This is a genomic window from uncultured Lactobacillus sp. (assembly GCF_902491705.1).
Lineage (GTDB): Bacteria > Bacillota > Bacilli > Lactobacillales > Lactobacillaceae > Lactobacillus.
The window spans coordinates 1-57,671 of the sequence record NZ_CABUIW010000001.1; the positions used below are offsets into that span (position 1 = coordinate 1).

Genomic DNA, 57,671 nt, shown 5'->3' on the forward strand with positions numbered 1-57,671 from the left:
TTGTTCTTTATTAAATTTAGTCATAATAAAAGACCCAAAAGTGTCTAACTTTTGGGTCTCACTTCAGATTGAATCAATCAACATGTCTAAGTTGACTTTCAATATGGATGAAAACCTTTAATGAAAAAGCAGCGTTAAGCTGCTTTTTTGTGAGCTAGAAAGGAAGATTATAGATGGCAGAAAGTACAATTGGTTCATTTTTAACTAAGATTAGTAATGAAGTCGAAAAGCAAATGGATGATGATCTAAAGAGCTTTGGCATTAATGCTAATGAACTAGAAGTTTTGATTGAATTGAATCATCATAGGCATGGTAAATCTTTTGAAAAATTAGCTAAAGAATTGCATGTAACAGATGATAAGTTGAAAGATTTAGTCAAAAACTTAAAGGCTAAGGAATTAATCACTGTATCAGATGATGTGGCTACTGAAACTGATAAAGGTTCAGAGCTTTGCAAAAAGGTTGAAAAGCATAGATTAGAAACAGATCATACTATTACTGGCATGCTTAGCAAAGATGAAACTTTAGGCTTGGTTAAAGTTTTAAAGAAAATGCTTAAAAAAGAAGAAGACAATAACTAGATGAAAGCAAAAGGCCCAACCTCCATTTTTGGAGATTAGGCCTTTTTATTTTGACAATTATAAATTATTTCTCATCATTGTTTAAAGTTGAATGGTGTACACCGTAGGTTAAGTAAATAATTACACCTAAGATGAACCAGATTCCTGCATAAAGCTTTGCTTGATAGTCTAATCCTAAGAATACGATTAATGCAGCCAAGAAGCCTAATGCTGGTAAAACTGGGTAAAATGGCATCTTGAATGAAGGATCCGCAATATCTTTTCCTTCACGTGGACGCAATTTGTAAATTCCAAGTGATACAAACATAAATGCGATAAGTGTACCTGCTGAAATCAATTGTGACAGCATAGAGAATGGGAAGAATGCACCAAGCAAAATACTGATAGTAGTTAATGACCATAAAGCATTGTTTGGACGACGATCAGCATTTAATTTACCAAGCCATTTAGGAAGCATCCCGTCACGACCAAATGAATAAATTAATCTTGAACCAGCCATACTCATACCGATTAACGCTGTAAACATACCAAGAACTGCAATTGTTTGAACAACAATGGCAATAATAGGGTGACCAGCATAACGAAGAGCAAGACCAACAGGTTCAGCTGAGTTGGCGTATTTTGGATAAGGCATCATTCCGATAAGCACAAGACTTACACCAACAAACAATGTAACTGCGATAGCTAAAGAGCCTAAGATTCCTCGTGGCATAGTTTTTTGAGGATTAATTGCTTCAGCTGAGTTAGCAGCAATTGAATCAAAGCCGATGTATGACAAGAAGATCATTGATACACCAGCGTAAATACCTTGCCAGCCACCAAATGGACCATGAGCAGTTGGACGATATTTTGGAATAAATGGTACAAAGTTAGAACCCTTAATTGCAGTTAAACCTACCGCGATGAAGAGTAAGATAGCCAAAACTTTCAATACAACAAGTGCATTTTCAATTCTAGCTGCTCTTGAAACGCCACGACTGATTAAAAGGGCAACTAATAATATTGAAATAAGTGAAATCAGGTCAATAACACCACCGTTATTGCCAAAAGCATTGGATAAAGAATCAGGTAACTTTAATCCCATCGGTGCAATTAAAGCTCTAAAGTTAGCTGAAAGACCAGATCCTACGAAGGCTAGAGCAATAAAATATTCTGCAAGAAGTGCCCATCCGGCAACCCATCCCCAAAATTCGCCGAAAACTACGTTGATCCATGAATAAGCTGATCCGGCAAATGGCATGGCAGCAGCCATTTCTGCATATGCAAATGCTACAAGTCCGGCCGCAATAGCAGCTAAAACAAATGCAATAGCAACTGCAGGACCCGTGTGCAATGCAGCTACTTCTCCGGGTAAAGTGAAGATTGAAGCCGAAACGATTGTACCGACGCCTAAAGCTAAGAAATCCTTCACCTTTAATGAGCGAACCAGGTGTCCATCTTTATTTTCATAGACGCGTGGATCTTCTTTTTTGTTCATTTTTTGCCAAAGATTCACAACGCAACTCCTCCTTAAAATAATAGTATGTATCTAATTATAATTAAAAATACGTTAAAAAATCAACCATTTAATTTTAAAAAACTCACTCTATTCATATTGAAAACACTTACTTTTTGTTACAGATTAAAAATAGAGTTATAACAAAAAGAGGGTCTTTTTTAATGAAATAATTTTTTATATGAAGAAGGAGTTTTATGGCATTAATAATTGCTTTAGTTAATATTGTTGGCTGGGGCCTTATTCCATTAACTGTTAAAGGTTCACCACAAAGCCAAATTGCAGGGATGGGAATCGGAGCGTCAGCTACCGCTTTAATTATTTTTTTGTTTACTAGACCAGCTATCGATGCAGCAACTTGGGCAGTAGCCTTTGTTGCAGGGATGTTATGGACTATTGGTCAAATGGGTCAGTTCATTTCATATACTAGAATCGGTGTTAGTGGTACTATTCCACTTTCAACTGGTTTTCAATTAGTAGGTAATTCACTAATTGGTGTATTAATTTTTGGTGAATGGCCAACTGCCCAAGCTAAAATCATTGGCTTTATTGCCTTAGCATTAGTAGTAATCGGGATTGTCTTAAGTTCTAAAAGTGATGATCAAGGATCAGGTAATGCCAATGCTAAGAATATTATGTTCTTGTTAGTCACAACTATTGGTTTCTGGATTTATTCTAGTTTTCCAAAGCTGATTGCTAAGAATATCAATCCTAACGTTAATGGATTAGATTATATTTTCCCTGAAATGTTTGGTGTTTTGATCGGTACCGTAATTTACATTATCGGTTCACATGCAACAGCAGTTTATCGCAATAAGTTGCTTTGGAGAAACAGTATTGCGGGGATTGAATTTAGTATTGGTACTTTATTTTACTTGCTTTCAGTTAAACAAAATGGTGTTACCAATGCATTTATCTACAGCCAATTATGTTCAGTAATTGCTACATTTGGTGGTATTTTATTCTTGCATGAAAAGAAATCTAGACGTGAAATGATTTACATTGTCATCGGATTAATTTTCATAGTTGCTGGTAGTGCTTTAACTGGTTTTGCCAAGTAAATTTTAAAAGAAGGGTCTTGATTATTTTGATCAAGGCCCTTTTTTGATATACTAAAGGCTGGTGAAACTTAAATGGATGAATTAACTAAAAACGAAGAGCTTGGCGATTTATACGCATATTATGGTTCACTATTAACTGAAGGGCAGCAATCATATTTTGAAGATTACTATTATAATGATTTGTCTTTGGGTGAAATTGCCATCAATCATAATGTGTCAAGACAAGCTGTCTATGATAATTTAAGACGGTCGAGCAAGATCTTGCAAAATTATGAAGATAAGCTTCATATGCGTAGGGATAACGACCATATTGAAAATGTATTAGCAGACGCAGTATTGTCTATTGATAATGACGATAGTCAGACTGCTAAAGATGAAATAACGAATTTATTAAATCAATTGAGGGGAGAATAACCCATGGCTTTTGAAAATTTAAGTGAACGAATTCAAAAAGCATTAAAAAATTTAACTGGTAAAGGTAAAGTCTCAGAAGAAGATATTAATAAGGCTAGTCGTGAAATTAGATTAGCTTTGCTTGAAGCCGATGTTAACTTCAAGGTTGTCAAAGATTTCATTAAGACAATTAAGAAAGAAGCATTGGGTAAAGAGGTACAAGAAAGCTTAAACCCAGGTCAACAAGTAATTAAGATCGTTAATGAACAATTGACTAAGATGATGGGTGAGGAAGCTGTTCCTCTTAACAAGTCTAAGCATATTCCTACTATTATCATGATGGTTGGTTTGCAAGGTACTGGTAAAACTACCACTGTAGGGAAGTTAGCATATCATCTGCAAAAGACTGAAAAGGCTCGTCCACTTTTAATTGTTGGGGATATTTATCGTCCTGCCGCTGTTGATCAGCTTAAACAAATTGGTGAACAATTAAATGTACCGGTTTATAGCGAAGATGGTGAAAAGGACGTTGCTAAGATCGTTCAAGATGGTTTAGCTGAAGCAGATAAGAATAAAAATGATTATGTCTTAATCGATACTGCCGGTCGTCTGGAGATTGACGAACCATTAATGGAAGAACTTGAACGAGTTAAAAAGGTAGCAAACCCTGACAACATTCTATTAGTTGTTGATGCCATGACTGGTCAAGCTGCTACAGATGTAGCCAAGGGCTTTGATGAACGTCTTGATGTTACTGGCGTTATTTTGACTAAGCTTGACGGTGATACCCGTGGTGGTGCCGCACTTTCAATTCGTGCCGTTACTGGTAAGCCAATTCTGTTTACTGGACAAGGTGAAAAGTTAAGCGACTTAGACGTCTTCCACCCAGATAGAATGGCATCAAGAATTCTTGGTATGGGTGACATGCTTTCCTTAATCGAAAAGGCTCAACAAGATTACGATGCTAAGGAAGCACAAAAAGTTGCTGAAAAGATGCGTGAAAACACCTTTGATTTCAATGACTTTGTCGAGCAACTTGAACAAGTACAAAAGATGGGACCATTGGATCAAATTATGAAGATGATCCCTGGTCTAGCAAATAACCCACAGCTTAAGAACATAAACGTTGATCAAAAGCAAATTAATCATACTAAGGCAATTGTTTATTCAATGACTGAAGAAGAACGAGAGGATCCAGATATTTTGAATCCTAGTCGTCGCAGAAGAATTGCTGCTGGTTCAGGTCGTCCAGTTGTTGAAGTAAACCGCATGATCAAGCAGTTTAAGCAAATGCGCGAAATGATGAGCAAGGTTACTAAGGGTAACATGAAGGGCTTAAGCAATTTGCCTGGTATGGACTCACCAATGGCTAAAATGGCTATTCGTCGCATGAACAAGAACTTCAAGAAGAATAAAAAGAAGCGTTTGCGTAAGATTAAGAGATACCATTCATAAAAAAATAAAGGTGTTAAGGAAAAATACTTTACACCTTTTGGATTTGGTGGTATATTATTAATCGTTAAGTTTTAGGAGGAAATTAATTTATGTCAGTTAAAATTCGTATGCACCGTGCTGGTGCCAAGAGAAAGCCATTCTACAGAATCGTTGTTGCAGACTCACGTATGCCACGTGACGGTCGTTTCATCGAACAAGTTGGTTACTACAACCCAGTTTCACAACCAAAGGAATTGAAGCTTGACGAAGACAAGATCTTTGAATGGTTACAAAAGGGTGCACAACCTTCAGACACTGTTAGATCACTTCTTTCAGGTGCTGGCTTGATGGCTAAGTTGCACGATGCAAAATACAACAAGTAATTTGCTATTAGAAAAAGCTTGATGCCAAGTGCTTCAAGCTTTTTTTGTTACTGAAAAGGAGAAAAAATGCAATATTTTGATGTTGCAAAGATTTTAACCACGCATGGCTTAAATGGCGAAGTTAAAGTTAACGTGATTACAGATTTCCCAGAAGATAGATTTGCTGAAGGGATGCAATTAGCCTTAAAAGATGATGTTGATCGAGTTTTGACTATTAAGAAGAGTCGACCATTCAAGCAATTTTGGCTAATTCAATTTGAAGAAGTAACTGATATTGATCAAGCAGAAAAATTACGTGGTCAAATTTTAGTAGTTAGCGAAGATAATCGCGGAGAACTTCCTGAAGGTACTTATTACTACAAAGATATTTTTGATTGTGATGTAATCGATAATGAATCTGGCAAGCGCTTAGGAAAGATCGCTGATATTCAATCACCTGGTGCTAATGATATTTGGTTAGTTCGAGAAGACGATGGTAAAGAATATTGGATTCCTAATATTGCAGATGTAGTAAAAAAGGTTGATGTTCCTAATAAAAAAGTTTATGTCGAATTGATGGAGGGATTGCGCGATGAAGATTAATGTCTTAACGCTTTTTCCTGACATGTTTACACCATTGCAAGTATCAATGCTGGGACGTGGTCTTGAAGATAAGAAATGGGATCTCAATTTAGTTAATTTCCGTGATTTCACGACAGATGTTCATCATCATGTTGACGATACTCCATATGGTGGTGGGGCTGGCATGGTTTTACAAATTATGCCAATCAAGAAGGCACTTGATTCACTTCCTTCAACTGGTAAAGTAATCATTACTGCTCCGCAAGGAAAAACTTTCAATGAAAAGATGGCACAAGATTGGGCTAAGGAAGATGAATTAACCTTTATTTGTGGTCACTATGAAGGCTTTGACCAACGTGTTTATGATTTAGCTGATGAAACAGTATCAATTGGTGACTACGTTTTAACAGGTGGCGAATTGCCAACAATGAGTATGATTGATGCGACTGTGCGTTTGTTACCTGGAATCTTGGGTAATGCAGCTAGTCCTGTTGAAGAAAGCTTCTCTCATGGCTTGCTTGAATACCCACAATATACTCGCCCAGCTGACTTTGAAGGCCAAAAAGTACCAGAAGTTTTGACGAGTGGTAATCACCAAAAAATCGCTGAATGGCGTCACTATGAAGCTTTGAAGGCTACGTATCTGCATCGACCAGATATGCTTGAAGATCGTGAATTGACTAGTGAAGAAGAAAAAATGCTTCGTGATATAAAGGCTGAAGCAAAACAAGAGTAAACTAACTCTTGAATTTATGTCATTTCCTTGCTACACTAGTAAGCGTGGTTAAAAGACCATTTATAAATAAGTTATGGGTGTTCCGCTAGCGCTGGTGCGTTGATGAAGACCGAAGAAGGAGAAAAATATATTATGGATCCATTAATTCAAGAATTAACTAAAGAACAAATTCGTGACGATATTCCTGCTTTCCGTGCAGGTGATACTGTTACTGTTCACGTACGTGTTGTTGAAGGTACTCACGAACGTATTCAGTTGTTCGAAGGTGTTGTAATTAAGAAGAAGGGTACTGGCATCGGTGCTACTTACACTGTTCGTAAGATTGCTTCAGGTGTTGGTGTTGAAAGAACTTTCCCAGTTAACGACCCACGTGTTGCTAAGGTTGAAGTTAAGCGTCATGGTCGTGTACGTCGCGCTAAGCTTTACTACTTACGTGAACGTCACGGTAAGTCAGCAAGAATTGCTGAAGCACGTCGTTAATAAAATGAAAAATAGTCGATTCGCAAGAATCGGCTATTTTTTTATTATACTTTGTGAAATAAAAGCAATGTGAAACCACTGTGTAACACATATATTTTGTCACAAAGTTATTGGATAATGTTTTAAAATGCTTATATAAAAGCATTTTATATTTGTGAAATCAAAAATCTAAAAATCGATATTATGTGTGGAATTAAGACAAAAGCCACCAGTTATCCACACCGGCGGCTTTTATTTTATCTTAAATTGAACTAATTATATCGTAAAAAACAAAGAAGTGAAATAGTATTTCACATTATTTATAATATTAATTGCAGAATAAAATTTTGAAAAGGAGGGAGAATTTATTGGATTATCCTGAAGAGTTAATTGATGAAGTGAAAAAGCGTTCAGAAGGAATGCGTCTTGAGGGAATTAATTCAGGCAGTGGTCCTAAACATCCTTTGCTAATGATTATTGGTGAAGCTCCTGGTCGCAATGAAATAGTTAATAATATTCCATTTAGCGGGGATGCTGGAAAAGAGTTAAATAAATCTTTGGCGCAGATTGGCTTAACTAGAGACGACGTTTATATCACGAGTGCCGTTAGAAGTAGACCATATTCAGTTAAAAAGGTATTCAGTAAACGTGAAAATAAAGAAGTTACAAAATATCCTAATCGTAAGCCTACTAAGAAGGAAGTTTTAGCACATGCACCTTTTTTGGATTACGAAATAGACTATGCTCAACCTAAATTAATAGTTGCTTTAGGTAATACCGGTCTTGAGCGTTTACTTGGTCCAGGTCATAAAATTTCAGAAGAACATGGTAAGGTAATTGAAGATACGCCTATTCTAAGACTTAATGAGCAAAAAGATGGCTATGTTTGGTCAAAGGAAAAATATACAATTTTCCCAGAATATCATCCTGCAGCCGTATTTTATAATCGAAAGTTAAGTGACGATATTGTTAAAGATTGGGAGATAATTAAGCCTTATCTAGAAAAGGAAAAATTATGAGTAACGAAACTTTTTTAATACCTATTAGACAAAATAATGATTTATCAGATATTGCCTTAAATGAATTAAGAATGGATTTAGATGAGCATCCCTTACATCAACGCTTTTATTCAGACTTAGCATATTTACCTGGCAATAATCGTAAATATAGCTTGAATAGCGTGAAGACGATTGATAGTCCATTACGCCATAAAAAGATTTTATTTTTAGGCTCATCAGTAACTTTTGGCTTTGGTGCACTAGGCGAATCTTTTGTAGATTATTTATGGAAAAAAGACGGTATAGATGCAATTAAAGATGCCGAAAACGGCACTACTTTAGTTGATCAAGATACAAGCTATCATGGTGATTCATATGTTGCTCGTTTTAAAGAAGAGCTTAAAGAGGATAAACCTGATATGTTTGTATTGCAGCTTTCAACTAATGACGCTAATACTGAAAAGAAACTAGGTCAAATTAGCTCAGATAATCATTTTGACACGCAAACAATTATTGGTGCCATTGAATATATGATTGCTGAAGCTCAAAAAGAGTGGGATTGTCCAATTTTGATTTATACGAATCCATATTTTGAAAATAAGCTATACAAGCAAATGGTAGATAGTACATTAGAACTTGCTAAGAAATGGAAAGTAAATGTACTAGATCTTTACCACAATCCTGATTTTCAAAATCAAGATTCACTTTATATGGCTGACGAAATTCACCCAACTCGTGCCGGTTATTTGGAAAAGTGGATGCCTTTATTTGAAGAAAAAATAAATGATTTATTGCTAAAAAAATAAGCTAAATTAAACTTTAGCTTATCAATTATTAATCAATATTGTTACGGTAAAGGCTAACTACCTTACCCAAAATACTTACCTTTGGTAAAATAATTGGATCCATAGTATCGTTTTCAGGTTGAAGACGGTAATGACCATTTTCCTTATAGAAACGTTTAACTGTAGCTTCGTTATCTTCAGTCATAGCAACGACAATTTCACCATTGTTTGCTGAATTTTGTTTTCTAACAATAACGCTATCGCCATCAAGAATACCAGCATTAATCATACTTTCACCATGAACCTTAAGCATGAAGAGTTCACCAGCATCGCTTTCCAAATCTGGTGGAAGAGGGAAGTATTCATCAATGTCTTGAACTGCAAGAATTGGTTGTCCAGCAGTAACGACACCGACAACTGGGATTTCCTTAGGTTTGATTCCAAGTGCGTCCTTACCTTCAGCGGTGATTTCTAGAGCACGAGGTTTGGTAGCGTCTTTAATTAATAAGCCTTTTCGTTCAAGACGAGCTAAATGTCCATGAACAGTTGAAGTAGAAGACAGCTTTACTGCAGAACAAATTTCACGAACTGTAGGTGGAAAGCCGCGATGCTCAACAGTATCATAAATGTAGCGTAAAATTTCTAATTGTTTAGTATCACTAGTTTTCTTAGGCATATTTTTTCTCCGTTTATGAAAAATATTTTTTTGTACTTTAAACTTAATTTTAACAGAAATGTCTATCAATCTCAAACAGGCGTTCTTTGAAAAGTGCTTTTTTTTGAGAGAAAAATACGGTAGACTAGGAATGTTATGTGAGGTGGATATTATGAATAAAGAAATTATGAGCAAGGAAGAAGAAAAAAAGGTAACTGACCGTATCAACGAACTTTACCACAAGAAGGAAAAGGAAGGCTTAACTCCTGAAGAAGAAGCAGAACGTAAAGAACTTCACAAGAAGTTTATTGCTAACTTCAGAGCTGCTTTCAGACAAGACGTTGAAGATATGGTAATTATCGATAAGAACGGTAAAGAAGTAACTTCTGAAAGAGCTAAGCGTGCCCAAAGAAAGAAAGGGCTTAGAAAAGATTAATTAAGTCTTTCAAAAAAGTGGAAAATTATGTAAGATATTATTGTTAGTTAGATGGAGGATATAATATGAATTTAGGATTAGCAATATTTTTGATCATCATTGCACTTTTAGTTGGTGCAACAGCAGGTTTTTATGGTGCGAGAGCATACATGAAGAAATACTTTAAGGAAAATCCTCCTATTAGTGAAGATATGATTGTTGCTATGATGTCTCAAATGGGACAAAAGCCTTCTAACAAGAAGGTTCATCAAGTAATGAACATGATGAAGCATCAACAAAAATAATTTATAAATTATTTTGTGATGTTAAGGCGAAGGATTATTTTCCTTCGTCTTTTTTGTGCTCTTTTTAAAGATTGGAGTGAATAGATGAATATTTTTAAAAAGCTGGGCTGGTTTTTTAAGCAGGAAAAGAAGCGCTATATTATTGGGATTACGTTTCTAGCTCTGACTTCTTTAGCTAACTTGATTCCACCTCGAGTGTTGGGCCTAATGGCTGACCAGCTTGACAAAGGTCATATTTCCTGGGGCCAATACGGGATGCTGATTCTTGCCGTTTTAGCTGCTGCCTTTGTTTTATATATTTTGCGCTATTTTTGGCGTAAGCAAATTTGGGGCGGAGCTGCAGAACTAGAGCGACAAATGCGGTCTAAATTATTTGATCATTTTATGATAATGGACCGGACATTTTATCAACGCCATCGAACAGGTGACTTAATGGCTCATGCAACTAATGACGTTACTGCCATTCAAAATGTAGCAGGTGATGGTGTTTTAACTCTAGTTGATTCTCTTGTAATGGGACTTTCAACGATGATAGCCATGATTATTTTTGTAGATTGGCGTCTTACTATCGTTGCATTACTACCTTTGCCATTTTTAGCATTAGGTGCTTGGAAGCTCGGTGATCGTTTGCATGATGCCTTTGACAAATCACAGGCTGCCTTTTCTCGTTTGAATAATAAGACACAAGAATCTGTATCAGGTATTAAGGTGCTTAAGACTTTTGGTCAAGGAAAAGAAGATACTCAAGCCTTTGATAAGATGGTCGATGACACAATCAATATCAATAAAAAGGTTTTTGTTTGGGATTCGTTATTTGATCCATTAGGCACGACTATTATTGGTGCTACTTATGTCATCACAATTATTTATGGAGGATTGTTAGTTACAAATAAAGTCTTATCGATTGGACAACTTGTATCATTTATTGCATATATTTCTAACATGGTTTGGCCAATGTTTGCGATTGGATATCTATTTAATATTTTGGAAAGAGGTAGCGCCAGTTACGATCGAGTTGAAAAATTATTATATGAAAAGCCTTTAATTACAGATGCACACGCTGATAAAAATATTAAGGCTGAGGACTTACAGGGTGATTTGCATTTTGACATTAAATCGTTTGCTTACCCTGATGAAAAAGATATCCCTGTTTTGCAAAACATCGATTTTATTTTAAAGCCTGGTCAAACCTTAGGTTTAGTAGGTCGTGTAGGTGCAGGGAAGACCACGATTATTCAACTGCTTTTAAGAGAGTTCGATCAATATGACGGTCAAATAACTTTGAACGGCATCAATATTAAGAAAATTCCGCTTAAAGTTTTGCTTAGCCAAATATCTTATGTGCCACAAAATAACTTTCTTTTTTCAACTAGTATTGGAAAGAATATCGCCTTTTCTTCAGAAGATGCAGATAAACAAGATATTGCTTCTGCAGCTAAAAAGAGTGACTTACATGATGATGTTTTGCAAATGCCACATGGCTATGAAACTTTGGTAGGTGAAAATGGACTTTCACTTTCTGGTGGGCAAAGACAAAGAATGTCTATTGCACGTGCTTTATTAAAAGATAGTCAGATTTTGATCTTAGATGATGCTTTGTCTGCGGTAGATGCAAAGACTGAAACAGAAATTTTATCGTCATTGCGTAGTGAAAGAAAAGGTAAGACGACGATGATTGCGGCTCATAGATTAACTTCTGTGATGGATGCTGATTTAATTTTGGTATTAAAGAATGGTCAAATCATTGAACGAGGTAATCACCAAGATCTGTTAAAAGAAAATGGTTGGTATGCCGAGATGTGGCGTAGACAAGAGCTTCAAGCAAAGGCAGGTGAAGATATAGATGAATAATGGAGAAAAACAAGAATCAGTTTGGTCCAAAGCGATTCCATTTAAAGAGCAAGTTGCAATTTTTAAGCGACTAATGGGCTTTGTAAAACATTTCAAATTTGAAATGACTATTGCCTTAGTGGGAGCTTTCTTAGTTAGTGTGATTAACATTTTGCTTCCGCGTGGATTGCAGTATTTTTTAGATAATTTTTTGCTTAAGCAGAGTGCAACAGTACAAATCATTTTGTTTGCGGGATTGCTTTATGGAGTAGGATCAATTTTAAAAGCGGTAATTCAATTTACGTATCAATATTTCTTTGCTTTAGGTTCAGAAAAAACGCTAGAGAGTATTAGAAAGGCTCTTTATCGTAAACTCCACAAATTAGGGATGCGCTATTTCGATCAAACACCTGCCGGCTCTATTGTTTCAAGAGTAACTAACGATACCATGACTCTTAGCAACTTTCTGACCGTGCTTTCAACGGTAGTAATTGGTGCATTTTCTGTAGTAACAGCACTAGTTGCGATGTTTACTACAAACGTGATTGCTGGCTGGATCGTTTTAGCTTTCGTTCCAATTTTGCTATTTGTCATTTGGCTTTATTCACAAAAGAGTTCACGACTTTATCGAAACTATCGAGAGCGTTTGAGTAGAATTAATGCTAATTTAAATGAATCAATCGAAGGCGTATCGATTATTCAGCAATTTAATCAAGAAAAAAGAATGACCAACCAGTTTGAAAGTGAAAACGGTGGGTTAATGAATACTCGTTTTAACATGATCCGCATTAATTCATTACTACTTTCACCTTTAACTAGTTTGCTTTATTCACTTGCTTTAGCTGTAACATTGATGTATTTCGGTTTTCCTTTACAAGCAACTTTTGTTCCAGCTGGTGTGGTATATGCATTTTCACAATACTTATCTCAACTGTTTAATCCAATTTCTACTATGATGGATCAAATGACTTTCTTCCAAGATGGTATTGTAGCTGGTAAACGAATTTTTGCTATCTTAGATGACCAGCAATATGAACCAAAGCAAGATACGCAAGAAGGATTAAAGATTGAACGCGGAAAAATTGAATTCAAGCATGTTAGTTTTTCATATGATGGTAAAAATGAAATCTTGCATGATATTTCTTTTACAGTTAATCCCGGTGAAACTCTTGGGATAGTTGGTCATACTGGATCTGGTAAAAGTTCAATTATTAATGTAATGATGCGCTTTTATGAATTTGGTAAAGGCGAGATTTTGATTGATGATGTAGATATTAGAAAATATCCTAAAGAAGAATTACGTAAAAAATTAGGTCTTGTTTTGCAAGAGCCATTCATGTTTTATGGTGATATTGCGTCTAACATTCGTTTATATAATCAAGATATTTCGGATGAAGAGATTAAAAAAGCTGCTGAGGCAGTTCAAGCAGATCAATTTATTGAAAAGATGCCAGGCAAATATCATGCTAAGGTGATTGAAGGCGGAGAAGAATTAAGTCAAGGACAGCGCCAATTGATCTCTTTTGCTAGAACACTAGTTACTAATCCAAAAGTATTGGTTTTAGACGAAGCTACTGCTAATGTTGATACTGAAACAGAAACATTAATTCAACAAGGATTAAAGCAATTGCGTAAGGGTAGAACTACTTTAGCAATTGCGCATAGATTGTCTACAATTGCAGATGCTGATCAAATTATTGTATTAGACAAGGGTAGAATTATTGAACGCGGCAATCATGAAGAATTGCTTGCTAAGAAGGGTTACTACTATAACTTGTACACCTTGCAAAATAACGAAAATAAGGAATAGTTAAGAAAAGACGTTTTGCACGAATGCAGACGTCTTTTTGGTATAATGATTAAAAAGAATGAAATAATTATGAATATTAATAAGGAGGAAAAATGAGAAGATTTTACGCTGTTCGCGGTGGTGCAGGTGACGTTGCTGAACCTGATGTTAATGCCAAACCAAAGGATAATTTATATTTAGCTGTTAATTCAGAATGGCTTTCTAAAGCAGAAATACCTGCTGACCGTACTTCAACTGGTGTTAATTCAGAATTAGACATTAGAATTGAAGATAGAGTAATGAAGGACTTTGCCGATATTGCTGCAGGCAAAGAAAAGATGCCAGACATCAAGGATTTTGCTAAGGCAATTGAACTTTACAAGATTGCTAAGAATTTTGAAAAAAGGGATGCAGAAAAAGCACAACCTATTCAACATGACTTAGAACAATTATTGAGTTTAACTGATTTTGCCGATTTGGCTAAAAAGACTAAGGACTTATTTATGGGTCCATATACATTGCCATTTGTATTTGATGTTGATGCCGACATGAAGAACACTGATGTCAATGTTTTGTACTTTGGTGGTCCAAGTACTTTCTTGCCAGATACAACTACTTATAAGACTCCAGATGCTAAAAAGTTGTTAGATATTTTGCAAGATCAAAGTATTAATCTGTTAACGATGGCTGGCATTGGTAAGACTGAAGCAAGAGTATATGTTGACAATGCTTTGGCCTTTGATGCAAAAGTAGCAAAAGTTGTTAAGTCTGCTGAAGAATGGGCTGACGACGCCGCAATTTACAACCCAGTTTCATACGATGAATTTATTGCTAAATTTAAGTCATTTAACATGGCTCAATTCTTAGATGATATTTTGCCAGAAAAGCAAGAACGTGTAATCGTAATGGAACCACGTTTCCTTGATCATGCAGAAGAATTAATCAATGCAGAAAACTTTGATGAAATTAAGGGTTGGATGCTGGTTAAGTATATTAATAATGTTGCCAAGTTCTTGTCCCAAGAATTTAGAGAAGCATCATTCCCATATGGTCAAGCAATTACTGGTGCCCCAGAATTACCTTCACAAATTAAGCAAGCTTTCCGTCTTGCTAATGGTGTCTTTGATGAAGTTGTCGGTATTTTCTACGGCAAGAAATACTTTGGTGAAAAGGCTAAGCATGATGTTGAAGATATGATTCACAATATGCTTAAAGTATATGAAGAACGAATCAAGAATAATACTTGGCTTTCTGATGAAACTAAGAAGAAGGCAGTTATTAAGTTAAAGGCTTTGGTTCTTAAAATTGGATATCCAGAAAAAATTGAAAAGATTTTTGATCTTTTGCAAGTAGATCCAGAAAAGAGCTTATATGAAAATGAAGCTGCAATGGATGTAGTTCGTACAAAATATATGCTAGAAAAATTGACTAAGCCAGTTGATCGCTCAGTATGGTTAATGCCAGGTAATTTAAACAATGCTTGCTATGACCCACAAAGAAATGACTTAACTTTCCCAGCTGGAATTTTGCAAAAGCCATTTTATGATATTAATCAATCTTTAGGTGCTAATTACGGTGGTATTGGTGCTACGATTGGTCATGAAGTTTCTCATGCCTTTGACAACAATGGTGCTAAGTTCGATGAAAAAGGTAATATGAGCAATTGGTGGACTAAACAAGACTTTGCCGAATTTAATAAGCGTGTAGGCCAAATGGCTGATATTTTTGATGGCTTGCAATATGGTCCTGCTAAGGTTAACGGTAAGCAAGTAGTTTCTGAAAATATTGCTGACCTTGCAGGTTTAGCTTGTGCTGTACAAACAGGTAAGAATGATGGCGCAAATTTGAAGGACTTGTTTGAAAACTATGCTAGAAGCTGGATGGAAAAACAACGTCCTGAAGCAATTAAGACAGAAGTTCAAACTGATGTCCACGCACCACAACCAACAAGAGTAAATATTCCGGTTCAATGTCAAGATGAATTTTACCAAGTATTTGATGTTAAACCAGGTGATGGCATGTGGCTTGATCCAGAAGAAAGAATTACAATTTGGTAAAAAATAAAGAGCTGATTTTAAAAATCAGCTCTTTTTTGTTTTGTCTTAATTATTTAAGCATGTAGTCTCTAGTCATTGGTAAGTTCTTACCAGAAGGACCCTTGGTAAGCAAGTATTGAATGACATCAATGTTGCCTGATTCAAATGAAGCGGCACAAGCATTTAAATACATGTCCCACATACGAGTGAAGCGTTCACCCATTTTTGCCTCAACTTGATCACGTACTGCATTGAAGTTCTTGTCCCAAATTTCAAGAGTTCTTTGGTAGTGACGACGAAGAGTTTCCATATCTGTGATTTGCAAACCATTGTCAACGATATCGCCTACAATTTCTTGCAAACCTGGAATATAGCCACCTGGGAAGATGTATTTGTTAATCCAAGCATTAGTAGCACCGCCTTGTTGACGAGTAATACCATGGATTAAAGCAACACCATCTTGATTTAAGTACTTGTAAATATCTTGGAAGTATTTAAGTTCTCTGAACCTACGTGTTCAAACATACCAACTGAAGTGATGTAATCCCACTTTTGATCACCGAGTTCACGGTAGTCTTCAAGTTTAACTTCTGCTACATCTTGCAAGTTTTCATCATAAATACGCTTTTGAACTAACTTATATTGTTCTTCACTAAGCGTAACCCCGGTAACTTTGAGGCCGTATTCTTTAGCGGCGGTAAGCATTAATGTACCCCAACCACAGCCAATGTCGAGCAAAGTTTTGCCTTTTTGTGGGTTTAATTTGTTTAAAATATGGTGAACTTTTGCAATTTGTGCTTGTTCAAGATCATTTTCATTGCCATTTTCAAAGTAAGCACAAGAGTAAGTTAAAGTAGGGTCAAGCCATAATTTGTAGAAATCATTTCCAATGTCATAGTGACTTTGTACGTCTTCTTCACTTTGCTTTTCAGTATGCTTTTGTTTTGGCAAAAACTTGCGGAATTTTGAAGAACGCATGAAACTGTTGGCACTTTCGTAAGCACCAAAGATTAATTTTTGGATATCTCCATGAATTTCAATCTTCTTATCCATGTATCCTTCACCAAGTGCAAGTGAAGCGTTTTTAGTAATGTCGCTTACAGGAATCTTTTCGTTAAAGACGATTTCGATTTCAGGAGTACCATTACCATAAACTTCGCTTTTACCGTCCCAGTAGGTTACTTTAACGGGAAAAGGGAAGGATTTGCTAAGCATCATTTTGTAAAATGTTTTTTCTAACAATTATCTTTCCTCCAATAATTATCAAACCTAAGTACTTATTTTAACACTAAAAAATTATCTGCAATAAAAAAAGCTTAACCTAAAACTAGATTAAGCAATTCATTTACTTGGCAACATAGTGGAAATTAGGATCAAGTTCTTTGTCTAATTTATCCCAAGCATCCTCTAATTGTTGGTAAATTATTTGTTCATTTTCATGGGTAAGTTTAGTTTTGCGATCAATGGTGATTGGATTGCCAAAGTTAACTTCCATAGGCTTTCTTTTAAGTAATCCCTTAAAGGATAATGGCCCTTGGTAAACTACTGGAACCATTGGTTTTTGCGCCATCTTTGAAATTAAAAGGGCACCACCTTTTAATTCAGCTGAATGTCTTGTTCCGGATGGAAAGATAATTAGTGAAAGCTTTCCTTTTCTAAGACCTTTTACAGGGATTTTTAAAGCAGATGGTCCCGGATTTTTACGATCAACCGGAAATGCATGAGCATGATTTAAGATAAAACGCAAAACTGGATTTTTAAATAATTCAATTTTAGCCATAAACATAAATTCCATTGGGCTAGCACCCAGTGCAAATAAAATTGGCTCCCACCAAGTACGGTGAGGTGCAACTAAAATATAGTTACCTTTAGGTAAGCGATTTTTATGATGGACGTGTAAATGTCCGTTTAATATCCAAACAATAAAGCGAGCGATGGGGCGAATAAATTTATAAAACATTTTGTCCTCCAATTTGTTGTAAGTTATTATAAAAATATATAGACGAGAAAGGCAAATATTTTTATGGTTGAGCTTAAAGATAATGAACGAATCGATTATATGTACAGTGATAACTTGCGAATTATTCAAGACAAAACTGCCTTTAGTTTTTCAATGGATACCTTATTGTTAGCATATTGGGCTAAAGACTTAATTCGTGATCGAGATAAAGTGGCAGACTTATGTGCAGGTAACTGTGCAGCTACTATTTATATGGCTTATTTTAATCGAGCACACTACGATGCAATTGAAATTCAAGATGAGATTTATTCTCAAGCTGTTCGATCGGTTGAGTTAAATCAAATGGAGAATCGAATTTCAGTTTATAAGGATAATGTTTTAAATGCCGCTAATTTTTTACGTAAAGATAGTTATGATGTAGTAACTGTTAATCCGCCATATTTTAAGGCACCACAAGGTCACGAAGTTAACCCAGATCGTAAAAAAGCTATTGCTCGCCATGAATTATTAATTGATTTAGAGCAAATCATTAGTGTAGCGAGTGGACTATTAAAGATGAAAGGTAAGATGTTCATGGTACATCGTCCTGAACGACTTGGTGAAATATGCTATTACTGCATGAAGTATGATTTGAGCGTTAAAATGGTTCAGCCTTTTGTTTCTCATCGCGGAGAAAATACAAATTTAATTATTGTAGAAGCTGTTAAGCATACTGGAACAGATGGCACTGAATTGAGGGATGCTATTGAAGTTCATGATCAAAAAGGTGAATTTAGACCACTTATTCAAGGAATTGTACGTGAGACTGATGAAGATCGAGAAAAACACGATGCACGAGGCAAATATTATTTTTATGTGTTGCTTTGCAATGATGGTAGCTTTTATGGCGGTTTTACAAATGATCTTGAACATCGCTTAAAGATGCATAATGCTGGAAAAGGTGCCAAATATACTAAAACAAGACGTCCCGTTAGAATGATTTATCATGAACAGTTTGATGATAAGGGATTAGCTTTAAAGAGAGAATATTGGTTTAAGCATCATTCTCGCAGCTGGAAAGAAAAATTTTTACGTGAGCATAATATTAAGTTTTAGTCTTGTCATATTGAATAAAATTTTGTAAAATAGTCGAGTATGCTGTGTAAGCATAAATAGAAAACACATCAAGAGCGATCATCATCGTGGTGCCCTAGGTAGTGGTTAGATGATGAAATGAACGCTTGAGAGGATTTAAAACCATAGGAGGAATAAAATATGGCAGACGTTGTTACAATGAAGCAATTGCTTGAAGCTGGTGTCCACTTCGGTCACCAAACTAGAAGATGGAACCCAAAGATGGCTCCTTACATTTTCACTCAAAGAAATGGTATTTACATCATTGACTTACAAAAGACTATCAAGATGTTAGATGATGCTTACAACTTTATGAAGGCTGTTGCTCAAGACGGCGGCGTATTCTTATTTGTAGGTACTAAGAAGCAAGCTCAAGACTCAATTGCTGAAGAAGCAACTCGTGCAGGTCAATACTACGTAAACCAACGTTGGTTAGGTGGTACTTTGACTAACTGGACTACTATTCAAAGTCGTGTTAGAAGATTAAAGCAATTAAAGGAAATGTCACAAGACGGTACCTTCGATGTATTACCAAAGAAGGAAGTTGCACTTTTAACTAAGGAAATGGACAAGCTTGAAAGATTCTTAGGTGGTATCGAAGATATGCCAAGAATTCCAGACGTATTGTTCGTAGTAGATCCTAAGAAGGAAAAGATCGCTGTTCACGAAGCTAACATTTTGGGTATCCCAGTTGTAGCTATGGTTGACACTAACACCGATCCAGACCCAATCGACGTTGTTATTCCTTCAAACGATGACGCTATCCGTGCTATCCGCTTAATCGCAGGTGCAATGGCAGACGCTATTGTTGAAGGTAAGCAAGGTCAAGACGACGAATCTGTTGAAGTAGACTTCAAAGAAAATGCTGATGGTTCAGAAGAAATCGTTAGCGCTGAAGAAAACCCAGAAGACTAGTTTTTACTGTTAGTTCTGTTAGGAGGACATATTAATGGCAAAAATTACTGCAAAGCAAGTTAAAGATTTACGTGAACGTACTGGTGCCGGTGTTATGGACGCCAAGAAGGCATTAGTAGAAGTTGACGGTGACATGGACAAGGCCATTGAATACCTTCGCGATAAGGGTATGGCTAAGGCTGCTAAGAAGGCAGACCGTGTTGCTGCTGAAGGTTTAACCGGTGTTTATGTTGCTGGTAATGTTGCAGCTATTACTGAAGTTAACTCAGAAACTGACTTTGTTGCTCAAAACGAAAAGTTTGTTAACTTAGTTAAGGACGTTACTAAGACTATCGCTGAAGGTGAACCTGCTAACGCTGAAGAAGCTAGCGAATTAAAGATGGAAGACGGCAAGACTTTATCACAAGCTTTTGTAGACGCAACTGCTACAATTGGTGAAAAGATTGCTTTACGTCGTTTTGCATTGGAAAAGAAGAATGATGACCAAGAATTTGGTGCTTACCAACACAACGGTGGCCAAATCGGTGTTGTTACTGTTTTAGAAGGTGCTGATGCCGCAACTGCTAAGCACTTAGCAATGCACATCGCTGCTATGAGTCCTAAGGTTATTTCACCAGATGAATTAGACGATGAATTCATTACTGAACAATTGGCATTAATGAACCACAAGATTGACCAAGACAACGAAAGTCGTGCTTTGGTTCACAAGAAGCCATTACCACACCTTGTTTACGGTTCAGAAAAGCAATTAACTGATGATGTTTTAGCTAAGGCTAAGGAAGACATCAAGGCTGAACTTAAAGAAGAAGGCAAGCCAGAAAAGATTTGGGACAGAATCATTCCTGGTAAGATGCAACGTTTCATCGATGACAACACTCAAGTTGATAAGCAATTTGCAGTTTTATCACAAAACTACATCATGGATGACAGCAAGACTGTTGGCGAATTCTTGAAAGAAAAGGGCGCTAAGTTAGTTTCATTCACTCGTTACGAAGTTGGCGAAGGTATTGAAAAGAAACAAGAAGACTTTGCTGCTGAAGTTGCAGAACAAATGAAGTAATTAAACTACTTTATAAAGAAAGGAGGAGTACGTAAGTGCTCCTCTTTTTTTATAATTTTTTATAGTCTTTAATTAGTTGAAAGACATTAAGTAGTTATATATGTTAGAATAATTAAAGCTATTAGAGGAGGGCATTATGAGTCAAGTTAAATATAATCGCATTATTTTGAAAATATCAGGTGAAGCTTTAGCTGGTGACAAAGGTACTGGAATTAATCCAACTGTTATCAGTCACTTGGCTAAAGAAATTAAGTCTGTTCATGATTTAGGCGTAGAAATTGGTATCGTTTGTGGTGGCGGTAACATGTGGCGCGGTGAAACTGGTGCTAAGTTGGGCATGGAACGTGCACAAGCTGACTACATGGGTATGCTTGCTACTATTATGAATGGTTTAGCTTTGCAAGATGGTCTTGAAAAAGTTGGCGTTCCTACTAGAATGCAAACTTCAATTGAAATGAGACAAATTGCTGAACCTTACATCAGAAGAAGAGCTTTACGTCATCTTGAAAAAGGCCGCGTTGTAATCTTCGGTGGTGGTACTGGTAATCCATACTTCTCAACAGATACTACTGCTGCTTTGCGTGCTGCTGAAATTGGTGCTGATGTAATTTTGATGGCTAAAAATGGTGTTGACGGTGTTTACTCAGCTGACCCTAAGACTGATCCTACAGCAACTAAATTCAGCGAATTAACTCAACTTGATTTGATTTCAAAGGATTTGAAGGTAATGGACAGAACTGCAAGTTCATTATCAATGGATACCGAAATTCCATTAATTGTCTTTAATGTTAATACACCTGGCAATATTAAGAAGGTTGTTTTGGGTGAAAATATTGGTACTGTAATTAGAGGTAATAAATAATGAATAACGAAACTATTAAAAAAGCACAAGAAAATATGGATAAATCTATTAAGGTTTATCAAAAGAAGTTAGCTTCAATTCGTGCTGGTGTTGCTAACGCAGCATTACTTGATAACGTACAAGTTGAATATTATGGTGCACCAACACCATTGACTCAAATGTCAAGTATTACAATTCCAGAACCACGTGTTTTATTGATCACTCCATACGATCAAAACAGTTTGGATGATATTGAACACGCACTTTTGGCTTCTAACCTTGGATTAACTCCTGCTAACGACGGTAAGGTTATTAGATTGGTAATCCCCCAACTTACTGGTGAAAGAAGAGAAGAAATCGCTAAAGAAGTAGGCAAGTATGCTGAAGAAGCTAAAATTGCTGTTAGAAACGTTCGTCGTGATGCCATGAATGCTTTGAAGAGAGAAGAAAAAGATGGCGACATTACCGAAGATGAACAACGTAATTTAGAAAAGCAAGTTCAAAAGGTTACTGATGATGCGGCCAAGAAGATTGATCAACTTGCTGATGAAAAACGTAAAGAAATTACTCAAGGCTAAGCATGAGTAAGAAGGATAACGAGTTAAATCATCTAGCCATCATAATGGATGGTAATGGTAGATGGGCTAAAAAGAGACATAAGCCTCGATTTGTCGGACACCGTGAAGGCATGGATAATGTTGAACGGATTACTTTAGCTGCTGATAAATTAGGTATTAAGGTATTAACTTTGTATGCTTTTTCTACCGAAAATTGGGCTAGACCTAAAGAAGAAGTAGCCTATTTGATGAATTTACCAGTACGTTTCTTTGATAAATATATGCCAACTCTAATGGAGAACAACGTTAAGGTTAACATCATGGGATATTTAGATGAACTCCCAGAAAAAACATATCAAATTGTTCAAAGAGCAATGGCAGAAACAGCTAATAATACTGGCTTAATTCTCAATTTTGCTTTTAATTATGGCTCAAGAAGAGAAATTACTTCTGCAGTTCAAGAAATTGGTGGTCTAATTGAAGCAGGTCAACTAAAAAGCGAAGATATTACGGAAAAAATGATTTCAGATCATTTGATGACTGGACATTTTGGTAAATATCAAGATCCTGATTTATTAATTAGGACTTCAGGTGAACAAAGAATTTCTAATTTCTTGCTTTGGCAGTTGGCTTATTCAGAGTTGGCTTTTAGTGATAAAAACTGGCCTGATTTTAATGAAGATGATTTAAAACAATTTGTTAATGATTTTAAGCACCGTAATCGGCGCTTTGGTAAGGTAGACGAATCGGATAGTTAATTAATATGAAACAACGTGTAATTACGGCAGTTATTGCCTTAATCTTATTTATTCCAATTGTATTAGCAGGCGGCCTTTGGATGGACTGGCTGACTGTACTGTTTGCAGCAGTTGGTATTAGTGAAATCTTTTTGATGAAAAAGCAAATTTTAGTATCATTAGATTTCGTATTAGCATTACTTGCTACTTTAACCTGGACAGTTCCAGATTCATTTTTCAAAGTATTCCCATCTAATATAACTAAATTGGGTGTATTTTATGGTATTGTCATGTTGTTCTTGACTTGGACTGTTCTTTCTAAGAACAAGACAACTTTTGATGATGTCGGCGTTTATATTTTAGCAGCTCTTTATATCGGTATTGGCTTCCACTACATGGCTGCAATTAGAGCATATCCACAAAATGGTTTAGCACTTCTTGGTTATGTCTTTGTAGTTGTTTGGTCAACTGATATTGGTGCATATATGATCGGTCGTAAGATCGGTAAACATAAATTATGGCCAGTAATTAGTCCTAACAAGACTTGGGAAGGTTCTATTGGTGCTGTAATTTGTGCATTGATTTGTAGTGCAATCTACTTAGCAATTTTGAGTCACTTCAACATCACCTTTGGTGTTTCAGAATTATCAATGGTTGGTTTAGCATTTATCCTTTCAATCGTTGGGCAAATGGGTGACTTAGTTGAATCAGCATATAAGCGTTTCTACGGTGTTAAGGACTCAGGTAAGATTTTGCCAGGTCACGGTGGTATCTTAGACCGTTTTGATAGTATGCTATTTGTATTGCCTGTTGTTGCTGCTATTTTAGGTATTGTACATTAGGAGAATTTTATTGAGAGGTATACTAATCTTTTTAGTCGTTTTTGGCTTACTTGTTTTTGTCCATGAATTTGGACACTTCATTGTAGCTAAAAAGTCAGGTATTCTTGTCCGTGAATTTTCTATTGGTATGGGACCAAAGCTTTTTCAAATTAGAAGAAATCCTACGACATATACCATTCGGTGGTTACCACTTGGGGGATATGTTCGTTTAGCGAGCTCTGATGATGAAAGTAAATTGGATCCGGGTATGACTGTAGTTTTACAGTTAAATGATCAAAATGAAGTAGTCAGAATTGATGCTTCTGAATCAGACATGCCTATTGAAGGAATTCCTGTACAAGTAACAAAGGCCGATTTGGTAGATAACTTGATTATTGAAGGTTATGAAAACGGTGATGAAAATGATCTAGTTACTTATCATGTAAACCATGATGCTACTATTATTGAAAAGAATGGTACTGAATTAATCATTGCTCCTCGTGATACCCAATTCAATCAAGCTAATGTTTGGCAAAAATTAGCAACCAACTTTGCTGGTCCATTTATGAATATTTTGCTTGGCTTTGTAGTGTTCTTAATTTGGACATTTACTGTTCCTGGACCAGCTACTACGACTATTGGTTCTACTGAAGCCAATTCTCCTGCTAGAAGTGCTAAAATTGAGCCTGGCGATAAAATTGTTGAAATTAATGGTCAAAAGATCACTAATTTTGATCAAGTATCTGCCAAGATTAATCAAAGCAAAGGAAAAGAATTACGCTTTAAGTTAGAAAAAAATGGTTCAACTAGAACTGTTACGGTAAAACCAAAAGTTCGTAAAGTGCAAAAGCAAAAAGTTTATCAAATTGGTATCATTGCCAAAAGCGATGAAAGTGCCGGTGTTAAACTAAAAAGAGGCTGGGATACAGCTGTATCAACTACAGGTTTAATTTTCAATGCAGTTGGTAATTTGTTTAGACACTTTAGTTTGAATAAATTGTCTGGTCCAGTTGGAATCTATTCTCAAACTTCTCAAGTATCTCAAATGGGCTTTACATATGTTTTAGCCTTCTTGGGTATGATCTCAATCAACTTAGGAATTGTTAACTTGATTCCAATTCCGGGATTAGACGGTGGTAAGCTTTTATTGAACTTAATTGAATTAGTTCGTGGAAAGCCAATTTCAGAAGAACATGAGGCTATCGTCGAATTGATCGGCTTTGGTCTGTTGTTGGTTTTGATCATTGCAGTTACAGGAAACGATATTTATCGCTATTTTATTAAATAATTAAATTAGTTAGTTTTATTTTTACTTTAGGAGATTTTAAATAATAATGCGTCAATCAAAGTTTTTTATGCCAACTTTAAAGGAAGCACCATCCGATGCTGTGGCTGAAAGTCATAAATTGATGATTAGAGGTGGCTATATTCGCCAAGTTACTGCTGGTGTTTATGCATACCTTCCATTAGGCTACCGCGTTTTGCGCAAGGCTGAAGCAATCATCGAACAAGAAATGGACAGAATTAATGTTCCAGAAATGATTATGCCTCACTTGCTTCCAGCAACTTTATGGCAAGAATCTGGTCGTTACAAGAAGTATGGTCCAGAAATGTTTAAGCTTAAGGACCGTCATGGTCGTGAAAGTTTACTTGGACCTACACACGAAGAAACATTCACTGAAATCATTGCTAAGAACTTAAAGAGTTACAAGCAAATGCCAATGGCTTTATACCAAATTCAAACCAAGTTCCGTGATGAAAACCGTCCTCGTTTCGGTCTTCTTCGTGGTCGTGAATTTGTAATGCTTGATGGTTACAGTTTTGCTGCTACTCGTGATCAATTGGATGAACAATTTAATGACCAAGAAAATGCCTACAAGCGTATTTTTAAGCGTGCTGGTGTAACAGTTCACCCAGTAATTGCTGACTCAGGTACAATGGGTGGTAAGAACTCTACTGAATTCCAAGCTCCAGCAGCAATTGGTGAAGATACTATTGCTACTAACGAAAAGGGTACTTATGCTGCTAACCTTGAAATGGCCAAGAGTATTGACACATTTAAACAAGATCCTGAAGATCCTAAAGAATTAACTGAAGTTGCAACCCCTGGTTGTGATACTATTGAAAAACTAGCTAAGTTTTTAGATGTTCCTGCAACTAGAATTGTGAAGAGTATTCTTTACATTGCTGATGGTCAAAAAGTTTTAGTTTTAATTCGTGGCGATAAGCAAATCAACGAAGTAAAATTAGGACACGTACTTGATGCTGATGAAGTTCATGAAGCTGATACTAATGATTTGAAGGAAATCACTGGTAGTGAAAAAGGCGGTGTAGGTCCTGTAAATGCAGACTGGGCAGATAAGATTATTGCAGATGAAACTGTAAAGGATCTTTACAACGTTGTTGTTGGTGCAGGCAAAACTGATTACCAATACAAGAATGCTAACTTAGATCGTGACTTTAAGGTAGATGAATTTGCTGATCTTAGAACTGCTAATGAAGGTGAACCAGACCCAGTTGATCATTTGCCACTTAAGTTCACCACTTCAATCGAAGTAGGTCACATCTTTAAGTTAGGTACTTACTACACTAAGACTATGGGTGCAGATTTCTTGGATCAAAACGGTAAAGCTAAACCAGTTATCATGGGTTCATATGGTATTGGTGTAACTAGAATGCTTTCTGCAGCAGTTGAACAACACTTGACTGAACGCGGTGTGGCATGGCCAAAGGAAATCGCTCCATTTGAAATTCATATTGTTCAAATGAAGATGAACAAAGAAGATCAAACTGAATTAGCTGAAAAACTTGAAAAGAAATTCAGTGAAAAGTATGATGTCTTATATGACGATCGTAAGGAACGTGCAGGTGTTAAGTTTGCTGATGCTGACTTAGTTGGTGCACCAATTAGAATTACGATTGGTAAGAAAGCTGCTGATGGTATTGTTGAAGTTAAGAGACCAACTGATGCTAAGGCAACTGAAATGTCAATTGATGAATTAGATAAGTTTGTAAATCAAGAGTTAGGATAATTTTTGTGACCAATAAAAACGATCTTTTCTTAAAATTGCTCAAACAGGTTCGTTTCCCTGATAGTTTTGAAGATAATGACCTTCTTCAAAAAGGGAAGATCGAAAACGTGGATGTTTACGCTAAAGAACATAGGTGGGATATCCACGTTTTTTTTGATACTCCATTACAATACGATACCTATGTGGCTTTAAGAAAAGCTATAGAAGAAACTTTTTCTTCATTTGTAAACGTAAGATTTTTTGTTAATACTGGTGATGGATCAGATCAATATTTGCCTAAGTATTGGCATTATGCAGTTCAAAACTCTAATGTATTACAACCAATGGCTCGAGAATTTTTAGCAGGTCAAAAACCAGAAAAAGTTGATGGTCGTTGGGTAATACCAGTTGATAACAATATTATCGATGGAATAATTGAGCAAAAAGCCTTAGATGATCTGGCTTTAGAAATGCGTAAATACGGTTTCTTTAACTTGAAATTTATTACTCAAGTAGATCAAGCCAGCTTACAAAATAATATGCAAAGTTTGGAAGAGCGACATGAGGAACATGAAAAGGATATGCAAAAGCAATTTGAGCAAACTCCTGAAAAACCAAAACCTCAACCACGTCAATATCCAACTAAGCGTACTAGTTATGGTAATCGCAAGTTAGATGAAAATGCACCAATTACTCAAATTAAAGATGTAGAAGATGGCACACGTAATGTTGTCATTGAAGGTAATATTTTTAATATTGAAAGTCGTGAATTAAAGTCTGGTGCAGTTATTTTCACTGGTGAAATTACTGACTATAGTGATTCAATTGCTTTTAAGAAATTTGTTTCAGATAAAGAACAAATTGAACAAATGTCAGCTATCAAACCAGGTACTTGGGCTAAAATGCAAGGAACTGCAGCTGATGACCAATATCAACATGATGTGGTATTTAACATCAGTAGTTTTGAAACAGTAGAGCATATTGGTCGAACTGAAAGGTATGAAGGCGAGCAAAAGCGTGTGGAGCTTCACTTGCATACTAATATGAGTCAACTTGATGCAACTAATACGCCAACAGACTTTATTAAAACAGCTAAAAAATTTGGTCAAAAGGCCATTGCGATTACTGATCATGGGGATGTTCAATCCTTCCCTGAAGCTTATAGTACAGGTAAGGCTACTGGAACAAAGATTCTTTATGGTGTTGAAGCAAATATGATTGATGACCATGCATTGCTTGTCTTGAATCCAGCTCCAATGACCTATGAAGATCGTGAATTTGTAATCTTCGACGTTGAAACGACAGGTCTTTCATCTGTTTATGACACTATTATTGAAATTGGTGCCGTAAAAATGAAGAATGGGGAAGTACTTGAACGTTTTGATAAATTTATTAATCCTCACCATCCATTAAGTGAGCAGACGATCAACTTAACTTCTATTACGGATGAAATGGTTAGTGCTGCAGATGATGAAGCTGTCGTAATTAAACAGTTCCAAGACTTTTATGGTGATCGTCCTCTTTGTGGACACAACGTTCAATTCGATGTTGGTTTTGTTAATGCTGCATTAAGAAGAGCTGGTTTAAGTGAAATTACTCAACCTGTTGTTGATACGCTTGAAGTATCTCGTTTATTGCACCCAGAACAAAACCGTCACACTTTGGATTCATTAGCTAAAAAGTACAATGTTTCACTAGAACACCACCATAGAGCTAACCAAGATGCTGAAGCAACTGGTTATTTGATGTACAAGTTGCTTGATGCTTTTAACAAAAAATATGATGAAGACAATTTAAACAACTTAAATGGTTATGCTGCACATGGTGAAGTATATAAGCGTGCACGTCCTTCTCATATGACGGTACTGGCAAAGGATCAAAAGGGATTAAAGAATCTGTATAAATTAGTTTCTATCGCAAGTACGAAAGATTTTTATCGTATTCCTAGAACTCCTAAGTCAGATTTAGCACGTTTACATAAAGGCTTGCTATATGGTTCTGGTTGCTGGCAAGGCGATGTTTTTGTAGCAATGATGCAAAAAGGTTATGATGAAGCTCGTGAAAAGGCTAAATTCTATGACTTTTTGGAAGTTCAACCACCAGCAGCTTATGCACAATTAATTGAAGATGGTTTGATCAAAGATGAAGACCAACTTGAAGAAATTATTGGCAATATCTATAAGCTAGGAAAAGAATTAAAGAAACCGGTTGTAGCAACTGGTGATTCACATTATGTTGAACCACATGATGCGATTTATCGTACAATCTTGATTTCTGCTCAACGTTCTAACCCTAATAGAAATAAGCCGCAACCAGATTTGCATTTTTACTCTACACAAGAAATGCTTGATGCCTTTAGTTTCTTAGGCGAAAATGTGGCTAAAGAAATCGTAATTGAAAATACTAATAAGATTGCGGATGAGATTTCTGAAATTCAGCCTATTAAAGATGGTTTGTATCCACCTCATATTGCTCACGCTGATGAAGAAATGAAGAAATTAACTTACGATAAGGCTTATGAATTGTATGGTAATCCTTTGCCTAAGATCGTTAAAGATCGTATTGATCTGGAGCTTAATTCAATCATTTCTAATGGTTATGCGGTTATTTACTTAATTTCTCAGCGACTGGTAGCCAAGTCAAATAAGGACGGATATTTGGTAGGTTCACGTGGTTCCGTAGGTTCTAGTTTAGTAGCCACAATGTCTGGGATTACTGAAGTTAATCCACTTGCTCCGCACTATCGTTGCCCTAACTGTAAGTATTCACAGTTCTTTGAAAATGGTGAATATGGTTCTGGCTTTGACTTGCCTGATAAAAATTGTCCAAAGTGTGGTACTCCTTTAGTAAAAGATGGTCAGGATATTCCATTTGCTACTTTCTTGGGTTTCCACGGTGATAAGGTTCCTGATATCGATTTGAACTTCTCAGGTGACTACCAACCAGTAGCACATAACTTTATTCGAGTTATGTTTGGACCAGATAATTCATATCGTGCCGGAACTATTGCCACAGTTGCTGATAAGACTGCGTATGGTTATGCCAAGCACTTTGATGAAGAAAGAGATTTGAAGCTTCGCAATGCTGAATTAGATCGTTTAGCCAGTGGTATTCGTGGAGTAAAAAGAACGACGGGTCAGCACCCAGCCGGAATTGTTGTAGTTCCAGATGACATGGATATTTATGACTTTACTCCTGTTTCTTATCCAGCCGATGATGTAAATGCAGCTTGGTTGATTACGCACTACGACTTCCACTCCATTCACGATAACATCTTGAAATTCGATATTCTGGGACACGATGATCCAACTATGATTCGTCACTTGCAGGATTTATCCGGAATTGATCCATTAACTATTCCACCAGATGATCCAGGTGTTATGTCACTGTTTTCAGGTACAAAGGCTTTAGGAGTAACCCCTGAACAAATTGGTTCTCAAACTGGTACTTTGGGAGTTCCAGAATTTGGTACTCGTTTTGTTAGAGGGATGCTTGAAGAAACAAAGCCAACTACTTTTGCCGAATTACTGCAGATTTCTGGTTTATCACACGGTACTGACGTATGGCTAGGTAACGCAGAAGACTTGGTTAATAATGGTACGTGCAAATTAAAGGATGTTATTGGTTGTCGTGACAACATCATGATGGACTTGATTCACTGGGGCGTAAAACCAGAAGTAGCCTTTTCAACTATGGAATCAGTTCGTCACGGTCGTGGAATTAGCGATGAGAATATGGCCATTCTTAAAAAGAACAAGAATATTCCAGATTGGTACATTCCATCTTGTTTGAAGATCAAGTACATGTTCCCTAAGGCTCACGCCACTGCCTATATTTTGATGGCATTGAGAATTGCTTGGTTTAAAGTGTACTATCCAGAAATTTATTACACCGCTTATTTCTCAGTTCGTGCTGATTTGTTTGATTTAGTTGCAATGAGTCATGGTAAAAACACAGTTAAGGCGGCTATGAAAGAAATTCAAGATAAAGGTATGGATGCTTCAGCTAAGGATAAGAGTTTGTTAACGGTTCTAGAAATTGCTAATGAATGTCTTGAACGTGGAATCAAGATCAAGATGGTTGATATTGATCAATCTGAAGCAACTGACTTTAAGATTTTGGATAAACATACTATTTTAGCTCCATTTAATGCCGTACCAGGTTTAGGTGATAACGCAGCTAAGCAGATTGTAGCAGCCCGCGCTGAAAAGAAGTTCTTGTCTAAAGAAGACTTAGCTAAGCGTGGTAAGGTTTCACAAACAATCATGAACTATTTTGAAGATAATGGCGTCTTAGATGGGATGCCTGATGAAAATCAATTATCACTTTTCTAGAGATCAGATTTTACATTAATTAGTAAAACATGGTATACTACTAGAGAAGTTCGAATAGGTAAATTCGAGTGAGCAGTAATGCTCACTCTTTTTATTACGGAGGAAAATTTTTGTCTAAAGTTATAGATCTTGTTCGTCCAGTTGTCGAAACAATTATTGATGAACATGGCGACATGTTGGTTGATATGGAATATGTTAAAGAAAAAGGCCAAAATTATTTACGTATCTATGTAGATCGTGAACCAAATGGAATTGATATTGATGAAATCGCGGCTTTGAGTGAACTTGTTTCTGAAAAGCTTGATACGCTCAATCCTGATCCATTGCCTGATCCATATGTTTTGGAATTGTCATCTCCAGGTGCAGAACGTCCTATTCAGACTGAAGCAGATTGGAAAAAGGCTTTAAATGATTACATTCATATTGGACTTTATCAAAAGATTGAGGACAAAAAAGTGTATGAAGGTACGCTTAAGTCCTATAATGATGAAGAGATTGTATTAGAAGTAAAGGATAAGACAAGACGAAAAACATTAACTGTTCCCCGTAAGTTAATTGCGAATATTCGTTTTGCAATTGAATTTTAGAAAGGCTGATCAAAAACTTATGTCTAAAGAAATGCTAGAAGCGTTTGCTACCTTGGAAAAGACTAAGGGCATTAAGCAAGATGTTATTGTTGATGCAATTAAAGCCGCTTTGGTAGCTGCATACAAAAAGAATTATAACCAAGCACAAAACGTTGAAGTTGATTTTGACGAAAGAAAAGGCAACTTTAAAGTTATGGCTGTTAAGACCGTCGTTGATGAAGTTCAAGATGATCGTTTGGAAGTTAGTTTAAAAGATGCCTTAGCTATTAACCGTGCTTATGAAGTTGGCGACGAAATTCGTTTCGAAGTTACTCCTAAGAACTTTGGCCGTATTGCTGCTCAAACTGCTAAGCAAGTTATTATGCAACGTTTACGCGAAGCAGAAAGAAATCACATTATTGATGAATATTCTCAATATGAAGATGAACTTGTTACAGGTACTGTAGAACGTCGTGATAATCGCTTTGTTTATGTTAAAATTGGCAATGTTGAAGCAGTAATGCCACATCATGATCAAATGCCTAACGAAGTTTACAACCCACAAGATCAAATTCGTGTTTTGGTAACTCATGTAGGTTCAGATTCTAAGGGTGCTCAAATTACTGTATCTAGAACTGCTCCAGATATGGTAAAGCGTTTGTTTGAACAAGAAGTTCCAGAAATCTATGATGGAACTGTTGAAATTGTTTCAATCGCGCGTGAAGCAGGCGATCGTACTAAGATGGCTGTTAAGTCAAATGACCCTAACATTGATCCAGTAGGAACTTGTGTAGGTCAAAAGGGTGCTCGTGTTCAAAACGTTGTTAACGAACTTGGCGGCGAAAACATCGATATTGTTAAGTATGAAGAAGATCCATCAGACTTCATCGCTAATGCATTGAACCCAGCAGAAGTAATTGCTGTTCAATTTGGCGATGATGAAGATGAAAAGAGTGCTTTGGTAATTGTTCCAGATTATCAATTGTCACTTGCAATCGGTAAGAAGGGTCAAAACGTACGTCTTGCAGCACGTTTGACTGGTTACAAGATTGATATTCGTCCAGAATCTGAAGTAGAATTTGTTGATGAAAAGTCATCAGATTCTGATAGTGAAGATGCTGCAGCTACTGATGAAAATCAAGATGCAACTAATGAAGAAGCAACTTCAACTGATGATACTGTTTCTTCAGATGATACAGATGCTGCAGAAGATAATACTGAAGAATAGGTGATTTTTTGAAAAAAAGAAAAATCCCAATGCGGAAGGATTTATTAACCGACACAATGCAACCTAAGAAAGAATTAGTACGTATTGTGATTGATAAAGAAAAGAATGTTTCTGTCGATCCTACTGGTAAAAAAGCAGGAAGAGGAGCATATGTTTCACTTGATCCAACTAAGATTGAAGCCGCAAAAGAAAAGCGCGTCCTAGATCGTAGCTTAGGTGCAAAGGTTCCAGACAGCTTTTACGATGAACTTTATTCTTATGTTGATCATCAAAAGGCAAGAAAAGAATTATTTGGTGATAAATAAGATTGCAAAATAGACAAAAAGCAATTAATTTGTTAGGTTTAGCAGAGCGTGCTAGAAAATTAACAACTGGTACTGAAACTGTAATTGCCGAAGCAAATAAAGGAAAAATAAAAGTGATCCTGATGGCCAGTGATATTCAAGCCAACACTGCCGAAAAGGTGGATCGCGTTGCCAGAAAAAATAATATTCCTATGATAAACTCATTTTCAGCTGATGAAATGTCAAAAGCAATTGGCAAAAAGCGAAAAGTTTTAGGATTAACTGATGCTGGTTTTGCTAAGGCATTAGTTAAAAGAATAAATGAAGGAGTGTGATTGGATGGCAAAGAAAAGAATTTATGAAATTGCAAAAGAAGTAGGCGCTGATAATAAAGTTGTAGTCCAAAAAGCAAAGGATTTGGGCTTTGATGTGAAAAATCATATGTCATCAATTGATGATTCACAGGCTGCAAAATTGAAGAGTAGTTTCCAAAACTCCGCTCCTGCCAAGAAGAATAATAAGATCAAGATTTCTGTTTCATCTATTCGTAAGAATGAAAAGAAACAAGAAGATAATAATTCTTCTAAGAAGCCAAGAAGACGTAATAATAAGCGTCATCAAAACAATGATCGTAATCGTGATAATAGAAATGAACGCGGCAATAGAGCTAACTCAGGCAAGCCTAAGGCAGCAGCTTTGCTTCAACAATTTAAGCAAAAGCAACGTGCTGAAGAAGGCCAACTTAATAAAGAAGCTCAAAAAGCCAAGAAAGAATATCACGAACAGTTGAAACATCCAAAACAAGAACAACCAGTGAAAAATAATAAGAAAACTAACAACGATAACAAGAAGAAGTCAGAACCAGTTGAAAAGAAAGTAATTGGCCCTAAGATTTTAAAGCCATCTCCAGCTCGTTTAAAGCAAAATCAACCTTCAGCTAATGAAAGAGTAGCTGCTAAAGTTACTATTCCAGAAGCTCCTAAGGATGAGGATCGTGGCAATGGTCGTGGTAGAAACACAGGTAAGCCAGGCCGTAAGGGAAAGAACCAATTCTTTAACGGACGTAATGAACATTCAGATCGTTCAGAAAGAAAACGTCGTAAGAATAAGAAGAGACAACAAGAACAAAAACCAAAGAAGCAACCAACTAAGCGTAAGGAACGTCCATTACCAGAAGTATTAGTTTACGAAGAAGGTATGAATGCTCAAGACTTAGGTAAATTACTTCACCGTGAACCAGCAGAAATCGTTAAGAAGTTATTCATGCTTGGTGTAATGACTAACCAAAACCAATCTTTGGATAAGGATACGATTGAATTATTAGCTGCTGAATACGGTATCGATGCTAAGCAAAAGGTTCATGAAGATATTTCTGATATTGACACTCTTTACAACAAGAGAATGGAAGAATCAAAGAAGTCTAAGAACCAAGTTAAGCGTCCACCAGTAGTTACTATCATGGGTCACGTTGACCACGGTAAGACTACTTTGCTTGACCGTTTACGTCATACTCATGTTTCAGCTCATGAAGCTGGTGGTATCACTCAGAAGATCGGTGCTTACCAAGTTAGATTAGATAATCGTTTGATTACTTTCTTGGATACTCCAGGACACGCCGCATTCTCTAATATGCGTGCACGTGGTGCTGAAATTACCGATATTGTTGTTTTGGTTGTAGCCGCAGATGACGGTGTAATGCCACAGACTGTTGAAGCTATTGACCACGCTAAGAGTGCTAACGTTCCAATTATTGTTGCTATTAACAAGATGGATAAACCAGGTGCTAACCCACAACATGTAACTGAAGAATTAATGAAGTATAACTTAATTCCTGAAGATTACGGTGGTGACACAATTTTCGTTAACATTTCAGCTAAGACTGGTCAAAATGTTGATGACTTGCTTCAAATGATCTTGCTCCAAGCTGATGTGATGGAACTTAAGGCTAACCCAACTGAAATGGCTATCGGTACTGTAATTGAAGCTCGTTTGTCACGTGGTCGTGGTCCTGTAGCCGACGTTTTGATCCAACAAGGTACACTTAATATTGGTGACCCAATTGTTGTTGGTGATACTTTCGGTCGTGTACGTACTATGACTAACGACCGTGGTCGTCAAGTTAAGAAGGCTACTCCATCTGAACCTGTTGAAATTACTGGTTTAAACGATGTTCCTGAATCAGCTGATAAGTTAGTTGAATTTAAGGATGAAAAGACAGCAAGAAGTGTTGGTGAAGCTAGAGCACAACAATCATTGCAAAAGTCACGTGAAAAGGTACAACACGTTACCCTTGATAACCTCTTTGATACTATGAAGAAAGAAAACATGAAAGAGGTTGACATTGTCTTGAAGGCTGATGTTCAAGGTTCAGTTGAAGCTTTGCAACAATCACTTGAAAAGATTGAAGTTGAAGGCGTACGTGTTAACATTATTCACTCAGGCGTTGGTGCAATTAATGAATCAGATGTTACTTTAGCTGGTGCATCTAACGCATTCATTATTGGGTTCAATGTTCGTCCAACTGCAACTGCCAAGAGTCAAGCTGAAACTGACTCTGTTGATATTCGTTTGTACAGTGTCATTTACAAGGCTATTGACGATGTTACTGCTGCCATGAAGGGTATGCTTGAACCAACTTACGAAGAAAAGGTTATTGGTAACTTAACAGTTCGTGAAACTTGGAAGGTTTCAAAGGTTGGTACAATTGCTGGTTCCTTCGTTGATAAGGGTGTAGTTAAGAATGATTCTAAGATTAGAGTTATTCGTGACGGTATCGTTAAATACGATGGCGAAATTGCATCACTTAAGAGATTCAAGGACGATGTTAAGGAAGTTAAGCAAGGTAACGATTGTGGTTTGACTATTAAGGACTACAACGATATCAAGGTCGGCGACGAATTCGAAGTATACGAAATGCAACAAGTTGAACCTAAGTAATTATTTTAGGAGGAAAACATGAAGCATAGAGTTGGTCGTGTTGAAGGAGAAATCCTTCGTGAATTAACCAAAATTTTGCGTAAGAATATTCGTGATCCACGTTTAAGCGAAGTTACAATTACTGCGGTTGAATGCACGAATGATCTTTCATATGCAACTATTTACTATAGTTTATTAACTGAAGATCCCGAAAAAGAAAAGGAAGTTGAAGAAGGCTTAGAAAAAGCAAAGGGCATGATGCGTCACTTGCTTGGTCAAACTTTGACAGTATATAAAGTTCCTGAACTTATTTTTAAACGTGATAATTCAGTAAAATATGGTAGTAAAATTGACCGTTTAATTGCAGAAGTTAAAAAGCAAGATGCTGAACGGGCAAGTAAGTAAAAAAGGCGCCGTTAAGGCGCTTTTTTTGTTAAGTAGATAGGGTATAAATATGTTAAATGGAATTTTAGTTATTGATAAAGACAAGGATATGACAAGCGCAGATGTTGTTTATCATTTACGTCGTGCTTTGCATATTAAAAAGATCGGTCATGCTGGTACCTTAGATCCTGAAGTTACAGGAGTTTTACCTATAGCAATTGGTCAAGCAACTAAATTAATTGAATTAATGCATACGCGTCCTAAGAAATATCAAGGAAAAGGACTTTTGGGCTATGCGACTGATTCTTATGATGCAACAGGTACTGTTTTAAAAGAAGAAAAATTAGATCATCCTTTTACTTCTGAAGAAATTCAGGCAGGAATGAATTTGTTTAAAGGTGAAATTGAACAGGTTCCTCCTATTTACTCAGCAGTTAAAGTAAATGGTAAGCATTTGTATGAATATGCTCGTGAAGGTATTGCTGTTGAGCGCCCTAAGCGAGTTGTTGATGTCTATAATTACCAATTAATGCATGAGCCTGTTTTTGATCAAGAAAAAGGACAAGAAAGTTTTGATTTTGAGATCGAATGTAGCAAAGGTACATATGTTAGATCATTAGTTAACGATTTAGGCGAAAAATTAGGCAAGCCTGCTGTTATGACAGAATTGAGACGAACAGCTAGCTCTGGCTTTGATATTTCTCAAGCAGTAAAATTAAGTGAGATTGAAGCAAATCCAGAAAAAGCAAGTGAATTGATTCAACCAATTGATGCCTTTTTTGTAAATTATGAGACAATTGACTTAACAGAAGATCAATGGAAAAAAGTGCAAAATGGTGCATGGATTAAATTAGAAACAGATGCTAAAAAAGTAGCTTTAAGGTACAATAAAAAAGTTAAGGCAATTTATGAGAACAAAGGGAGACTCTATTGCCCAAGTCTAATGTTGCTTCAAAATGAATAATTGAAACGAAGGAATTAGTTGTGAAAATCGTCCATTTAACTTATCCAGTTAAGGAAAATATTCTATCTTCAAAAATAATACTTGCTCTCGGCTTTTTTGATGGCGTTCATTTAGGGCATCAAAAATTAATTCTGAGAGCAAAAAAGATTGCCGATCAAAAGAATTTGCCTCTAGTAGTAATGACTTTTGATCGACATCCTAAAGAAGTTTATGCGGATAAAAAGAATTTTAAATATCTTGAAACGCTTGAAGAAAAAGCAGATAAAATGGCTGAATTAGGTGTCGATTACTTGGCTATTATGCCTTTCACGAAAGATTTTAGTCGAATTAAAGCACAAGAATTTGTCGATAATGTAATCGTCAGATTAAATGCCGACACTGTTGTTGCGGGCTTTGACTATACATATGGTGAAAAGGATATCGCCAATATGGATCACCTTCCTGATTTTGCTAAGGGTAGATTCAATATTGTAGTTATGCCAAAGCAAATTTTTGACGGTAAAAAAATTGGTTCTACTGAAATTCGTCAGGCAATTAAAGACGGTAAAATGGATCTTGCTTATGAATTAATGGGACATCACTACGTTATGAGTGGAACAATAGGACATGGCAAGCGAAATGGACATAAGCTGGGCTTCCCAACAGCTAATTTGGTTTGGGCTGATCACAAAGTAGTTCCTAAAATTGGTGTGTATGCGACTAAGACTGAAATTAACGGTAAATGGTATGAATCGATGACCAGTGTTGGCTATAACGTTACAATCGGTCAAGAGAAGAAAATTTATATCGAATCGAACCTGTTTGATTTTGACGAAGATGTGTATGGTAAGCCAATGAAAATAAAGTGGTACAAGTATACACGAGGAGAGATCAAGTTTGCTAGTTTGGATGAATTAAAAAAGCAACTTGAGAAAGATCAAGAGGAAATCAAAGCGTATTTTGCAAGTGAGGCAAAATAATGCTATAATATTATTAGGCAAAGTTAATATAAGGAGGATGAGAAAATGAAACATAAATTTTTAACTTTTTTATCCGTATTCGTTGCACTACTAGGAATTTCACTCTTTGTTAATTCTAATAAAGTTAGTGCCATATCGACCAAGACTAAGCAATATTATGGAATTCGAAAGGAATTTGTAACGCCTAAAGCTACACGCGGTACGTGGTATAGCTATGATATGCAAACTAATAAGTTTCATAAGATTGTAATTACCAAGAACACTGCTGAAGGTGCTAAATTATTTAAAGCTTTGAATGCTAAACAAACAGATAAAATGGTCAAGAAGATCAATAAGATGTCTAACAAGCAAAAGAGAGCTTTTTATAATGGTATTTATGACCAAAAACTTTCTCAAGCAGAAATTTACAAATACAAGGGCAAGACAGGTTTTAATGTAAATAATTGGTTGCCAACTGTTGGTGACGGTATTTATTATGTGCCTGTTACCAGAACTCGTAATGGTAAGAAAGTTACTGCTTTAAGAATTGGAACTGGAGCAAATAACTATTTTGATTCTTATGCATATAAGACTAAGAAATTAGCTAAATAAGTTAAGAGAGCTGAAACTAGAATTCAGCTCTTTTTTTATTGAAATATGATTTGATTCATGATAAATTAAAAACATCAATTGAAATTCAAGTTTAGAAAGAAGGATTGCCGTTGCGTCTTTAATCTTGCAAAACAAAGCATAGTTTAACAATTACTCTTTTTTATAGAGGGGGGTTACTATGCACTTTTGTCAAGATTAGGCGTAATAGCATATCCTTCTTTTTTCATATCTAAAAATGCAGAGAAGGGAGTCTACTCTTGAAAAAAGTGTGGACTCTCTTTTTGCGTGAGGTGATTTTATGAGCAATATCAAAATTTCAAAATTATTTTTTAGATATGAAGACGCTAGTGACAATATTTTCAATAATTTGAACTTAAATTTGGACAGCAGCTGGAAGTTAGGCTTAGTAGGTAGAAATGGTAGAGGAAAAACTACATTTTTGAACTTATTAAGAAAGAAACTGCGAGGAATAGGTGAAATTAAAAGCAATCTTGTCTTTTCTTACTTCCCAATTACTATTAAAAATCCGCAAAATATTACTTTGTATGAATTACAAGATCAGGCTACTTTTGAGCAATGGGAGCTTGAGCGAGAAATGAATTTAATGAATGCGGATCCTGATTTGTTGTGGCAACCTTTTGATACTTTAAGCGGTGGTGAACAGACTAAAGTATTGTTGGCATTGTCATTTACTGATAGGGATGCATTTCCATTAATTGATGAGCCGACGAATCACTTAGATGAGGCAAGTCGTTTGCAAGTGGCAAAGTACTTAAAAGAGCATGATAAAGGTTATATTGTGGTAAGTCATGACCGAGATTTCTTGAACCAAATAACAGATCACATTTTAGCGATTGAAAACACTGAAATTCATTTGTATCAAGGAAATTATGCTAGCTATGAAGATACTAAAAATAAGCGTGATGAATTTAATCGAGCTAAGAATGAAAAGTTAAAGGGTGAAATACATAATTTAAATGCTAGTCGTCAGCGGTTAAAAGGCTATTCTATTAAATCCGAAAATAATAAAAACGCTAAAGCACATGATAATGAAATTCATGCCTATATTAATAAAGGGTTTTATAGTCATAAAGCTGCTAAAGTTATGAAGAGATCAAAAAATGTTGAACATCGTATGGATAAGGCTATTAAGAATAAACAAGGCTTAATGACTAACATTGAAGACGTACCAGCTTTAACGATGAATTTTCATCCTAACTATCATCAAACATTGCTAGAAACGCAGCATCTTAGTTTACAAATACAAGATAAACATTTATTTGATGATTTAAATATGATCATCAAAAACAAGGGCGTTGTTTCTTTAGAAGGTAAAAATGGGTCAGGTAAATCAACGTTTTTAAAATTTTTACTTGGTAAAGCTACTGATATTCAATATCAAGGTAAATATGAATTAGCCAATGGGTTAACCGTTTCATATTTGCCGCAAGATTTTACTGAATATACTGGCACATTAGAGTCATTTGCCGAAAAGCAAAAGATTTCATATGAAGACTTACTCAATAATTTAAAGAAAATGGGATTTCCACGAGAAAGTTTTACTACCAAAATCGAAGAAATGAGTATGGGACAACAAAAACGTGTTGCTTTAGCCAAATCTTTAGTAGAACCAGCTGATTTGTATTTGTGGGATGAGCCAGCGAATTATTTGGACGTTTTTAATCAAGATCAATTAATTTACTAAAAGAAGTTCAACCAGCAATGCTTTTAGTTGAACACGATCAATACTTTATCGAGCACGTAGTTAAACAAAGAATAAAGCTAGAAAAAAGTTCAAAATAAATTAGCACTCGTGTTGCATTATTGCTAAAGTCTAGTATAATAGAATCTGTTAGCACCTGAGAGATGTGAGTGCTAAAAGTGAGGGCGATATAATATGTTGACCGAGCGTCAAGAACTTATTTTGAAAACAATAATTACAGACTTTACGCAGACACATGAGCCCGTTGGTTCAAAGACAGTGATGAATCAATTACCAATTAAAGTATCAAGTGCAACCATTCGTAATGAAATGGCAATTCTAGAAGATCAGGGCTTGATTGAAAAGACCCACTCTTCTAGCGGTAGAATTCCTTCAAGTGAAGGTTATCGATACTATTTGGATAATTTGGTTGAACCACTGCAGTTGCCAGAGTCTGTTTATAATACAATCGGTAATCAATTGGATCGACCTTTCCACCAAGTAAATGAGATTGTACAAGAAGCAGCACGTATTTTATCAGATTTGACTGATTATACTGCTTTTGCAGAAGGGCCTGAAAGTGGGAATGTTACAATCACTGGTTTCAGAATTGTGCCACTGTCATTAAGACAGGTAATGGCCATCTTAGTTACAAGTGATGGTAATGTTCAAAACCAGGTTTATGCTTTACCACATAATATTCATGGTGAAGAAATTGAAAAAGCAGTACGAATGATCAACGATCAATTGGTTGGCAAGAGCTTAAAAGAAGTCAATATTTCATTTTTAAGCGAGCTAGCTAAGAATGAGCTTGGTAGCGATCATGTTACTGAACTGCTAGATTTGGTCAGTGATGTGTTAAAGGATGCTGCAAGTGAGCAGATGTATGTTGATGGACAGATTAATCTATTGAATAATACATCTGAACATAATGTAAAAGATATCAGATCTCTTTATGAGTTAATCGATCATGATAATCTATTTTCTAACTTGCTAGATGGTAAGGCAGATCCTAAGACCGAGAAATATCCAGTAAAAGTAAAGTTAGGTTCAGAAATGCCTAACGATTTATTAAAGAATTATAGTTTGCTGACAGCTGAATATAGTGTCGGCACCCATGGTAAAGGAACAATTGCTTTACTTGGGCCAACAAATATGCCGTATTCACAAATGATCGGACTTCTTGAATACTTTAGAAATGAATTAGCCAAGAAGCTACTTGATTATTACGGTAAATTTCAATAGAGGAGGTTAGCCGTGAGTAAAGAAGAGTTTCCTAGTGAAAAAGATTTAGATAAAAAAGAAAAGGACTCTACACCAAAAGAAGCTGTGAAAAAAGAAGCGGCTAAAGAAGCAGAGCCTAAAAAAGATAAGAAAGATAAAGAAGATCCAAAATTAGCTAAGAAGATAGCTGATTTAGAAGAAAAGAATAAGGATCTTGAAGATAAGTATTTGCGTAGCGAAGCAGAAATTCAAAACATGCAAAATCGTTATTCAAAAGAAAGACAACAACTTATCAAATATGAATCTCAAAGCTTAGCTAAAGACATTTTGCCTGCAATGGACAATTTGGAAAGAGCTTTAAGCGTTAAAGCCGATGATGATGTGTCTAAGCAATTGAAGAAGGGTGTTCAAATGACCCTTGATTCACTTACTAAGGCTATGAAAGATCACGGTATTGTTGAGATTGAAGCTGAAGGCGTTAAATTTGATCCGACATTACATCAAGCTGTTCAAACAGTAGCAGCTGAAAATGATGATCAAAAAGATCACGTTGTTCAGGTTTTACAAAAAGGATATCAATATAAGGATAGAACACTAAGACCAGCTATGGTTGTAGTTGCTCAATAGGAGAGGAAGTTTATAAATGTCAAAAGTTATTGGTATTGACCTAGGAACTACCAACTCAGCAGTTGCAGTTCTTGAAGGTAAAGAACCTAAGATCATTACTAACCCAGAAGGTAATCGTACTACTCCATCTGTAGTTGCTTTCAAAGACGGTGAAATTCAAGTAGGTGAAGTTGCTAAGCGTCAAGCTATTACTAACCCTAACACCATTGTTTCAATCAAGCGTCACATGGGTGAAGCTGATTACAAAGTTAATGTTGGCGACAAGAGCTACACTCCACAAGAAATTTCAGCATTCATTTTGCAATACATCAAGAAGTTCTCAGAAGACTACTTAGGTGAAGAAGTTAAGGATGCAGTTATTACTGTTCCTGCTTACTTCAACGATGCACAACGTCAAGCTACTAAGGATGCTGGTAAGATTGCTGGCTTAAACGTTCAAAGAATCATCAACGAACCAACTGCTTCAGCTTTGGCCTTTGGTTTGAACAAAGACCAAGATGAAAAGGTATTGGTTTACGACCTTGGTGGTGGTACTTTCGATGTTTCTGTACTTCAATTAGGTGACGGTGTCTTCCAAGTATTATCAACTAACGGTGATACTCACCTTGGTGGTGATGACTTTGATAACCGTATCATGGACTGGCTTATCAAGAACTTCAAGGACGAAAATGGCGTTGACTTGTCTAAGGACAAGATGGCAATGCAAAGATTAAAGGATGCCGCAGAAAAGGCTAAGAAAGATTTGTCAGGTGTATCATCAACTCACATCTCACTTCCATTCATTTCTGCAGGCGAATCTGGTCCACTTCACCTTGAAGCTGACTTAACTCGTGCTAAGTTCGATGAATTGACTAGTGACTTAGTTGAAAAGACTAAGATTCCATTTGACAATGCTTTAAAGGATGCAGGTCTTACTGTTAACGACATTGACAAGGTTATCTTAAACGGTGGTTCAACTCGTATTCCAGCTGTTCAAAAGGCAGTTAAGGAATGGGCTGGCAAGGAACCTGACCACTCAATCAACCCAGATGAAGCTGTTGCCTTAGGTGCAGCTATTCAAGGTGGTGTTATCTCAGGTGACGTTAAGGACATCGTTTTGCTTGATGTTACTCCATTGTCACTTGGTATTGAAACCATGGGTGGTGTCTTCACTAAGTTAATTGACAGAAACACTACTATTCCTACTTCAAAGAGTCAAATCTTCTCAACTGCTGCAGATAATCAACCAGCAGTAGATGTTCACGTATTGCAAGGTGAACGTCCAATGGCTGCAGACGACAAGACTCTTGGTCGCTTCGAATTAACTGATATTCCACCTGCACCACGTGGTGTTCCTCAAATTCAAGTTACATTTGATATCGACAAGAACGGTATTGTAAATGTATCTGCTAAGGATATGGGTACTGGTAAGGAACAAAAGATCACTATCAAGAGTTCATCCGGTTTGTCAGATGAAGAAATCAAACGTATGCAAAAAGATGCTGAAGAACACGCCGAAGAAGATAAGAAGCGTAAAGATGAAGCAGATTTGCGTAACGAAGTTGATCAATTGATCTTCACTACTGAAAAGACCTTGAAGGAAACTAAGGACAAGTTATCAGATGCTGACAGAAAGCCAGTTGAAGATGCTCTTAATGACCTTAAGAAGGCTCAAAAGGACAACAACTTGGACGAAATGAAAGAAAAGAAGGATGCTTTATCCAAGGCTGCTCAAGACTTAGCTGTAAAGCTTTACCAACAAAACGGTGGTGCTCAAGGTGCAGCAGGTCAAGCTGGCCCACAAGCAGGTCCTCAAGGCCCACAAGGTGGTAACCCAAATAATGGCGGTGCCCAAGATGGTGAATTCCATAAAGTAGATCCAAACAAGTAATGGGTTTATAATTAAACAAAAGGAGAAGAGAACTACCCATTGAGTAGTTCTTTTCTTTTGAGAATCATAAGGAGTTCAAATAGATGGCACAAGAAGATTATTATAAAGTGCTTGGCGTAGATCGTGACGCCAGTGAACAGGAGATTAATAAGGCATACCGTAGATTAGCAAAGAAATACCACCCAGATTTGAACCATGAACCCGGAGCTGAAGAAAAGTATAAGCAAGTTAACGAAGCTTATGAAGTTCTGCATGATAAGCAAAAGCGTGCACAATATGATCAATTTGGTTCTGCTGGTGTAAATGGCCAAGGTGGCTTTGGTGGCGGAGCTGGTCAAGGCTTTGGTGGAGCAGGCTTTAATGCTTCAGACTTTGGCGATTTTGGTGATATTTTTGGCGACATTTTTGGTCAAGGCAGTCGACAAAGGGTAGATCCTACAGCACCACAACGTGGTCAAGACTTAGACTACACGTTGACGATTGACTTTATGGATGCCATTAATGGTAAAAAGACTCAAGTTAGCTACAATCGTGAAGAAACTTGTGAGACCTGTGGCGGTAATGGATGTGAAAAGGGTACTCACCCTATTACTTGTGATAAGTGTCATGGTACAGGTTATATGACAATCACTCAACAATCATTAATTGGTATGGTTCGTCGCCAAACTACTTGTGATAAATGTCATGGTCGTGGTGTAATTATTGAACATCCATGTAAGACTTGTGATGGTAAAGGTATTGTTGAACGTAAGAATACTATTGAAGTTGATATTCCAGCAGGTATTGATAATGGTCAACAATTACGTTACCAAGGTCAAGGCGATGCCGGTATTAATGGCGGACCATATGGTGATTTATACATCATTTACCGAGTAAAGCCATCTAAGATCTTTGAACGTCATGGTCAAAACATTTATACTGAAGTTCCAATTTCATTTGCTCAAGCTACATTAGGTGATGAAATTGATGTTAAGACTGTTCATGGTGATGAGAAGTTAACTATTCCAGCAGGTACCCAACCTAATAAGAAGTTTACTTTGCGTGGCAAAGGTGTACCTTATCTTCGTGGTAATGGCAATGGTGACCAAATTATCACCGTTAATGTTGTTATTCCAAAGCATATTAACAAAGAACAAAAAGAAGATTTAACTAACTTCGTTCATCATGGTGGCGGTGAAATCACGCCAAAAGAAAAAGGCTTTTTCGAAAGACTTAAAGATAAATTGAGCGGAGAATAAAAAGATAGCGAGCTGCATTTTGCAACTCGCTATTTCTTTGTTAATAAGTCTTCTAACATTTTATATGCTTTGCAACCTTTGCTATAATTAATAAGACAGAAATAAAAGGGTGAACATTTTTATGGACTTAAATAAATTAAAAGATTACCAAAAACATATTCGTAATTTTGCAATCGTAGCTCATATTGACCATGGTAAGTCTACTATTGCCGATCGAATTCTTGAATTGACTGATACAGTAAGTCAACGTCAACTTAAGAATCAGATGTTAGATGATATGCCACTTGAACGTCAACGTGGTATTACTATTAAAATGAACTCAGTTGAAGTTAAATATCATGCAGAAGATGGAGAAGACTACATCTTCCACTTGATTGACACACCAGGACACGTAGACTTTTCTTATGAAGTTTCACGTTCTTTGGCTGCCTGTGAAGGAGCTTTGATGGTAGTTGATGCTTCACAAGGTGTTCAAGCACAAACTTTGGCTAACACATATTTAGCTATTGATGATGATTTAGCAATTTTGCCTGTAATTAACAAGATTGACTTACCATCTGCTGATGTTCCTAAGACTAAGGAAGAAATCGAAGAGATGCTTGGATTAGATGCATCTGAAGCTGCAGAGGTTTCTGGTAAGACTGGTAAAGGCATTAAGGATATGCTAGAAAAGGTAGTTAAAGATATTCCAGCACCATCTGGTGATATTACTGCTCCGTTGAAGGCATTGATTTTTGACTCTAAATACGATGATTATCGCGGTGTTGTAATGTCAGTCAAAATTGAAGATGGTACAGTTAAGCCTGGCGATAAGATTCAAATCATGAACACTGGTAAGGAATATGAAGTTACTGAAGTCGGTGTTTCAAGTCCACATCCAATTAAGAAGGATATTTTGATTGCTGGGGATGTAGGTTATATTACTGCTAACATTAAATCCGTTCGTGAAACTCGTGTGGGTGATACTATTACTCAAGCGGATAATCCTACTGCAGAACCACTTCCAGGTTACCGTCAAATTCCACCAATGGTTTACTCTGGTATGTATCCAGTTGATAACCGTGACTATGAAGATTTGAAGGAAGCTTTGCAAAAATTGCAATTGAATGATGCTGCTTTGGAATTTGAACCTGAAACTTCTACTGCTTTAGGCTTTGGTTTCCGTTGTGGTTTCTTAGGACTTTTGCATATGGACGTTGTGCAAGAAAGATTAGAGCAAGAATTTGACCTTGATTTGATCATGACTGCACCATCAGTAGACTATCATGCAATTATGAACGATGGTTCAACTAAGGTTATTGATAACCCATCAGATTTGCCAGATGCAGGTGAATATAAAGAAGTTCAAGAACCTTATGTTAAGGCTGAAATCATGGTGCCAAATGACTTTGTAGGTCCTGTAATGGAACTTTGTCAAAGAAAACGTGGCGAATTTGTCACAATGGACTATCTTGATAAGTACCGAGTAAATGTTATCTACAATATGCCATTAGCTGAAATTATCTTCGACTTCTTCGATGATTTGAAGTCTTCAACTAAGGGCTATGCTTCACTTGATTACGAAATCACTGGCTACCGTGCAACTGACTTGGTTAAGATCGATATTTTGCTTAACAAGGAACCAATCGATGCCCTTAGCTTTATTGCTCACAGAAGTGAAGCTCAAGACCGTGCTCGTCAAATGACTTCAATGCTTAAGAAGTTGATTCCAAGACAAAACTTCGAAGTAGATATTCAAGGTGCTATTGGTGCCAAGATTATCTCACGTGCCACAATTAAACCATATCGTAAAGATGTTACTTGGAAGATTCACACCGGTGACCCTGATCGTCGTGCTAAGCTTTTGGAAAAGCAGAAGCGTGGTAAGAAGAGAATGAAGGCTGTGGGTAAGGTAGAAGTGCCTCAAGATGCCTTTATGGCGGTTCTTAAGATGAACGATGATGATATCAAAGGCAAATAAAAATGGCTGAAAATAAACAAAAACGCTCTGTTAGCACAATTGTAATCAGAATTTTAGCCATCATCTTATTGATTGTCGGTATAGTTTTAATTTTCAATAAGCAAATCGGCAATCAGATGATCAGTCATAATCAACGATCAGCTCTGACTAGTTTAACCAGAAAGCAGGTTGAACAAAATCAAAAGAAAAAGGGCATGTATGACTTCAAAAAGGTAAAGTCATTGGGAATAGCACAGGCCACGAGGTCGCAAATAAAGAAGACCTCAGGTGCAATCGGTGCTTTAGCAATTCCTGATGTTAATATGCACTTGCCTATTATGCTAGGGATGTCCGATGATGCTAGGGATGTCCGATGATGCGATGTCTACTGGTGGTGGAACGATGCGTGCCGATCAAGTGATGGGGCAAGGTAATTATCCTCTTGCTGGTCACTATATGACTGCTAAGGGCATTCTGTTTTCTCCACTAGAAGATGTTAAAAAGGGAGAATTAATTTATTTAACCAACTTAAAGAAGGTTTATGTCTATCGAATTTATATGAAGAAGATAGTTGATCCTTCTGCTGTGTGGTTAGTTAACAATACTAAGCAAAACATTGTTACTTTAATTACTTGTGCTGATGGTGGTAAAAATCGTTGGGCAATTCGTGGTAACTTGATTAAAACCGAGAAGGCCACAGATAGTAATTTGAAGGTCTTTAACTTAAAATAAAATTATCTTTCTTTGACCGCTATCGTATTTGCGTTAAAATTATTAATAGATTTTCAATAAAGACACTCGCTTGTGAGTGCCTTTTAGTTTTTGATGAGGGTGTTTATACAGTAATGAAATGGCAACAAAGAACAGCTGAAGAATTAGATTCTAGTTTGGTAGAAAAATATCAGCTAAGTCCGATTGCAGCAAAGCTTTTTGCATTACGCGGCATTGATAGTGATGAGAAGCTAGATTTTTGGTTTAATGCGACTGAAGAAGATTTAGCTGATCCTGCATTGATGCATGATATGGAAAAAGCCATTGATAGAATTAATCAAGCAATTGATAACGGTGAAAAAATTACAATTTATGGCGACTATGATGCAGACGGAATTACTGCAACTACGATCATGACAGAAACCCTAAGCATCTTAGGTGCTGATGTGCATTATACTTTATTCCAGACCGTTTTAAAGACGGCTATGGCCCTAATATTGACCGCTATCGTGAAATTGTTGCAGATGGTACTAAATTAATTATTACTGTAGATAATGGTGTTACTGGTATCGATGAAGTCAAATATGCTAAAGAACATGGTGTAGATACGATTGTAACTGACCACCACACTTTTCAGGAGCAAAAGCCAGACGCTTATGCAATCGTACATTGTAATTATCCAGGACAAAAGTATCCTTTCGATGATTATTGCGGTGCAGGTGTGGCATATACGATTTGTCGTGGCCTAATGCAGGATACGATGCCTGAACTGCTTGATTTAGCGATGATCGGTACAATCGGAGATATGGTTAAGGTAACCGGGGAAGGTCACGTCATTATCAAAAGAGGCCTAGAAGTACTTAATCAAACTGATCGTCCGGGGTTGCGCGCTCTTATTAAAAATGCTGGTTTAACATTAGGTTCGATTAATGAAACAGATGTTGGTTTTAATATTGCTCCTCGTCTAAATGCAGTAGGCCGTCTGGCTAATGCTAACCTTGCAGTTGAATTGTTGCTTAGTGACGATGATCTTGAAGCACAGAAGATTGCTGACAAGATAGAAGATCTGAATAATCAGCGCAAGGAATTAACAACGCAAGTTTATGATCAGTGTATGGAATTAATTCGTAAAAATAGCTGGCAAAAGCAAAATACTCTGGTTTTATATGATCCAGATTTTCATGAAGGAGTTCTAGGCTTAGTAGCTAATAAGATCGTGGAAAAGACCCATAAGCCAACGATTGTTTTAACTAAAAATGAAGCTGGAGAAATCAAAGGTTCAGGTAGATCGATTACTGGCTTTAATTTGTTTAATGCATTGAATCCATTAAAGGAAGATTTATTTACTAAATTTGGTGGACATGATTTTGCATGTGGCCTATCAATGACAGAGGATAAAATTGGTGCCTTAAGAGAAAAATTAGAGAGTAGCTTCCACGTTGAAGGTGGACTTGAAACTAAAGAATATGACATGGAATTGCCACTGCAGGGGTTGTCGCCACAGACTTTAGCCCAGATAAACCAAGTAGGACCATTTGGAACGGGGGATGCACAACCGATTTTTAGTATCTCTGATCCAACAATTACCCAGTTCTTCAAGATTGGTAAGGATAAGAATCATGTTAAGTTTAACGTTGCCAAAAAAGGTGGCAGTTTGTCTGTAATTGGATTTAACAAAGACTTTTTAAACAATAATTTGTTGCCATTTATTGCTAAAGTTTTTGTGCAATTGTCACTTAATACATACCGCAAAAAAGTATCACTCCAGGGAATTATCGAAGGCATTGAATTTGCTTCGCCAAAATTAGCTGTTCCTACACCAGTTATTGATTTGCGCCAAGAAAAATTGGTAATGGGCTTTGCGGATCGCTACTTGTTGTTTGATCAAAAGAATATTCCAATTGTTCGCAATCGTCTGCAAGTTAGTGATGACAAGATAAGTTTGGTAAAAGATTATGATAAGTCAGGTGAAACGGTTGCCTTGCTTGATGTACCACGTAATCAGATTGAATTAAATTCAGCTCTTGAAAAGAACTACCAACAAATTTATTTGCGATTTTTGCTTGATCAACTACCAGTAGAACACATTCCTGCTAAAAGTTATTTTGGCAAAGTTTTGAAATATATTTATGCTCACCCTACATTGAGTCCAAATGATTATCGAACTGTGGCACCATATCTTGGCTTGGATTATGACAGCGTATTGTTCATTTTGCGCGTTTTCTTTGAATTAGGATTTGTTAAGTTAACTGATGGCAAATTAGTAGGAGAACAGCATCCAAAAAAGCAGCCTTTAACTTCATCTAAATATTTAAGAGCAACCGAATCTCAAATTAGATTTGTAGAACAATTAAGAACAATGCCAACCCAGCAAATCATCACATATGTTAATAATTTTTTGAATAATTAGATAAATATCAAGATTTTACTGCTTTTATGCCGAAAATTTGGTAAAATATACAGGTCACAAGTGTTTTGGAGGTTTTTCTTCTTATGGCAATTGATTTTAGTAAGTATATTGCAAGTGTAAAGGACTTCCCTAACAAGGGAATTGTATTCCGTGATATTACACCTATTTTGCAAGATGGTGATTTGTATCGTGCTGCTACACATGAATTAGCAGAATATGCTAAGAGCAGAAATGCGGATGTAATCGTTGGTCCAGAAGCACGTGGTTTTATTGTTGGTTGTCCTGTAGCAACAGAATTAGGTGTTGGCTTTGTTCCAGCAAGAAAACCTCACAAGTTGCCTAGAGAAGTTGAACGTGCTTCATACGATTTGGAATACGGTTCAAATAGTTTGGAAATGCATAAGGATGCAATTAAGCCAGGTCAAAGAGTTGTTGTATGTGACGACTTAATGGCTACTGCTGGTACTTTAAGAGCTTCTAAGGAATTGATTGAAAATCTTGGTGGTAAGCTTGTAGGTGCTGCATTCTATATTGAATTACCTGACTTAAAGGGTAGAGAAAAGTTACCTGATGTTGATATTTACTCATTAGTTCAATATCACGGTGCTTAAATAATAAGCTTAAAGCTCCAGTGCTAAGCATTGGGGCTTTTTTCTTTTACTTAAAAATGGGAAAAGGACAATATGATTGATAATATTACGATTGGTAGAGTATTAAAGGAAGTACGAAAATCTTTAGGTTTAACTCAAAAAGAATTTACTCATGGCGTAGTAACTACATCGTTTTATTCAAAAGTGGAACGTGGAGTAAACAAAATAAGTACAGTTGATTTTTTTAAGATTTTAATATTGAACAAAGTTGATGAAGATGAAATTCTTAAAAAAATCGTTTCTGAAGATAATCATATAAAAAATAAATCTGACTTGAAGGTACAATTGCTAGCTGCTTTTAATGAAAAAGATAAGGAAAAAGCAGCTTTGTTGAATGATCAAATTCAGAAGTCAAATATGGATGAGAATATTAAAATTTCTGCGTTACTTATTAATTCGGTTATGAACAACAAGATTGGTTCTTTAACTCAAATGGAAAAGAACAAGATTAAAAGAAAGTTTTATGAAGTAGAAAATTGGGCAGATAATATTTCTACTTTACAGCTTTTTAGTAATTCAATGTTAATTTTTGATTTTGATGAACTCGAATATTATATGAAGCAAATTTTGAAAACCGATATTAAGAACAAACCGATAAATACGCAAAGAGTCATCTCAACTATTTGTATAAATTATTTTTATAATTGCTATTTGAATAAAAAGTATGATAGTGCAGTTTATGGATTTAAAATAATTGATTCGTTAGCTCCACTACTAGATTTTGGAATTTTTAAAATAGTAGCTAGTTATTATAAGGCAATTTTTAGTAGTGATGATGAATCAGCAAATGAAATTATTAGTTTTTTGAATAAATATGGTGCAAAAGAAGTCGCTAATGGGTTGCCAAAGTGTCATATATGACATTGCACGTTCAAATATAACATTCTTAAGAAAAAAATCATTTTAAGTTCATAATGTTTAGCAAGAAAAGTATTTATTGATAATTACAATAAATACTTTTTTTAAAAGATTAATTCCAAATTAGTTGATGCTATTTCATAAAGGGGTAACTTATGAACTTTACCTATTTTAAAGCCAATATGGCTATTGCATGTAAATCTAAAAAGAATATAAGTTTAATTTCTTTAACAATCATTTTTTCACTCTTTTTCGTGCTGATAGTAGAAAAGCAGAATATTGGTGATGGGGTTAAAATTTGGCAAAATTATAGAGATTCTGTTCAAGTAAATGTTAATTATTTTGATGGAAATTCATTGCAAAAAAAGAATTATAAAGCGACTTACGATAATTTAAATGAACAGTCTGCACAATTAGCCAATCTTCAAAATGGTGAAATGTTTGATAGCCCCAGACAATATCTTCGTAGTTATAAAAATTTGCTTAATACTATGATGGCCGGATATCGAAATAACTATGTAGGTGCACATACTTTAAATGTGCCTTCGAAATTTCAGATTAAGCAACAATTAGCACAAGTAAATTACTTATATAAAAATGAAATCCCAATATCAATGAATTATAAAAAGTCATCAACTTATCTAATATATTTATTATCCATAATAGGCAATTTCTTATTTTTTTATATATTAGCTATTTCAGGAGACTCATGGATGATTAACCTGAGACATAAGACATTACTAAATGATATTCCTTACACTAAAAAAGATGAGGTTTTTGGGAAAATATTTATTAATGTGTTATTTGTTTTGATGTCATTAATTATATCTATAATTGGCGCTTACTTGTTTGCAGGATTTCGTAATGGATTTATATCTTTAAGATATCCTGTAGTTTTTTATACAAATAAAATACAAATTATTCCGTTATGGAGCTATATTTTTATTTTCTTAGCATATGCGATTATAATGACTATTTTTATAACATGTTTATGTTTAGTTCTTAATCAAGTTTTTAAAAATGAATATTTAACTTTTTTAATTGCTACTGCTGTATATGCTTTGTCGTTATTGTCTAATCAAGTATTAAAAGTTATATTATTCCTTCCATCTATTTATTTAAATATCAATAATTTGCTTAGTGGATTTTATGCTAATAAGAATGGAAGCAATTTTTTAAATATTTTTATTGGAACCATTATTTTGATTATTTGGTCCATAGTTCTAATTCAAGTGTTTAAAAGTCGTGTTAATAAAGGAGGAAGTAAATGAAAAAAGAATATTTTATTTTTCAATTAAAGCAATTCTTCCTAAATCCTAAAAATGTTGGGCTATATGCATTGTCATTAGTATTAGCGTTATATTTTGGACTTGTTAGTGTACCTCATCGTCAAATTATTGAAAAAGTAGATGTATATAGTATTAGGAAAGAGTATAAGGATGATAAAGCTTTTTTAGACGTAGCATTAAAAGAGATAAAACATGCTAATGCTGGTAATAGATATTTTAATCCGAGTCAAGGGGCGCTCGATGCTGCCAAAACGTATCCGACTATTATTAAATATGATGCTCAACGTTTAAATGCACTAAGAAAAAATAATTGGAGAGTATATACTGCTAGCACTAGCAAATGGTATGAAAAAATGGATACTTTGATTTTTATGAAAGACAATAAAAATTATTATTATCCAGTTCAATATTATCAAAATGGAAATTATCGTGAGGATGGTCACTTTGGATATCAAAGAACGCGATATTTCTATAAGGGCTTATTAGCAGCAAAAACACCGATAAATAAAAATATTCTTGAAGAAAAGACGTTCCTACAAGTTTTAGGTATTTCATTATCGGGATGGACTACATTACTACTGATATTAATAGTAATTTTCTTTTCAGTGGACATTATTACTAGAGATAATAAAAATAAAACAGTTCTAAACAATATTCCATTGAGCAAAAATACAATCGTTTGGTTAAAAACAGCAGTAGTTGAAATTGGAATACTTATAAATTTTAGTATGATGTTTTTGATTTCATTACTGTGTATAGCACCTAAAACAGGCTTAGGATCTTTAAACTTAACAACTACATTTTATATGGGAAGATTATATTTTAAAGTACCATTCATTTGGGTTTCTTTAGGAAAATATTATCTAGAGTTCATCATCTTTGCAGTTTTGATCACTTTTATTTTTATTAGATTAACAATTCTTCTATCGATCTTAATAAATAATGAATTTGTAGCAGGTATTTTGGCTAGTTTAATTGCAATAAGTGGAAAAGCTTTCTATTTTTACTTAGGAATGGGATATGTATATCCGTTTTTGAAAAAGTTACCAATGACTTATTTTACTATTGGAGATAGTTTAACAGGAAACTTATCCTATTTAATGGATTCACCAGGATGGGGCTTTACCGATGGATTAATTTCATTGTTAAGCTTTGCTATTGTCATTGAGTTATGTTTGTTTCTATTTAATAAGAACAGAAACATTTCATTAATTAAAGGGTGAAATATGCTAATAATTAAAAATTTAACGTTCTCATTCAGAAAAAAGTGTATTTTTAAAAACCTGAATTTAGAAATACCACAAGGAAGGATTGTTGGTTTAGTGGCTCCAAATGGCACAGGAAAATCTACTCTGATTAATTTGTTGTTAAACAATTTAAAGCCACAAGCAGGTTATGTTGAATATATGGGGATTCGCTATAAAAATGAAAGAGATGTAATAAGACTACATAAAAAAATATGTGCTTTTCCAGATCAAAGTGATCTTTTTCCTTTTATGACAGGAAAAGATCATTTGAAGTTATATGCAAGTTTATGGAACAATGATAAAAGAAATGTTGATAAGATTATTTCTAGACTAAATATGAATAATTATATCAATCAAAAAGTTGAGTTATATTCTTTGGGAATGAAGCAAAGATTATGTTTTGCAATGGTGGTAGCCGCTGATACACCGGTGATGTTACTTGATGAGGTAATGAATGGCTTAGATCCTCAAAATGTTCAATTAATTTCAAAAGAATTGTTAAGACTGAAGTCAGAAAATAAACTAATAATTATGGCTTCACACTTATTGGCAAACTTGCAAGAATATGCAGATGAAGTGATTTTTTTGAAAGATAGGAAAATTGCTAAAATTTTTGACCAAGATAGTGAAACAAAGAAATATTTAAAAATGGCATCTGACGATTTCAAAAGAACAGCAATGGGGTTAGATGCAAAAATACTCGCTAATGGCTTAACTATTATTGATCTTGCAAATATTGATGATGAGCAGCTAACAACACTATTAAGTAATTTGGTTAGAGATAATATTTCATATTCAATAGAGCCTTTAAATTTAGATGATATATTTAACTTATTATATGGATAGGGAAAATTAATGATCCTCTGCGGATATATTTAATAAAATCATTGTAATATATTGCGCTGATAATTAAAGATCGTTATACTAAAGGGTATAACGCTTAGAAATAGCGTGAAATCAACAGAAATCATAAAAATACCTCTAAAGGAAAATCCTTTAGGGGTATTTCTTTTGAAAAATTATTTTTTGGACGAAGCTAAAAGCTTGGTTTAATAATTAGATTATATTTTTGCTATATACTTTAAATATAAGGTAATGGAAAGTGTGCTTCGTATGAAATCGCAAATAATTAGAGAATACTTTAAATCCTGGATAGCGCAATCTGATGAGGTAATTAAGAAAAATTTTGATAAAGATGCAGTCTATAGTGAATGTTATGGTCCAATTTATCGAAATAGACGAGAAATTCTTGCTTGGTTCAACGATTGGAATAAAAAGGGCAAAGTATTAAATTGGGATATAAAACGCATAATCACTATTGAAAATTTAGCTGTTGTAGAATGGTACTTTAAGTGTTGTTACAAGAATAAAGATAGTGAATTTAATGGTGTTTCTCTGATTGAATTTAATAATTTAAATAAAATTATTAGCGTTAAAGAGTTTGAGTCTGATTGTAAACATTATTATCCATATGATTTTCACTAAAATATCGTTTTTATTATAGAATTAATATAAAATTAGTATAAAAATTACGAAATAAATATATAGCATTTTTAAATTAAAAAATAATACTCAGAAAGTTTGAATTTATATGAATAAGACAAATAATCAATATCAAGAACTAGAAAATGCCGTTAAACAATTACGTTATATTGAAAAACATCAAGATGAAATTGGTGAAAAGGATGATTTAGACAAAGAAATTGAAAAAATTCAGCAACTAAATAATGTATTAATTTCTGCTTTTGTTAATTCACTTGATTTGTCTCAAAAGACAATTAATAGACATAAGAATCGCCTGCAAACATTTTTAAATGAGGACATAAGCTATCAAATCAGTACTATTTTTGGTGCAAGAGCATTAGATCTTGAACAGGCAATGTCAATTGGCTTTTCTTTCAAAGAATTAAAAGAAACGAAAACTGCATTGAAAAAATTATTTGATTTCCTACATGATGAAAAACTGCTTAATGATAGTGATTGGGAAAATATGAAGGAACAATTAAGTGAACAGTTGCAAAACGGTGATGATATCCTTAGTGAAATTGGTCGTGAGAATGAACTAGATGATCTAGACGATTTGGATGATTTAGATGATCTAGATGACCTAGATTGGTTATATGGTGATGTTTCTGATGAGGAAGATAAAAAATTTACCTCCTATTGTGAATCCTTTGCTAATTTGTATGGTGTTATTAGTTGCGATCAAGCTTTTCGATTAATGCGTCGCTTGGAGCCAAAATTTAAAATAGATAAATTTAATTTAATGAATTGGTTTGATAATCATTATCAAGAAACAAGTGCCAATTTTGTGATTAAAGAAATAGCAGGCACAGCAATGATCGTGGTTAATGATGTTGCTACTCAAGAATTAGAAGAAAATCTTTTAGCTGCTCAACTTGGTAAGCCGTTTTATATTCCTGAAAAAGATGAATTGTTAAAGTATCAGTCTTCTAAGTATTATGAAGAAAATAATCAAACCAGGGTTTATGAAAAAGTTTTAAAAGTATTTTGGGATGTTCCAGATCATAGGCTACATGATTTAACATGTCAGACAATTCGAATGATTAATAATGATTTTTGGACAAGTATAGGTGAAAGCTTTAAACACGTTCAAACCTATCTTGAACACAAGGGGTATCAAATTAAAACAGAGGATGACTTTGAGGATTGGATTAATGTATTTATGAATTTAAGTAGTAACAGTCATATATGGTACAACCGTGGATGGCAACCAAGAGAATTAAGA

General features: G+C 35.5%; 50 protein-coding genes and 3 pseudogenes (1 of these 53 running past the window's edge). 49 read left to right on the plus strand and 4 right to left on the minus strand.

All coding sequences use genetic code 11. The features are described 5' to 3' along the window. The first annotated feature begins 173 nt into the window (after window positions 1-173). Window positions 174-581: a MarR family winged helix-turn-helix transcriptional regulator gene (locus RDN22_RS00005; RefSeq protein ID WP_308554654.1), complete on the plus strand. Its 408-nt coding sequence runs from the start codon at window positions 174-176 to the stop codon at window positions 579-581. Between the two features lie 64 nt (window positions 582-645). Here RDN22_RS00005 and RDN22_RS00010 read toward each other — a convergent pair whose 3' ends face one another. Beyond that, on the minus strand, window positions 646-2,076 hold the full coding sequence (locus RDN22_RS00010; protein ID WP_308554656.1) for an amino acid permease: 1,431 nt from the start codon (window positions 2,074-2,076) through the stop codon (window positions 646-648). A gap of 197 nt (window positions 2,077-2,273) precedes the next feature. On the opposite strand from RDN22_RS00010, the gene RDN22_RS00015 reads away from it, so the two are divergent. The 9 genes from RDN22_RS00015 (at window position 2,274) to RDN22_RS00055 (ending at window position 8,907) form a co-directional block, all read left to right on the plus strand. Next, the gene (locus RDN22_RS00015) at window positions 2,274-3,137 is read left to right on the plus strand and encodes a GRP family sugar transporter (protein ID WP_308554658.1); all 864 of its coding nucleotides are present in this window, start codon (window positions 2,274-2,276) and stop codon (window positions 3,135-3,137) included. 72 nt (window positions 3,138-3,209) lie between these two features. Continuing rightward, window positions 3,210-3,551, plus strand: coding sequence for a YlxM family DNA-binding protein (gene ylxM / locus RDN22_RS00020; protein ID WP_308554659.1), 342 nt, complete (start codon window positions 3,210-3,212; stop codon window positions 3,549-3,551). A 3-nt stretch (window positions 3,552-3,554) separates the two neighbouring features. Further along, window positions 3,555-4,985, plus strand: coding sequence for a signal recognition particle protein (gene ffh, locus RDN22_RS00025; protein ID WP_308554661.1), 1,431 nt, complete (start codon window positions 3,555-3,557; stop codon window positions 4,983-4,985). 89 nt (window positions 4,986-5,074) lie between these two features. Beyond that, on the plus strand, window positions 5,075-5,347 hold the full coding sequence (rpsP, locus tag RDN22_RS00030) for a 30S ribosomal protein S16 (RefSeq protein WP_003547870.1): 273 nt from the start codon (window positions 5,075-5,077) through the stop codon (window positions 5,345-5,347). A gap of 66 nt (window positions 5,348-5,413) precedes the next feature. Next, window positions 5,414-5,929, plus strand: a complete 516-nt coding sequence (gene rimM, locus RDN22_RS00035) for a ribosome maturation factor RimM (RefSeq protein ID WP_308554665.1) — start codon at window positions 5,414-5,416, stop codon at window positions 5,927-5,929. Next, on the plus strand, window positions 5,919-6,644 hold the full coding sequence (gene trmD / locus RDN22_RS00040; protein ID WP_308554667.1) for a tRNA (guanosine(37)-N1)-methyltransferase TrmD: 726 nt from the start codon (window positions 5,919-5,921) through the stop codon (window positions 6,642-6,644). The genes rimM and trmD overlap by 11 nt, the downstream gene beginning before the upstream one ends. 132 nt (window positions 6,645-6,776) lie before the next feature. Next, complete coding sequence (gene rplS / locus RDN22_RS00045) at window positions 6,777-7,124, plus strand: 50S ribosomal protein L19 (RefSeq protein WP_003629071.1); 348 nt, start codon at window positions 6,777-6,779, stop codon at window positions 7,122-7,124. Between the two features lie 347 nt (window positions 7,125-7,471). Then, window positions 7,472-8,122, plus strand: coding sequence for a uracil-DNA glycosylase (locus RDN22_RS00050; RefSeq protein ID WP_308554670.1), 651 nt, complete (start codon window positions 7,472-7,474; stop codon window positions 8,120-8,122). Continuing rightward, entirely contained in the window at window positions 8,119-8,907 is a 789-nt protein-coding gene (locus tag RDN22_RS00055; RefSeq protein WP_308554672.1) for an SGNH/GDSL hydrolase family protein, read from the plus strand. The genes RDN22_RS00050 and RDN22_RS00055 overlap by 4 nt, the downstream gene beginning before the upstream one ends. Before the next feature lie 28 nt (window positions 8,908-8,935). Here the strand turns inward: RDN22_RS00055 and lexA are convergent, their stop codons facing one another. Continuing rightward, entirely contained in the window at window positions 8,936-9,562 is a 627-nt protein-coding gene (lexA, locus tag RDN22_RS00060) for a transcriptional repressor LexA (RefSeq protein WP_308554673.1), read from the minus strand. Window positions 9,563-9,713: 151 nt separating this feature from the next. Here lexA and RDN22_RS00065 point away from each other — a divergent pair, with 151 nt between their 5' ends. From RDN22_RS00065 to RDN22_RS00085, 5 genes are all read left to right on the plus strand, one after another. Then, a complete protein-coding gene (locus RDN22_RS00065; RefSeq protein WP_308554674.1) occupies window positions 9,714-9,977 on the plus strand; it encodes a DUF896 domain-containing protein in 264 nt (87 codons plus the stop codon). A 65-nt stretch (window positions 9,978-10,042) separates the two neighbouring features. Further along, window positions 10,043-10,261, plus strand: coding sequence for a YneF family protein (locus RDN22_RS00070; protein WP_013438154.1), 219 nt, complete (start codon window positions 10,043-10,045; stop codon window positions 10,259-10,261). A gap of 84 nt (window positions 10,262-10,345) precedes the next feature. Next, a complete protein-coding gene (locus RDN22_RS00075; RefSeq protein ID WP_308554676.1) occupies window positions 10,346-12,112 on the plus strand; it encodes an ABC transporter transmembrane domain-containing protein in 1,767 nt (588 codons plus the stop codon). Next, window positions 12,105-13,901, plus strand: coding sequence for an ABC transporter ATP-binding protein (locus RDN22_RS00080; RefSeq protein ID WP_308554678.1), 1,797 nt, complete (start codon window positions 12,105-12,107; stop codon window positions 13,899-13,901). The genes RDN22_RS00075 and RDN22_RS00080 overlap by 8 nt, the downstream gene beginning before the upstream one ends. A 92-nt stretch (window positions 13,902-13,993) precedes the next feature. Next, window positions 13,994-15,937 carry a M13 family metallopeptidase gene (locus tag RDN22_RS00085; protein WP_308554680.1) on the plus strand — a complete coding sequence of 648 codons (1,944 nt, stop codon included), beginning with the start codon at window positions 13,994-13,996 and terminating at the stop codon, window positions 15,935-15,937. Between the two features lie 49 nt (window positions 15,938-15,986). Here the strand turns inward: RDN22_RS00085 and RDN22_RS00090 are convergent. Beyond that, window positions 15,987-17,158: pseudogene (locus RDN22_RS00090) on the minus strand (class I SAM-dependent methyltransferase). 103 nt (window positions 17,159-17,261) lie between these two features. Beyond that, window positions 17,262-17,876, minus strand: coding sequence for a 1-acyl-sn-glycerol-3-phosphate acyltransferase (locus RDN22_RS00095; protein WP_308554682.1), 615 nt, complete (start codon window positions 17,874-17,876; stop codon window positions 17,262-17,264). 63 nt (window positions 17,877-17,939) lie between these two features. Here RDN22_RS00095 and RDN22_RS00100 point away from each other — a divergent pair, with 63 nt between their 5' ends. From RDN22_RS00100 to RDN22_RS00265, 34 genes and pseudogenes are all read left to right on the plus strand, one after another. Then, window positions 17,940-18,971 carry a GIY-YIG nuclease family protein gene (locus tag RDN22_RS00100; protein WP_308554684.1) on the plus strand — a complete coding sequence of 344 codons (1,032 nt, stop codon included), beginning with the start codon at window positions 17,940-17,942 and terminating at the stop codon, window positions 18,969-18,971. Between the two features lie 159 nt (window positions 18,972-19,130). Next, window positions 19,131-19,904, plus strand: a complete 774-nt coding sequence (rpsB, locus tag RDN22_RS00105) for a 30S ribosomal protein S2 (RefSeq protein ID WP_308554686.1) — start codon at window positions 19,131-19,133, stop codon at window positions 19,902-19,904. A 34-nt stretch (window positions 19,905-19,938) separates the two neighbouring features. Next, entirely contained in the window at window positions 19,939-20,964 is a 1,026-nt protein-coding gene (gene tsf, locus RDN22_RS00110; RefSeq protein ID WP_308554688.1) for a translation elongation factor Ts, read from the plus strand. Between the two features lie 136 nt (window positions 20,965-21,100). Beyond that, the gene (gene pyrH / locus RDN22_RS00115; RefSeq protein WP_308554690.1) at window positions 21,101-21,826 is read left to right on the plus strand and encodes a UMP kinase; all 726 of its coding nucleotides are present in this window, start codon (window positions 21,101-21,103) and stop codon (window positions 21,824-21,826) included. Next, the gene (frr, locus tag RDN22_RS00120) at window positions 21,826-22,383 is read left to right on the plus strand and encodes a ribosome recycling factor (protein ID WP_308554692.1); all 558 of its coding nucleotides are present in this window, start codon (window positions 21,826-21,828) and stop codon (window positions 22,381-22,383) included. Before pyrH ends, frr begins: the two co-directional genes overlap by 1 nt. 2 nt (window positions 22,384-22,385) lie before the next feature. Continuing rightward, window positions 22,386-23,120: an isoprenyl transferase gene (locus RDN22_RS00125; RefSeq protein ID WP_308554694.1), complete on the plus strand. Its 735-nt coding sequence runs from the start codon at window positions 22,386-22,388 to the stop codon at window positions 23,118-23,120. A gap of 5 nt (window positions 23,121-23,125) precedes the next feature. Continuing rightward, window positions 23,126-23,941, plus strand: coding sequence for a phosphatidate cytidylyltransferase (locus RDN22_RS00130; RefSeq protein ID WP_308554696.1), 816 nt, complete (start codon window positions 23,126-23,128; stop codon window positions 23,939-23,941). Between the two features lie 10 nt (window positions 23,942-23,951). After that, complete coding sequence (rseP, locus tag RDN22_RS00135) at window positions 23,952-25,208, plus strand: RIP metalloprotease RseP (protein ID WP_308554698.1); 1,257 nt, start codon at window positions 23,952-23,954, stop codon at window positions 25,206-25,208. A gap of 46 nt (window positions 25,209-25,254) precedes the next feature. Continuing rightward, the gene (locus tag RDN22_RS00140; RefSeq protein ID WP_308554700.1) at window positions 25,255-26,952 is read left to right on the plus strand and encodes a proline--tRNA ligase; all 1,698 of its coding nucleotides are present in this window, start codon (window positions 25,255-25,257) and stop codon (window positions 26,950-26,952) included. Between the two features lie 5 nt (window positions 26,953-26,957). Then, the gene (locus tag RDN22_RS00145; protein WP_308554702.1) at window positions 26,958-31,265 is read left to right on the plus strand and encodes a PolC-type DNA polymerase III; all 4,308 of its coding nucleotides are present in this window, start codon (window positions 26,958-26,960) and stop codon (window positions 31,263-31,265) included. A gap of 110 nt (window positions 31,266-31,375) precedes the next feature. Beyond that, window positions 31,376-31,852, plus strand: a complete 477-nt coding sequence (gene rimP, locus RDN22_RS00150; RefSeq protein ID WP_308554704.1) for a ribosome maturation factor RimP — start codon at window positions 31,376-31,378, stop codon at window positions 31,850-31,852. Between the two features lie 19 nt (window positions 31,853-31,871). Beyond that, complete coding sequence (nusA, locus tag RDN22_RS00155; protein ID WP_308554706.1) at window positions 31,872-33,059, plus strand: transcription termination factor NusA; 1,188 nt, start codon at window positions 31,872-31,874, stop codon at window positions 33,057-33,059. An 8-nt stretch (window positions 33,060-33,067) separates the two neighbouring features. Continuing rightward, window positions 33,068-33,364: an RNase P modulator RnpM gene (rnpM, locus tag RDN22_RS00160; protein WP_308554708.1), complete on the plus strand. Its 297-nt coding sequence runs from the start codon at window positions 33,068-33,070 to the stop codon at window positions 33,362-33,364. Between the two features lie 2 nt (window positions 33,365-33,366). Then, complete coding sequence (locus RDN22_RS00165) at window positions 33,367-33,678, plus strand: ribosomal L7Ae/L30e/S12e/Gadd45 family protein (protein ID WP_308554710.1); 312 nt, start codon at window positions 33,367-33,369, stop codon at window positions 33,676-33,678. 4 nt (window positions 33,679-33,682) lie between these two features. Beyond that, on the plus strand, window positions 33,683-36,280 hold the full coding sequence (gene infB, locus RDN22_RS00170; protein WP_308554712.1) for a translation initiation factor IF-2: 2,598 nt from the start codon (window positions 33,683-33,685) through the stop codon (window positions 36,278-36,280). A gap of 18 nt (window positions 36,281-36,298) precedes the next feature. Continuing rightward, complete coding sequence (locus RDN22_RS00175) at window positions 36,299-36,664, plus strand: ribosome-binding factor A (protein WP_308554714.1); 366 nt, start codon at window positions 36,299-36,301, stop codon at window positions 36,662-36,664. 49 nt (window positions 36,665-36,713) lie between these two features. Continuing rightward, window positions 36,714-37,607, plus strand: a complete 894-nt coding sequence (gene truB, locus RDN22_RS00180) for a tRNA pseudouridine(55) synthase TruB (RefSeq protein WP_308554716.1) — start codon at window positions 36,714-36,716, stop codon at window positions 37,605-37,607. A 20-nt stretch (window positions 37,608-37,627) separates the two neighbouring features. Beyond that, complete coding sequence (gene ribF, locus RDN22_RS00185) at window positions 37,628-38,566, plus strand: riboflavin biosynthesis protein RibF (protein ID WP_308554718.1); 939 nt, start codon at window positions 37,628-37,630, stop codon at window positions 38,564-38,566. 45 nt (window positions 38,567-38,611) lie between these two features. Further along, complete coding sequence (locus RDN22_RS00190; RefSeq protein WP_308554720.1) at window positions 38,612-39,157, plus strand: hypothetical protein; 546 nt, start codon at window positions 38,612-38,614, stop codon at window positions 39,155-39,157. A gap of 298 nt (window positions 39,158-39,455) precedes the next feature. Then, window positions 39,456-40,862: a ribosomal protection-like ABC-F family protein gene (gene abc-f, locus RDN22_RS00195; RefSeq protein WP_374043085.1), complete on the plus strand. Its 1,407-nt coding sequence runs from the start codon at window positions 39,456-39,458 to the stop codon at window positions 40,860-40,862. A 192-nt stretch (window positions 40,863-41,054) separates the two neighbouring features. Beyond that, a complete protein-coding gene (hrcA, locus tag RDN22_RS00200) occupies window positions 41,055-42,104 on the plus strand; it encodes a heat-inducible transcriptional repressor HrcA (protein ID WP_308554722.1) in 1,050 nt (349 codons plus the stop codon). Between the two features lie 12 nt (window positions 42,105-42,116). Then, window positions 42,117-42,710 carry a nucleotide exchange factor GrpE gene (gene grpE / locus RDN22_RS00205; protein ID WP_308554724.1) on the plus strand — a complete coding sequence of 198 codons (594 nt, stop codon included), beginning with the start codon at window positions 42,117-42,119 and terminating at the stop codon, window positions 42,708-42,710. Between the two features lie 16 nt (window positions 42,711-42,726). Then, on the plus strand, window positions 42,727-44,580 hold the full coding sequence (gene dnaK / locus RDN22_RS00210; protein WP_308554726.1) for a molecular chaperone DnaK: 1,854 nt from the start codon (window positions 42,727-42,729) through the stop codon (window positions 44,578-44,580). Between the two features lie 83 nt (window positions 44,581-44,663). Continuing rightward, window positions 44,664-45,818: a molecular chaperone DnaJ gene (gene dnaJ / locus RDN22_RS00215; protein WP_308554728.1), complete on the plus strand. Its 1,155-nt coding sequence runs from the start codon at window positions 44,664-44,666 to the stop codon at window positions 45,816-45,818. A gap of 121 nt (window positions 45,819-45,939) precedes the next feature. Further along, window positions 45,940-47,778: a translation elongation factor 4 gene (gene lepA / locus RDN22_RS00220; RefSeq protein WP_308554730.1), complete on the plus strand. Its 1,839-nt coding sequence runs from the start codon at window positions 45,940-45,942 to the stop codon at window positions 47,776-47,778. Window positions 47,779-47,780: 2 nt separating this feature from the next. Then, window positions 47,781-48,489, plus strand: a pseudogene (locus RDN22_RS00225) (class A sortase). 113 nt (window positions 48,490-48,602) lie between these two features. Next, window positions 48,603-50,878, plus strand: a pseudogene (recJ, locus tag RDN22_RS00230) (single-stranded-DNA-specific exonuclease RecJ). Between the two features lie 83 nt (window positions 50,879-50,961). Continuing rightward, complete coding sequence (locus RDN22_RS00235; RefSeq protein WP_308554732.1) at window positions 50,962-51,489, plus strand: adenine phosphoribosyltransferase; 528 nt, start codon at window positions 50,962-50,964, stop codon at window positions 51,487-51,489. Between the two features lie 72 nt (window positions 51,490-51,561). Further along, window positions 51,562-52,389 carry a helix-turn-helix transcriptional regulator gene (locus RDN22_RS00240; protein ID WP_308554734.1) on the plus strand — a complete coding sequence of 276 codons (828 nt, stop codon included), beginning with the start codon at window positions 51,562-51,564 and terminating at the stop codon, window positions 52,387-52,389. A 152-nt stretch (window positions 52,390-52,541) separates the two neighbouring features. Continuing rightward, window positions 52,542-53,657, plus strand: coding sequence for an ABC transporter permease (locus RDN22_RS00245; protein WP_308554736.1), 1,116 nt, complete (start codon window positions 52,542-52,544; stop codon window positions 53,655-53,657). Next, window positions 53,654-54,898 (plus strand): ABC transporter permease subunit, encoded by a 1,245-nt coding sequence (locus tag RDN22_RS00250; RefSeq protein ID WP_308554738.1) that lies wholly within the window; start codon window positions 53,654-53,656, stop codon window positions 54,896-54,898. Before RDN22_RS00245 ends, RDN22_RS00250 begins: the two co-directional genes overlap by 4 nt. Before the next feature lie 3 nt (window positions 54,899-54,901). Beyond that, window positions 54,902-55,768: an ABC transporter ATP-binding protein gene (locus RDN22_RS00255; RefSeq protein ID WP_308554740.1), complete on the plus strand. Its 867-nt coding sequence runs from the start codon at window positions 54,902-54,904 to the stop codon at window positions 55,766-55,768. Between the two features lie 267 nt (window positions 55,769-56,035). After that, complete coding sequence (locus RDN22_RS00260) at window positions 56,036-56,407, plus strand: nuclear transport factor 2 family protein (protein ID WP_308554742.1); 372 nt, start codon at window positions 56,036-56,038, stop codon at window positions 56,405-56,407. 106 nt (window positions 56,408-56,513) lie between these two features. Beyond that, window positions 56,514-57,671, plus strand: the 5' portion of a protein-coding gene (locus RDN22_RS00265; protein WP_308554744.1) for a hypothetical protein. Its footprint extends 201 nt past the window's final position; the window shows 1,158 of its 1,359 coding nt (coding positions 1-1,158); it begins with the start codon at window positions 56,514-56,516; its stop codon lies beyond the right edge, outside the window.

Excerpts from the sequence above, each read along its gene's own strand:
- RDN22_RS00005 (WP_308554654.1), top strand. The coding sequence starts at position 174 with ATGGCAGAAAGTACAATTGGTTCATTTTTAACTAAGATTAGTAATGAA.
- RDN22_RS00015 (WP_308554658.1), top strand. The coding sequence starts at position 2,274 with ATGGCATTAATAATTGCTTTAGTTAATATTGTTGGCTGGGGCCTTATT.
- ylxM (WP_308554659.1), top strand. The coding sequence starts at position 3,210 with ATGGATGAATTAACTAAAAACGAAGAGCTTGGCGATTTATACGCATAT.
- ffh (WP_308554661.1), top strand. The coding sequence starts at position 3,555 with ATGGCTTTTGAAAATTTAAGTGAACGAATTCAAAAAGCATTAAAAAAT.
- rpsP (WP_003547870.1), top strand. The coding sequence starts at position 5,075 with ATGTCAGTTAAAATTCGTATGCACCGTGCTGGTGCCAAGAGAAAGCCA.
- rimM (WP_308554665.1), top strand. The coding sequence starts at position 5,414 with ATGCAATATTTTGATGTTGCAAAGATTTTAACCACGCATGGCTTAAAT.
- trmD (WP_308554667.1), top strand. The coding sequence starts at position 5,919 with ATGAAGATTAATGTCTTAACGCTTTTTCCTGACATGTTTACACCATTG.
- rplS (WP_003629071.1), top strand. The coding sequence starts at position 6,777 with ATGGATCCATTAATTCAAGAATTAACTAAAGAACAAATTCGTGACGAT.
- RDN22_RS00055 (WP_308554672.1), top strand. The coding sequence starts at position 8,119 with ATGAGTAACGAAACTTTTTTAATACCTATTAGACAAAATAATGATTTA.
- lexA (WP_308554673.1), bottom strand. The coding sequence starts at position 9,562 with ATGCCTAAGAAAACTAGTGATACTAAACAATTAGAAATTTTACGCTAC.
- RDN22_RS00065 (WP_308554674.1), top strand. The coding sequence starts at position 9,714 with ATGAATAAAGAAATTATGAGCAAGGAAGAAGAAAAAAAGGTAACTGAC.
- RDN22_RS00070 (WP_013438154.1), top strand. The coding sequence starts at position 10,043 with ATGAATTTAGGATTAGCAATATTTTTGATCATCATTGCACTTTTAGTT.
- RDN22_RS00075 (WP_308554676.1), top strand. The coding sequence starts at position 10,346 with ATGAATATTTTTAAAAAGCTGGGCTGGTTTTTTAAGCAGGAAAAGAAG.
- RDN22_RS00080 (WP_308554678.1), top strand. The coding sequence starts at position 12,105 with ATGAATAATGGAGAAAAACAAGAATCAGTTTGGTCCAAAGCGATTCCA.
- RDN22_RS00085 (WP_308554680.1), top strand. The coding sequence starts at position 13,994 with ATGAGAAGATTTTACGCTGTTCGCGGTGGTGCAGGTGACGTTGCTGAA.
- RDN22_RS00095 (WP_308554682.1), bottom strand. The coding sequence starts at position 17,876 with ATGTTTTATAAATTTATTCGCCCCATCGCTCGCTTTATTGTTTGGATA.
- RDN22_RS00100 (WP_308554684.1), top strand. The coding sequence starts at position 17,940 with ATGGTTGAGCTTAAAGATAATGAACGAATCGATTATATGTACAGTGAT.
- rpsB (WP_308554686.1), top strand. The coding sequence starts at position 19,131 with ATGGCAGACGTTGTTACAATGAAGCAATTGCTTGAAGCTGGTGTCCAC.
- tsf (WP_308554688.1), top strand. The coding sequence starts at position 19,939 with ATGGCAAAAATTACTGCAAAGCAAGTTAAAGATTTACGTGAACGTACT.
- pyrH (WP_308554690.1), top strand. The coding sequence starts at position 21,101 with ATGAGTCAAGTTAAATATAATCGCATTATTTTGAAAATATCAGGTGAA.
- frr (WP_308554692.1), top strand. The coding sequence starts at position 21,826 with ATGAATAACGAAACTATTAAAAAAGCACAAGAAAATATGGATAAATCT.
- RDN22_RS00125 (WP_308554694.1), top strand. The coding sequence starts at position 22,386 with ATGAGTAAGAAGGATAACGAGTTAAATCATCTAGCCATCATAATGGAT.
- RDN22_RS00130 (WP_308554696.1), top strand. The coding sequence starts at position 23,126 with ATGAAACAACGTGTAATTACGGCAGTTATTGCCTTAATCTTATTTATT.
- RDN22_RS00140 (WP_308554700.1), top strand. The coding sequence starts at position 25,255 with ATGCGTCAATCAAAGTTTTTTATGCCAACTTTAAAGGAAGCACCATCC.
- nusA (WP_308554706.1), top strand. The coding sequence starts at position 31,872 with ATGTCTAAAGAAATGCTAGAAGCGTTTGCTACCTTGGAAAAGACTAAG.
- infB (WP_308554712.1), top strand. The coding sequence starts at position 33,683 with ATGGCAAAGAAAAGAATTTATGAAATTGCAAAAGAAGTAGGCGCTGAT.
- RDN22_RS00175 (WP_308554714.1), top strand. The coding sequence starts at position 36,299 with ATGAAGCATAGAGTTGGTCGTGTTGAAGGAGAAATCCTTCGTGAATTA.
- truB (WP_308554716.1), top strand. The coding sequence starts at position 36,714 with ATGTTAAATGGAATTTTAGTTATTGATAAAGACAAGGATATGACAAGC.
- RDN22_RS00190 (WP_308554720.1), top strand. The coding sequence starts at position 38,612 with ATGAAACATAAATTTTTAACTTTTTTATCCGTATTCGTTGCACTACTA.
- abc-f (WP_374043085.1), top strand. The coding sequence starts at position 39,456 with ATGAGCAATATCAAAATTTCAAAATTATTTTTTAGATATGAAGACGCT.
- hrcA (WP_308554722.1), top strand. The coding sequence starts at position 41,055 with ATGTTGACCGAGCGTCAAGAACTTATTTTGAAAACAATAATTACAGAC.
- dnaK (WP_308554726.1), top strand. The coding sequence starts at position 42,727 with ATGTCAAAAGTTATTGGTATTGACCTAGGAACTACCAACTCAGCAGTT.
- dnaJ (WP_308554728.1), top strand. The coding sequence starts at position 44,664 with ATGGCACAAGAAGATTATTATAAAGTGCTTGGCGTAGATCGTGACGCC.
- lepA (WP_308554730.1), top strand. The coding sequence starts at position 45,940 with ATGGACTTAAATAAATTAAAAGATTACCAAAAACATATTCGTAATTTT.
- RDN22_RS00235 (WP_308554732.1), top strand. The coding sequence starts at position 50,962 with ATGGCAATTGATTTTAGTAAGTATATTGCAAGTGTAAAGGACTTCCCT.
- RDN22_RS00240 (WP_308554734.1), top strand. The coding sequence starts at position 51,562 with ATGATTGATAATATTACGATTGGTAGAGTATTAAAGGAAGTACGAAAA.
- RDN22_RS00245 (WP_308554736.1), top strand. The coding sequence starts at position 52,542 with ATGAACTTTACCTATTTTAAAGCCAATATGGCTATTGCATGTAAATCT.
- RDN22_RS00250 (WP_308554738.1), top strand. The coding sequence starts at position 53,654 with ATGAAAAAAGAATATTTTATTTTTCAATTAAAGCAATTCTTCCTAAAT.
- RDN22_RS00255 (WP_308554740.1), top strand. The coding sequence starts at position 54,902 with ATGCTAATAATTAAAAATTTAACGTTCTCATTCAGAAAAAAGTGTATT.
- RDN22_RS00260 (WP_308554742.1), top strand. The coding sequence starts at position 56,036 with ATGAAATCGCAAATAATTAGAGAATACTTTAAATCCTGGATAGCGCAA.